The following is a 57,671-nucleotide window of genomic DNA, read 5'->3' as shown; positions in this document are numbered from 1 at the left end:
ATTTATTATAACGAGCCGTTTTGGATGCTTGCGTGTGATCTTGTTTGACCGGTTCAAGTTTGCCGTCCACAAATTGATCAACCGTGCTCACTAAGGAGTCATTGATCACCTTCATGGTTTTCTTTTCCAATGAAACCGGATCATCATCCTTATCCACAGGATAGTCCACCTGCCGAATGATATTGCCCCCATCCATTGCCGCATTAAGAAGAATATAAGAAACGGCGTTAATGGTGTCTTCATTTTTTAAAACCCATAATAGGGGAAGGGATCCTCTATATTTCGGAAGTTTTGAGGGATGAACATTGATTGTTCCTAACTCAGGTAGGGATAGAAAACTCGCCGGCAACATTGACCACCCATTTACCAAAAATAGCTTGATTCCCAAATGGTTTACTCGGGAGGCAATATCTGGGGCGTTTGTATCCAAAATTTTAATTTTCCGGTCAATTAATGTCTCGAGGTACGTTTCAAAACTTTTCACAAGTTCATTGGCCAGAAATCCTAACTGCTTGTACTTGGCAAAATGTCTTTTTGCTGCGTCATCATCGCCATTAGAGATGGCCCTATAGGCTTCGCGGAAGTTCTTTTCAGCTACATTCCGTGTTGGCATCTCGTAAAGCTCTGAAAGCAAAGCGACAGCACTTATTTCCACCTTTTCACTTGAATCTAAAACATGCGGGTAATCCGGCCCCAAATACAGGAGCTTAATTCTATCTTTCATAAAAATTTACTTTAAAAAAATCAAAACCGATAAAAGTTTAAATTTCTGTTAACAAACTGTTCTCTTCAATTCGCACTCTTGTAAAATTAAAATTCCAAGACTCTTCATTAGTTGGGGTTGGAATATTGAGGTTTACTTGTAAAATGTCCCCTTCCTTCAATTCAATAGGTTCAATTCTAAAAATGGAAGGCAACCAATGAGTTGGTTTTTCGAAGGGCGAATTGTCAATTAACAGTTCTTCATCAAAAATTATTCTAAAGTATAGAGCAAAGCCATCTAATTTACCGTTTTTAACAATTCTTTGATCAAATATCAGTTTTTTTAAGAATGAATCATCCTCAAGCTGCATGATGTCAAATTTGGCCACCGGTGTGGGAATAGCCAAAAAGGATTCAGCATCTCCAGGTTGAATATAGGTGTAGATCTCGGGCTTTGACAAGGGACTGTCCTCACTGTTGAGTAAAGCTTTGGTAGGTGAAAAGTCGATACCGTTAAAGTTATGCTCCCAGAGAAAAGGGGTGTTTCTTGCTGGAACCATGGTTATTGGTTCAAAATACATTTCAAACATGCTTGGCAGCATGATTCCTCCTGGTTTAAGCAGTCTTTTTTTGAGGTCTAAAAGATTTCTAATCATGTCTTCATTGATGAGGAAATCCCCGATTTGCTCGTGAAGAATCACATCCACTTTCTCAGGAGGAAGAAAATGTCCGCTATGTTGTTGGATAAATTCGATGTTTTGAAGGTTGTTGGCCTCGGCGACCTTTTTTGCATAATTGATCACATTGCCATGATCAATGGCATAAATTTTCTTCGCCTTACACTGGGATGCAAAAAAGGCTAAGATCCCAGTGCCTGTTCCAAGGTCCACCACAATGTCTCCCTCCCTCACATATTTGTTGATTGCACGAAAATAGATGTCCATCCTTGTGGAATCTGCGAGCATCCGTTCATGCTGGTCAATTTTTTCGAAGGAAGATTTGTTGTTTAATGAGTAGGTAAGGGACTGAAATAAAGGGCTTTCCTTTTTGAATTTCTTCCAAAATTGATAAAGTTGGCGAAGGATAGTTTTGAAAAATTGATTCATAGTTAAGAATGGTTTTGTTTTTGCTTAACCTATCTAAATTAATGAAAAAACCTTAATTTTGATATAATCCTATATTAAATATTTTGAATTAAAAGGTGTATAATTGGCTGTTATGAAAATTTTAAAGTATAATATATTGAATAAATAAATTACTGCTATGAAACTTGACGACTCTTTAAGCCCGTCACCTGAAAGGATATCAGATGTTCAGATTTTTTTGGGAAATGAGGTATATGATTTTTTAGAACAAAAAGATTATTCCAGTCAATGGTCCAATCTTTATGAAACCTGTCCCTGGGCTACCGTATTTCAGGGACTGGAATTTTTTGAGATGTTTCATGAAGTTTATAAGCAGCAATATCAGCCCCTGTTGGTAGTTTATTTTGTAGATGATAAGTTAAAAGCTCTTTTACCCCTTTCTTTTGAAACTTCTAATGGGAGAATTACCGGCGCAGGTGTAAATGATGCCCATTATCATGCATGGATTTGTTCCGAGGAAATTGGAAGCTGTTTTTTCAAAAAAGCGGTGGAGGAGCTTCGTGTACAATTTCCCCTTTCCAGCATTCGCATGGAGCAGTTGCCAGTAGGGATACCGCTGGGTTGGCTGGGGGCAGTTGAAAATTTTGATGGAGTGAAGTTTACCACCTCGGTACGGCCGCTAGTAAACTTGAAAGATCCCTCCATAGATAAACTGGCAAGGAAAAAAGATTTTAAGAGCAACAATAATCGGCTGAAAAAATGTGGGGATTTCGAGGTGGAATTTATTAAGGACCAGGAAAAATTTGACCAAGCTTTGGAAACCCTAATACTTCAATCTGATTTTAGAAAAGGGGCTTTTTACGGATTGTTTCCATTTCATAAAAACCCTTACCGATCTATTCTTTATAAAGAAATGTTTCGGAAGAAAATGATGTTTGGGTTAGTACTTAAGCTTGACGGGGAAATATTGGCGGGTATTACGGGTACTATCGGTAAGGATGGCTGGTGCCATGGCTCGGGACTTAATTGCCACTCCCCGCTATTTGATTACTATTCTCCAGGTTTTTTGTCTTTTATACATTTGATCCAACATTTGGAAAATGAGGGATATGAAACGCTAGACCTCTCCACCGGCATGCTGGATTACAAGAAACGGATAGCCAACCATTATGATGAGGTGTACGAATTGTTTATTCCCGCTGTAGATCAAGCGATTATTTCAAAGAAAAAAACAGGATTGAAGGACAAGTTAAAGGAAAGGATTTGGGCTTTTTTGGAAAAAAAGCCCCATCTGGATTTTGAAAGAGAGGAGTTGCGCGCCAAATTTAAGCTTTACCATAAGCAGCGTGATTATTTCAACCTGATTCATTTTTATCAAACCGGTAAGCCTTATTTGAAAATTGAAAAGTATGTTTCTTGCAGTGAAGCGGAGAAATTGCTGGGGGAGAGTTACAGTAAAAATAGCTTAAAGGAACTGTTGATGTATAGGCCCAAGCATGAGAGCTTGACCAAGCGGGAATTTTTGCTGGATGCATTTAGCCGGTTTAAGAGTGGGGAAGTCTGCTACAGCCAAAGCAAGAACGGAAAATTATTGGGGTGCCTATGGTGCAAAATTGCAGATGAAAAAACAGTGGAAATCACTTCCTGCTGCCCGAGTTTTATTAAAGGTGTCAGGAAGACCTTGCAAATTGGGGCCCATGCTAATCCTGAAAAGGTTAAGGTCATTATGCCAAAAAGTGTTGAAAAATATTTAAGTTAAACATAAAATTTCCATTATAAAAAAAGAGGTCTATTTAGACCTCTTTTTCATTTTATTCGTAGTGGAATGCCAAATTCCGGCTATTCTGCACATATTTTCTTCAAAAGTGGCACCCTCTAAAAACCCGAATCGTGGGATTTCCATTTTCTTATACATATTTTGCTTATTAAGATAAGCTGGGTTATTCGCAAAGGCCATTTTAAAGCCTAATGTTTCCAACATGTAAACTTCCCGAACACCGTAATTGCCGTTTGGATAGGCAAAATATTTAACCTCTCTTCCAATCCAGTTTTCCAGCTTTTCTTTGGATAACCGAAGTTCCTCAAAAGCCTTTTCGTCATCGCAATTTGTGAGGATGGGGTGGGTGTGGGTATGAGCACCAATAGTAACAAATTTTGAAAGGGAAGTATTTCTCAACTGATCCAGCGTCATGGCTTCCCTTTCCAAAGTGACTGAGCCCTTGATTTTCTCTAAGGTTGCCATCCGCTCATTGTTTGAGACTTTTTTAAGCTGTTGAACCGATGGGTAACCTTTTCTGTCAGCTTTCAAAAAATAGGACCACCAATAGGTGCCCTCTTCTATGGCTTCTGTTGAAAAGAATATGGTTACAGGAACCTGGTATCGGTTCGCTATTTCCACAATGTTTTCCTCGTTGGATTGCCATCCATCGTCTACGGTCAACAATACGGCTCCTTTTGGCAATTCAAGGTTATTGTCGATGATTTCTTCTAATTGTTCTGGCGAGATGAAAGTCATGCCCTCACTTTTTAGCCACACAATTGTTTTTTCAAACTCCACTTTTGAAGGATTGTGAAAATATACCGACAAAATGAAATTACCTTCCTTGGCTTTCTTAAGAGCTCTTTTTACGAACCCAAGCTTGATAAGGAGTTTTGCCAAAGGAAATGCTACTACATTTCTTAAATTTTTCTTCATAATTAACTCTACAAAAAATTTTGCCTTTCATATTCATTCTAGGCAACAAATTACTTAAAGGTTAAAGTCTGGCAAAGGTTAGAATATTTTTGCCAACTTGATTAAACTGATCTATTTCAGTTTTTCGATTATTGAACATTTGTAACAGCAAAATGTTAGGATCAAAACTTCATTCCAAGTGCATTCTGCATATAAGGTAAAAATCAAGCCGATCTTTTAAGAATTAGACTTAGGCTTTAGGGATGTAGTTGTAAATATAATATTTTTTAATTTAATAATTAAATAATTTTGTTCCAGCCGGCAGTTGCTAGTGTTTTCCAGTAGCCAGGAGCAGGTCTTCCACGCTTGATTTCTCACTTCCCAGTTTAATATTGTCAAAGTAAATCACCCTTTCAGTGGTGCTCGTTTTGCGTTTAGCCCATGAAGCTTTGTAAATACCCACCTTCCATCTTGGCAGATCGGTATCGTACATGTTTCCCCCTTTATGCTCCAAAACCTTTTCCCCGTTTTGCCACACCTCGACCAGACCGTCTTTGCCATGATCATGGATGATATGGAAAATGAAATGGTGCCACTTGTCCTTCTCGACTTTCCCTAAATAATAATCCTTTCGGGTGGCTTTCTTATTTCCGGTCCGAAACATAAAATTGTCCTGATGAACTCTAAATGTGGTAGCCGGGCTTCCTCCGGTTGCCTGATGCCATTGGGAAATGATATCGTTATCGTGGTCCCATTTAAAATGTTCGGAAGGAATGTATACTGAATAAGAGTACCATCTATCATGGTGGTCTTGCGGTGGAAAAAGTACCTCGCTTCGCTTACCATTACTTTGGATGGGGTCTTGTTCTCTAAGTTCAAATCTCCCAACCTTGTTCCGGCCGCCTGCCGGATCATCTACCACGGTGAAGGCATGATCTATGCCAAATTGCTGATGAACCTGTCCAAAAGGGTCTCTGCCGTTAAAATCCTCTTCAATGAGTACTTTGGGTGGGTTTAGGGTTTGCTTAATGGCAATGGAAAATGCACTAACTGCGCTTTGGTCGTAGCCTGTGACAATCAAGGCTAATGCGGTAAGACAAAAAAAGGTTGCTGATTTCAATAACAACTGCATGACTGAAAATATTGGTTTGTAATCTCTTTATATATACTACAAATCCAGCGCCATATAGTTATGTGCAAGCGGCGAATCAATTGGGTATAAACAAAAAAAGGTGGCCATTTGGCCACCTTTTTCTTTGGGATTGAGATTATCTCCACCATCTTCTTCTAGAAGGTCTGCTAGTTGTCTCATTTGAGCTAGTAGAAGTGCTTCCTGAGCTTACTGTAGAGTTGCTGTTGCTAGAGGTGTTGTTTGAAGCTGCATTGCCTACAGCAGTCAAAGTGCCTACGAGCATTTCTGTAAGGTCGGCTCTTTGGTTACCAACTTTGATGTTGTCAAACATTAGGACTCTTACATCTGTGTCCGTGTTTCTGTTGGCCCACGAAGCCTTGTAGATACCTACTTTCCATCTTGGCATTTCCAAAGGATACATGTTACCACCTTTTTGAGAAAGGATCTTTTTGCCATTGTGCCATACTTCTACAAGACCGTCACTGTTTGGAGAGTGCACGATGTGGAATACAAAGTCATGCCATACATCCTTTGTGGCTACTCCAAGGTCAAAATCTTTCCTGCTTTCCTTCGTGTTACCGGATTTTACAAGGAATCTGTCATTCTGAACCCTTACAGTAGTTGCTGGGCTTCCGCCTCCGGCTTGGTGCCACTGCGTGATGATGTCATTGTCTCTGTCCGTTCTGAATCCACTGGAAGGAAGGAAAACTGAATAAGAATACCATCTGTCTTTGTTGTCTTGAGCAGGGAAGAGCACTTCTGATCTTTTACCGTTGCTGGTGATTGGATCATTTTTTCTCAATTCGAATCTACCTGCTTTGTTACTTCTGTCTCTTGGATCTTCTACTACATTGAAAGCGTGGTTGGTGCCAAACTGCTTGTGAACCTGACCAAATGGGTTGCTTCCAAGGAAATCTTCTTGAAGAAGAACATTGGCTGAAGTAGATCTCAGAGCAGTCATCTCTTCAGAGAACTCTCCGTGTCCTGTTGTGTCACATGATACTGTCGCTAGTCCTAGGATTGAAAGGCCGACAAATAAGGTAAATTTGCTTCTTAAACTTTGCATTTTGTTTTCAATAAATTAATTGCTGGGAATTTTTAATTTTTGCTGGGGTTGGTTTTACTCTGTGTGAATAAGGGCTTATGTTTTTTATCTTTTCACGCATTTCAAAAGGATGGAAGTGTTATCTCATAGTGGGACTTCCTCGGCTCGTGTCTTTCATCTCTATGTCTGTTATGGTGAATATTTTGGTTTGTGATATTGTATTAACAGTCTGCCTAAGCCAATTATTATACCCTGAAAATTAACTTCTTTTAATAACTTTGATTGATTTATAATAAAAAATAGCTAATAAATTATATTATTCCGTTTTATTTCAACAAATAATGATTAAAATATTACTTGTATCCCAATTCGATTTGGGACTATTACTTTATGGGGATTAGGTATGTCAGCAGGTTGTATGTAATAGTCCCTCTGATAAAAATTAATAATTCATAACAATAGAGATAAATTATAAATAATTAAAGATTGATTTGTGTTTTGATATTTTGGTAATTTTTGCATTATTATGGTCTTTAAGTAAAAGGTTCTTTGTAGTATATAAACAGTTTAATTTTGAGTATTAAGGATATAAAATCGTAAATAAATGGTTGGATAATTATTTTATTGTAATGAGCACTAATGGGTTGAAGTGAGCTTTGGGGTTTAAATATCCCCACATTGTAGAATAGGATTTACCAATACAGGTTACTTTTGACTTGTTAAAAGTGTCATATAGTTATTGATAATCTTGTTAAAATTATATTATTTGGGGTATAGGATGAAATAAGTATGTGTGATGTGGATATATCGTAACTGTAGTTGGCGTAGCTAGTATTGGGGTGTTTAAGTAATGGTGTGTGAGGTTCAAATTATGAGGCTAAAAAGTTGGATTTGATAAATAGATAAATACCAGTGGCTTATCCTGATTGGGGAAATGTGTGGGGTGAATATGGCGTTGGTTGAAAAGCGGGCCAAGACAAAATAATCGACTTTAAACGTATGGCTTTGCTAAGACCTAGCTCTTCAAATTCAAAAGTAAACGGTCCGAAGCTGCGAGAGGTCAATTAAAAAAAAAAAAGGCAACCCCGTGGATGGGGTTGCCTTATGAGGAATTGGGATTGATCAAATTTTATCTGCCTCCGTTGCCACGCTGCTCTTCACGCTGGTGGGAATTGTAAGGTACGGTTGGTGTTTCTGACCCGCCTGTACTTGGGTTGGTATTTGGCGATTCCGGATTGGATGGAGGTGGAGGAGTTGGTCTTACTGGCTGGGCCGCGGCTCTTGCTTCTGCTTCTGCCTGGGCTTTGGCCTCTGCTTCGGCTGCCGCTCGTGCTTCAGCCTCAGCTGCCGCTCTTGCCTCAGCCTCAGCTGCTGCTCTGGCTTCTGCCTCAGCTGCTGCTCTGGCTTCTGCCTCGGCTGCTGCCCTGGCTTCTGCCTCAGCAGTAGCTCTTGCCTCAGCTTCTGCTGCTGCCCTGGCTTCCTCTTCGGCAGCCTTTCTTTCAGCTTCTTCTCTTTCTCTAGCTTCTTGCTCTTCTCTTTCTTTGGCTTCCTCGGCTGCTCTTCTTTCTTCTTCAGCTTTTCTTTCGGCTTCCTCACGTGCCTCTTGCTCAGCTCTTGCCTCAGCTTCGGCTCTTGCCGCTGCAGTAGCTCTTGGCGCCATGGCTTCTAGGTCTGCATTTCTGTCACCTACTTTTAGGTTGTCAAAGTAAAGCGTTCTTAATCTCGTATCAGTGCTTCTGCTGGCCCATGACGCTTTGTAGATACCTACTTTCCATCTGGGAAGATCCAAGTCGTGCATGTTTCCGCCTTTTCTTTCCATTACCTTCTCGCCGTTGTGCCAAACTTCCAAAATACCGTCGCTACCATGCGAGTGTACGAAATGGAATACGAACTCGTGCCATTTATCTTTTTCTACGTCGCCAAATACATAATCTTCTCTTTTGTCTTTGGTTTCACCGGATTTCACTAGCCATTTGCCGTTGTGGATTCTAAGTGTGGTAGCTGGACTCCCACCGCCTGTTTGGTGCCACTGGGCGATGATGTCATTGTCACTGTCTTCTTCAAATTCATCTGAAGGGACGTATATAGAATAAGAGTACCATCTTTCTTTATCTTCCTGTGGCGGGAAAAGAACCTCAGAGCGGATGCCGTTTGAGGTGATAGGGTCTCCGTAGCGAAGTTCGAATCTTCCGACCTTGTTGCTTCTGTCTCTTGGATCCTCTACTACATTAAAAGCGTGTCCGGTTCCAAACTGCTGGTGAACCTGACTCAATGGGTTGCTGCCGTTGAAATCTTCTGACATCAAGATGCTGGAGGAGGTGGATCTCAATGCGCTTGTTTCTTCTGGGTGTTCGTCATAACCGACGGTGTCGCAAGAAACTGCTGCAAGGCCTAAAGAGAAAAGGCCTAGAAGGTAGGTTGCTTTTGTTAATCTTCTCATGGGATACTTCTAAATACTATTAAGTGTTTGCTGGGATGAAAGGCGAGGGCAAAAATCTAAAAGGGCTTATGTTAAAGGGATAGAGTCTTTACCCTCACCGTTCTTGTGCCTTCTCTAATAGCCAATACCATTCCTTAATAATTGACTTCTTTTAAGGTTTAGAATTAAAAAACAATACTATGTATATTTTAAATTGTATAAAACCCATAAATTAAGATTTTTAGTTTTGTGCTATTTTACCAGAACTGGTAAGGGGGGGAATGAGTCTTAAATGCATTTGTTGACCAAAAAGAGTTGGTTAATAGTCAAATAAAAAGTTTTTGCACTATTGATAGTCAAAAATTGAATTTTACCAATTAGGTACATTTTTCCTATTTACAGGTAATTCTTTGCGAATGGCATGGGTAAATTTCTAAGGCCTGCCAATTGAATTTAATATTTAAAAAATATATATGAACTACTTGAAAATGTAAATGTAAATGTATTAAAATATGTAAGTGTCTTAATGTCAATTTAATGTCGCGCTATTTGGTGTAAGATTGTTCTACAATCTGTAGAGGTCATTGTACTTATAAAAAAGGCCTATTGTTGGTATTATTTAAAATGTGTTAATTGTCGGTATAATTCTTTTCAAAATAAGAATAATTATATAAAGGTATAGAATCTTATGTTTATGAAAATTTAAAAGTTGGATGGATGACAAAATCGATTTAAGGCGCTCGGGATATAAGTTCCAATTATGCTCATATTTTCCATTAAAAAGTGTGGAATCCGGTGCTAAATGTGAGACCTCTATAATTTGGCTTGATTAGGCGATATGCCTGATAATCAGAATTTACGCTTGATTTGGTTGTGATTTACTTCGTTGTACACGTGTTAAGGGGGTAGAAGCTGTATTCAGCCTGCTTTGTGGTGAACATTGGCTGTTAAAAACACTTGACTCAGGAGGGGGCTTTAAATTTTGGCAAAAAAAAAGTAGCCCATAGGGCTACTTTTTGGTCAAGGAATAAGAAGCAATTAAATTATCTTCTCCATCCCCATCCCCAGCTTCTTCTGGAAGGTCTTCTGTTATTTCTCCAGCCTCTTCTTTCATCATCAGTATTGTCTTCACTTACTTCTGAGGAAGATGATGAAGAACTGCTGCTGCTGGAGGAGCTGCTTGAGCTTGAGTTATTAGAACCTGAATCATTAGAGCTGCTTGAAGTGGAACTGCTTGAAGAAGAGCTGCTGCCTTCTGAGCTTGATCCGCCGCCTGTTGAGCTAGAAGATCCTGAACTGGCGCTAGATGAATTTCGGGCTACCATCATTTCTTCCAAGTTAGCTCTTTGGCTTCCGATTCTTACGTTGTCAAACATAAGGGCTCTCATTCGGGTGTCCGTATTTCTGCTCATCCATGAAGCTTTGTAGATACCGATTTTCCATCTAGGAAGCTCCATGTCGTACATGTTTCCGCCTCTTTCTTCAAGTACCTTCTCCCCGTTGTGCCATACTTCAAGCACGCCGTCGCTACCTGGAGAGTGAACGATATGGAACACGAAATCATGCCATGTGTCCTTAGTAGCTGGTCCAAGGTCGAAATCCTTTCTATCTTCTTTTCTGTTACCAGACTTCACAAGGAATCTGTCATTGTGAACTCTTACAGTAGTAGAAGGGCTTCCGCCTCCGGCTTGGTGCCACTGAGTGATGATGTCATTATCGCTATCTCTCTCAAATGTGTTGGCAGGTAGGTATAGAGAATAAGAGTACCATCTGTCTCTGTTGTCCTGGGCAGGGAAAAGAACTTCAGATCTCTTGCCGTTACTTTGGATAGGATCGTCTTGTCTCAACTCGAAGCGTCCAACTCGGTTGCTTCTGTCCTGAGGATCTTCCACTGTATTGAAAGAGTGGCTAACCGGCAACTGCTGGTGTACTTGGCTGAATGGGTTATTTCCCATGAAGTCCTCATTAATTAGGACATTGGCGGAGACGGATCTCAACGCGCTCATTTCTTCTGTGAACTCATCGTGACCTGTGGTGTCACATGAGATAGTGGCTAGACCTAGCGTGGATAGGCCTACTATGTAAGCCACTTTTGTTAAAGTTTGCATTCGATTACTGGTTATTATTTTAATTCTTTGGGATTGGTTTATGATTTTGCGCCGCTTGGAGGATGTCTTCAATACTTTAAGGGCTAATATTATTTTGTAATCCCTCCCGCGCTGCAAGGCTAGTTGTTGATTCCTCTGGGATCTCCTTTATTCGTTGTCATTTTGCTGGGGTTTGAGTTCGAATTAATTTTAGGAGCCGGCTTTTTCTGCCGCACTTGCTATATAAACCTTGAAAACAGGGATATTATTGTAGGCTGGAAAATTTACTTATTCCATGATTATCAAATTTTTAATTGACTTTTTTGAAGTTAAAATTAACTTTTACAAATAAAAAAGTGGTTTTTGAAAGAGGGAAAATAAGTTCAAAAAACTTGTGATTATTTAAAGATAGAGTTGGGATATAGCCCCATTTTGATTTGAAAAATGTACTTGGTCTATCCATTTCAGTTATTCGATGCTATTATGGATGGGATGAGTCTAAAATAGTCTTTTTCCAATATGAATGATTTATACCTTAAGACTGGTAAATTTTGTGTGGTTAAACAGTTGGTGCTGAGGTCAATTATAGATATTGTTTTCCAGCATCTTATTTATCTGTAAAGGAAAATTATGTAAATGAAGTGATCAAAAACGTAAATATAAAAAATAAATTTTTTTGAAGAATTTTCGGAGTTTAAAGACTCTTGGTGTTGAATATTTCAGGGGGTTTGGTAAAATAAGATTTCTTTTTGTGTGGTTAATTTTATAAGTAAAAATAAAAAAGTGCAATATGGTGGGGGTTAATGTCTGAAAATTATAAAAATTGACATAAAGATTTCAAGATGGAGGAGTGCGAGAGGTGGCGGATTACTAGCATAAAAAAAAGCCCGGCAATATTGCCGGGCTTTTAATGTCATTTGAAAAAATATTGGTTTAAAGGTTAAAAAGCAGATGAATGGGTTTTCTTTCCGAAGATTGTCATATAGATGATTTTAATGTCTAAGATGAAACTCCAGTTTTCGATATACCACAAATCGTGAGAGGTTCTCTGCTGCTTCTGCTCTAGCGTGTTTGTTGGTCCTCTCCAGCCGTTCACTTGTGCCCAGCCGGTGATTCCTGGCTTGAAGTAATGTCTTAACATATACTGCTCTGTAGATTCCTGGAACTGCTGGTTAAGTTGGCTTCTATGTGGTCTTGGCCCTACTACACTCATGTCTCCGAAGAAAACATTCAAAAACTGCGGTAACTCATCTATGCTGTACTTTCTTAAGTACTTGCCAACTCGGGTAATTCTTGGATCATTTTCTTGGGTAGACTTATTCCCAGTAGCATCACATTCTTTCATTGTTCTAAACTTGAATACTCTGAAAGGCTTGCCGTTCTTTCCTATTCTAAGTGGGCAATAAAGAATCGGTCCAGGTGAATCAAGCTTGATCAATGCTGCCACTATTAATAGAAGTGGAGAAAGGAAGATCAGCGCCATGGTGGAAAAGAACAAGTCGAAGAATTCTTTGGCCACGTAGGAAGAGGTTTCATCCAATGGCATTTGACGCGTGTTGATGGAGTCCATCTCTCCGTATTTTACAGACTTATAGTTTTTGCCGAATAGCTCCGAGTAGTCAGGGATGTAGCGTACTCGCTTGCCATGGTAGTCAGCTGCCTGCATGATCTTTTTGATCTTTTTGGAAGGTTTTACCGGTATAGCGATCACGATTTCATCCACCTCATTGTCGCATAGGATGTCATTAAGGTTGTCTACATCACCCACGATTTTATCCTGCTCGATGAAGGTTTCTTCTTTTTTGCACTTGATGAAACCTTTAACAGCGTATTTGCTAGGGTTAGACTTATAGTAGTTGTATACATTTGCAGCGGCATTTCCAACTCCGGCCACCAGGGTATGCTTGACGTTTCTGTTTTGGTTGATTCTGTTCACGATATTGTTGATAAAGAAGTTCGAAGTAAATCCTAGTACTGGGAAGCCCAGTGAAAAGGCTAAAATGATGTTTCTTTCAAATGAAGGGAAAGAAAGGATGTGATATAAAAATGCGACTACCGCAATTAGGATGAAATAAGCTTTCAAGTACCGGAAAGGCCGGGACTCCATTGTTTTGGTGACTTTGAGATTATAGAGCTTTCTCCAGTAGCCGATAATAAACCAGATGCCCAGAACCCCCGCTAATATCATCCACTCATTCATAATAACTAATTCTTCTTGGAAGATGGCTACGGAGAGGGCAAAAGCCGCCATAAGCGTGATGATATCCCAAATAAAGAAGAACGTTGCTAAAATTTTTTCCGATCTAGACATAATGTGTTAGGAATAAAAACTATTCAAAAATCAATTCAGTATTGTAAGTTGCTTTCCACAGTCAACGGACTGGCCTATTTTTACTTTGAGTTAATCGTATGGGTCAGGCAAATGGGTGATAAGCTAAAATGGGGCCTGACTTTTAAAACTTTCAGTTGCTAAGTAAAACCAATCATAATCCTATATTTTAAATATACAAATTTTTTGTCAAATATTTATAAATGCTTGCCGTTATTGGCTAATATTTATTTAAATAATTTCATTATGTCTATACATCAACATTTACCTTGCCAAACTCTAAACGTTCTGATTAAAATTTATTAGATAATACATATTTTTAGGTTCAAAGAGCATAAAGATTATAGTTTACATTCATATACTCATATAAATGCTTCTTAAAACTTAAAATAATTTTTTTGAAGTGCAATTAAGTTGCTTTGGCGTTGATTTTGCACGGGAGGGCCTTCCTTTATTATGGCCTTTTATCCTGAAGATGAGCCTCTCATGTTTTTTGGAGTACCCTGGAGCCGTATTATATACGTTCTTGGGGTATGTACAAACTTCAATCCGTAATTGATAAATCTAATATGAAGCTTAAAATAATTTCAGCCTTAGGGCTGGGAGTGGTTTTGGGCCTAGGCCATCCCGCTTGGGCCCAGGATGATTATTCCAACCTGAATCAGCTCAATAGCCGCTTGCAGACTGTGGCAAGAAACAGTGCGGCGGAATTACAGTCTCTTACCAAAACCGAAGGGGGCAAGGATATTTGGATGCTTCGCCTCGGCAAAGGTGACCACCGAAACAAACCCGCCATTGCAGTTACAGGAGGTGTGGAAGGTTATCACCTACTGGGTGTGGAGCTTGCCGTGCAATTTGCCGAAAAGCTAATTCAGGAAAATGAAGGTTTACTTGACAATACCACCTTTTATATTTTCCCAAACATGTCGCCGGATGCCTACGAGCAATATTTTTCTTCAGTAAAATATGAAAGAAGAGGGAATGCCGCCCAGATCGACCATGACAGGGATGGACGGGTAAGTGAAGACCACTACGATGATCTCAACAAGGACGGGATGATTACCATGATGAGGATAGAAAGCCCAATGGGAGATCATAAGGTCAGTTCCGAAAACGATCTTCTTATGACAAAAGCTGACCGAAGCAAAGGAGAAAGAGGTACCCACCTTTATATGATGGAAGGTGTAGACAGGGATAAGGACGGGCAGTTTAATGAAGATCCTGAAGAGGGGATAGCATTTAATAAGAACCTGACGTATAAATTTCCGGCTTTTGAGCCATTGGCCGGTGATATTCCAGTGTCCCAGCCCGAAACCCGAGCGCTGCTGGACTTTTTGTTTGAGCACAACAATATTTTTGCATTCGTGACCTTTGGGCCAGCCAATAACCTTTCTAGCCCGCTTTCATATAATGCAGGTGATGCCAAAAAGAGGGTGGTGACTTCCATGCTGGAAAAAGACGTCGAGCTCAACAAAATGATTTCCTCCATATATAATGAGACCACTTCACTTGATGCTTACCGACAAGACAACAAGGGAACAGACGGAGACTTTTTCCAATGGGCTTATTTCCATTTTGGCAGACTCAGCTTCAGTACTCCGGGCTGGTGGATACCTGAGATGAAAAAGGAGGACAATGGGAATTACAAATCCCAAGAATCAAATTTTATGGCCTGGGCCGAGGATAAAGGGCTTGAAGACGTATTTGTGGATTGGACAGCCGTAGAGCATCCTGATTTCCAGGGTCAGAAAGTAGAAGTGGGAGGTATAAAGCCTTTTGTGATGCATAACCCGCCTATGGATATGGTTCCGGAGATTGCGGGTGAGCATAAGGATTTCATCATCAAACTCGCAGAGCTCCAGCCTTCTTTGGAATTTCACAACCTCAAAGCCGAAAAGCTAAACAATGGCCTGACCAGAGTTACAGTAGATCTTTACAATAATTCACCATTGCCAACCCATACTGAAATGGGGGAACGGTCAAGGTGGCTTCAAAAGATAAGAATCGATTCCAATAAAGATAAGGAAGATCTGGTATCAGGTGATAAAATTAAGCTTGTGGACTCACTTGGCGCATTTGAAAAGAAAACACTGTCCTACATTGTAAAAGGAAGCGGCACATTTGAGGTTAGAGCTGGTGCTCCTCATACGGGAATCGCAACATTGGAGGTGAAGTTATAATTGGTAGAAATGATGAAAATGAAAAAATATATTTGCGCCTTGGCGGCAGGAGCCCTTTTCTCTATTTCCGCCCCCATTAAGGTAGATGCACAGGAAAAGTTTTTTAGGGCTATAGGAACTCCTCATCAGCCGAAAGTTGAGGTAGCTTGGAACAGGTACTATACATATGAAGGTATAAATGAAGTCATGCGTAAAATTGCGGACGCCCATCCGGATTTGGCCAGAATGGAAAGTATCGGCAAATCTTACGAGGGTCGTGACATTTATTTGTTAACCGTTTCGGATTTCAAGACAGGTGACCCAGACAGGAAGCCTGCCATGTATATTGATGGAAACATTCACTCCAATGAAATCCAAGGAGCGGAATTCTCCCTTTACACTGCTTGGTATCTTACAGAAATGTTTGATGATCTGGATTTCATTAAGGAATTGCTGCAGGACAAGACCTTCTATATCGTACCTACTATCAATCCCGATGCCCGAAACAACTATATGTTGGAGGCCAATACGGCACATTCGCCCCGTTCAGGTATGATTGTTTTGGACAATGATGGGGATGGTGAAGCTGGTGAGGACGGTTTTGACGATCTAAACGAAGATGGACACATCACCATGATGATCCGCAAATCACCCACTGGCCGCTACATCAAGGATCAAAGAGATCCGCGAAAGCTAATCATGGTTTCGGCTGAAGAAAAAGGCGAATATGAGATGCTCGGTTATGAAGGAATCGACCGTGATGGCGATGGACAGGTAAATGAGGATGGAATCGGTTATTATGACCCTAATAGGGACTGGGGCTGGAACTGGCAACCCGACTATGTGCAAAGAGGTGCCTATAAGTTTCCGTTCAGTTTGCCTGAAAACCGTGCTGTCATGGAGTTTGTAATGGATCACCCAAACATTGCAGGTGCTCAAAGTTACCACAATTATGGTGGGATGATTCTAAGAGGGCCAGGTGCCGAAGAAGATAAGGACACTTATAATAGAGAGGATGTCCGTATTTATGACGCTATCGCCAAGAAAGGTGAGGAAATAATACCTGGTTACAGATACCTTGTAGTATATAAAGACATGTATTCTGTTTTCGGAGGAGAGCTGGATTGGTTCTATGGGGGACGTGGTGTTTATACCTATTCCAATGAGCTGATGACTTCTTATTTGTATTTCCATAAAAATGCCGGCAGGGGCAATCAGGATGAAGAAATGGCCGTGGACCGCTATTTGACTTTCGGAGATGCCTTTGTGGACTGGGATGAATACGATCACCCGCAGTTTGGGAAAATTGAAATTGGAGGGTTTAAGAAAAACTTCGGCAGAGCGCACCCAGGGTTCTTGTTAGAGCAGGATGCGCATAGAAACATGGCCTTTACGATTTATCACGCCTATCATACTCCGAAGTTGAGCGTGATGGATGTTAAGGAGAAGGATTTGGGCCGTGGGATGAGGGAGATTACCGCTACTATATATAATGAGCGATTGATGCCTACCCACTCCAGCCAGGATTTGAAACACAATATTGAAAGGCCGGATTATGTAACCCTGCAGGGTCCAAAAGTGGTTGCCGGAATGGTGGTGGAAAATGAGGACTTCAACAAAGTCGAAGAGCAAGTGAACAATCCTGATCGAATTGCCGTCAAAAATATCCCAGGGATGGAAGCGGTAAAAGTGAGATGGGTCGTAAGCGGTGGTGGCAAGTATTCCATAGATGTGGATAGTGCCAAGGGAGGGAAAGCCTCTTGGTCCTCGGATCAGAAAAGATAATAAAAAATCCCGGTCATAATCAACCGGGATTTTTCTTTTATTATTAACAATCAACCGTTTTTTCGGGTTGAGTAAGGTACATGAGAATATTGTCTTTTGCCACTATCAATACTTTTACCCTATTCATAGTTCTATATTTTAATTATCAACTGGAGGTGGGAAACGGCTCTCTTCCGTCTGTGGGGGAGGTGAGTGAGGAATATAACACCCTCTTCACGCCAGCCGGCTACGCTTTTTCAATCTGGGGGCTAATCTATATCATGCTGCTGTTTTTTATAGGTAACCAGTGGTATGCAGTCTTTACTCCCAATCCCGGTCGATCCGTTATCAACGGTTCTGTTTGGTTCTTCCTTTCCAATGCCATGAATACTTTATGGATTGTTTCCTGGACAATGGAATATATTTTCCTGTCTGGAATAATTATGCTACTGCTGTTATTTTGCCTGTGGAAGCTGGTCAGGAATCTGGGGCTCGAGCTGTATGATGCAGAGTTTAAAGAGATATTCTTTGTCTGGTGGCCTATAGCCATTTATTTTGGTTGGATAGTCGTGGCTACCGCTACTAATTTCGCCGTAATATTTAAATATGTGTTTGAAATCAATGAATGGATTCAAGAATCCACTTGGGTGACTGCCTTGATTTTTATTACTGTCATTGTATTTCTTTGGCTTACTTACTGGAGAAACCTGCGTGAAAGCTGTTTGGTGGGCACCTGGGGCTTAGCGGCAATTGCGGTCAAGCAATGGGGGCACGATGATCTGGTGGCTTTTTCGGCAATGGCCGGTGCCTTAATCTTATTTCTGGCAACAGGGATACATGCGCTGCAGAATTTTCGAACGCTGCCATTTGTGCGGCTCTTTCAGGAGGACTCCCCATCCCAAAACTAGACAAACCCTTTCAAAGCTTTCTCAAGTTCGCGTTTGGTTATTAATCCTCCTTTTTGCCAAACGATCTTCCCCTTTTTAAAAAGTATTAAATGCGGTATTGACCTTACTGAAAAACTCAAGGCCGCCTGCTTATTCTGGTCAATATTGATTTTCATCAACTCAATGGGGGCTTTTAATTCATGCAAAGTTTCCTGCACCACCTTGGCCAATGTCTGGCATGGGGCGCACCAGTCGGCGTGGAAATCTACCAAGATTAGCTGCTGGCTTTTGGAAAGTTTGTCTTTAAGGGTCTTTTTAGCCATGGGGATGATAAGAAAAAAGTCCTTTTCCCAAAGAGGAAAAGGACTTAGTATATTTATTTGTCTTCGCCCAAGAAAGGATATCTGTAATCCGTAGGGGAAATGAAGGTTTCTTTAATCGTACGTGGGCTCACCCATCTCAGCATGTTGATCATGGCACCAGCCTTGTCATTGGTTCCGGAAGCCCTGCTTCCTCCAAATGGCTGCTGCCCCACCACTGCTCCGGTAGGCTTATCGTTGATGTAGAAGTTGCCTGCGGCGTTTCTCAATCTTTTTGTCGCCAATGCAGCTGCATAGCGGTCTTGGGAGAAAATAGCACCGGTAAGTGCATATGGGGAAGTCTTGTCCACTAGCTCCAATGCCTCTTCAAAATGTTCGGCATTGTATACATATATAGTAAGCACTGGTCCGAAGATCTCCTCTTCCATTGTTTTGAACATTGGATCTTTAGTCAAGATCACTGTAGGTTCAATGAAGTAACCTTTGGACTTGTCAAAGTTGCCACCAGCGATGATCTCAGCCATGTCGGAATTTTTGGCTTCTGTGATGTAGCTAGAGATTTTATCAAAGGCCTTTTCGTCAATTACGGCATTGATGAAGTTGGAGAAATCTTCTGTACCGCCCATTTTGAAAGTTTTCAGGTCTTCCAAAAGGAATTCTCTTACGTCATCCCAGATGTTTGATGGAATATAGGCTCTTGAAGCGGCAGAGCACTTCTGTCCCTGGAATTCAAAAGCACCTCTGGAAAGTCCGGTAGCAACCTGCTTGGCATGGGCAGACTTGTGGGCAATTACAAAGTCCTTACCACCTGTTTCTCCTACAATTCTGGGGTAAGATTTATACTTATGAATATTGGTACCGATAGTTTTCCAGATGGTTTGAAATACGCCAGTGGAGCCAGTAAAGTGAATTCCGGCAAAGTCAGGGTGGTTAAATACCACTTCTCCCGCTGATGGTCCGTCCACAAAGACAAGGTTGATTACCCCGTCAGGAACTCCAGCTTCACGGAATACTTCCATTAAGACCTGTGCGGAATAAATCTGCGTGTAAGCGGGCTTCCATACCACCGTGTTGCCCATCATGGCTGGTGCGGTAGGCAAGTTGCCGGCAATAGCCGTAAAATTAAATGGCGTAAGGGCAAAAATAAAGCCTTCCAAAGGTCTTTGCTCCAAGCGGTTCCAAACCCCGTTTCCGGAAATTGGTGGTTGCTGGGAATAGATTTCCGTCATGTATTTCACGTTGAAACGCAAGAAATCCACAATCTCACAAGCAGCGTCGATTTCTGCTTGGTAAGCGTTTTTGGACTGGCCAAGCATGGTGGCGGCGTTGATTTTGGCGCGGTATGGCCCGGCAAGCAAATCGGCAGCCTTCAGGAAAATGGCTGCTCTCTGTTCCCACTCCAACATTTCCCAAGCTTCTTTGGCGCCCAATGCCGCATTGATGGCTTGCTCTACATGGGATTTATCCCCTTCGTGAAAATATCCAAGGATATGCTGGTGGTCGTGAGGAGGGCTCATAGGCACTTTGTTGCCCGTGCGCACTTCGTCACTTCCGATATACATAGGCACATCGACTTCCTTTCCACGCAATTCTTTGAGTGTGGCCTGAAGTTTTTCTCTTTCAGGGGAGCCTGGTGCATAGTTTAACACCGGTTCATTTATTGGCTCAGGTACTTTAAAAAAACCTTTCAACATGTTATTTTGAGTTTATAGTTACGCTGATTTTTTGCAAATATAAAGATTAAGGGTAGAAACCGGGCAATCTTACAGGATTGATTGGATCTCACTCAGGCATTTGATGGAATAGGTCGGGCGGATGTCACCTTTATCCGTCTCAGCTTCATTGGGGTTGAAATAGATCTGGTCCATATTGACCTGTTGGGCGCCGCGGATGTCTGATTCCAGATTGTCGCCAATCATGATGCAGGTTTCAGCAGTGCAATTAACCTGGGCAAGTGCATATTCAAAAATACGCCGGTCTGGCTTGCGATGGCCGGTTGTTTCGGATGTCACCACCAGGTCAAAATAATTTTGAAGCCCCGATGAGTTGATTTTTAGCCCTTGGCTTTCATTGAAGCCATTGGTGATGATATGCAGCTGATATTTCTTTTTCAGGTAATCGAGCACCTCAAGGCTGAAGGGGAAAAGGTTCGTCTTGCAGGAAGTCCTGTTCATAAAGTCCTCCTCCATTTCCTCCGGTATCCGTTGGGTGTCTGCCCCAAGATGTTCAAAAATCCTTTGAAACCTGATTTTCCTCAACCCGGCTTTATCAATCTTGCCTTTATTATAGAGTCCCCAAAGCCCATAATTGATTTCTATGAAGGCCTTGTAAAAGAGTTCATGAGTTTGCACCCCCAGATTATATAAGGTGTAAAGCTGAAAGATTTCTTGAAGGGATTCCCTCACATTGGTGTCATAATCCCAAAGGGTGTGGTCGAGGTCGAAAAAGATATGGTGATAGGTTTTCAAATTGGTTATTTTCTATAAGGGTTGTTTTCGATTTTATTTCTGGCCAACTCCCGGTTTGACTGCAGGATTTCAAAAATCTCCTGGTCTCGCTTGAGGTTGATATCCTTTTGGATAAACTTAAAAATCTGATTAATGATTTCAATAGCTTCATCTAATATGTAATAAAAAGTCCACTGGTCCACTCTGCGGCTTCCCACTAGACCGGAATTCTTCAGGTAGGTGATATGGCGGCTAGTTTTGGTTTGGGTGAAATCCAGGATGTGCTCCAGATCGGAGATCGAAAGTTCCTTGTTTTGGATCAACAGGTGGATAATGCGTACCCTGGGCTCCTCCGAAAGGGCCTTGAAAACCCGCATTCCGTAACTTAAGCTTATGTTTTTGAGTCGCATTTAATCAAATTTAACTAATAAATATGGCCTGAAATTAAGCAAATCCCCCGAAAATCTATTAATATAGCATACGAAATCAATAAGGCATCCGAAACCATTTAAAACAGTAAAAGGTTGACTTATAAAACCCCTTGATTTTGAAAATCAATTTACCACATATAGCATTTTTCCTGTTTTTCTTCGGTGCAACTTTTCTGTGCGCAGAAGTGCAGGCTCAGGATGAGCAGGAGAGAAGGATTCTCCAACTTTCCGGGATTATCCTCAATGCTGATAGTACAGACGCTATTCCGGGAGTAAACGTGTACGTTCCCAAAAAGGGTAGAGGTACCAGCAGTAATAATTTCGGATATTTCTCTATGCCTGTAGCAGAGGGGGATAGTGTGGTTTTCACCTTTATAGGTCTCAAAAAGCAGTCCTTTGTAATTCCCAAGGACCATAAGGATGACAAGATCAGCCTTATCGTCACCATGGATACCGACGAGATCCTTTTAGGTGAAATAGAGGTAATGCCCTATCCGACTGAAGATGAATTTAAAAGGGCCGTGTTGGCCTTGAATATCGAGGAGGATATGCCGCTAAACCGGGGCAATTTGAGTCCGCAGTTGCTTTTGCGTTGGGCTGAGGAAATGCCGGCTTCAGGTGATGAGAACTTCAGGGGATTCAGCCGTCAGCAGGTTATGCAGACCCAAGACAGATACGGACCTAGACCGCTGCCATTGCTCAACCCATTTGCCTGGCGTGACTTCATCAGAAGCATCAAGCGTGGTGATCTCAAAAGCAGGGACGATTAATTTACCGGTCCTTTAGGTCGGTTCCAAACCGCTGATTGAAGCCCTTTATGCCCTGCAGCCCCCCGGTGTGTAGACATAGAATGGTCTTATTTTCCAAGCCTTCGCATTGATCCAAAACCCCATAAAGCATCTTGCCGGTATAAATGGGGTCCAGCGGGATTCCAAAACTCCGATAGAAATATTCGATAAACTCCAAAAGAACTTTGTTGTGCTTGGCGTACCCTCCAAAATGGTAATCCGTGAAAATTGTGTATTCACATGAATGGTTGATCACCTGAGCATTAAGAAGATTTCTGAACTCTTCCCCCATGAAATCCCCTTTCAGAGCGGAAAATCCCCAGACCTGCTGATGCTTTTTCGCGGCTTTAACCAGTCCTGCCAGCGTTCCGCCAGTTCCTATGCTTGTTGCGATGATGTCGGCACGCAGGTCTTCTTCAGTCAAGATTTCCGAGGTTCCTTGAATTGCCAATTCATTGGTGCCACCTTCTGGAATATGGAAAAAATCACCAAATCTCTCTTTCAGACTCTCTAGAAAAATAGGGTCAGCTTTCATCCTATAACTTTCCCTGCTAATGAAGTACAGCTCCATCCCGTTTTCTAGTGCTCTCTCAAGGGTTGGATTCAGCTTTTTGGGTTTTTCACCCCGGATAATCCCGATAGATTTTATTTCCGAAAGCTGAGCTGCCACAGCCGTAGCCTGGATATGGTTGCTGAAAGCTCCCCCAAAGGTCAGGACTGTGTGATGGTTTTCGCTTTTTGCTTTTTCCAGGTTGTATTTGAGCTTGTAAAATTTATTGCCTGAAATAAAGGGATGAACCAAATCCAGCCGCTTGAGCAAAAGCTTGATGTTTTGTCTTTCCAGAGAAGGCAAATTGATGAGTTGGGTCGGTATCGCGTTTGGATCGAAAAGGGGCATGTTTTCAGATAATTCCCAAAAATACCAATTTCTTGTCTGACACCTTGTATTTTTGCATCATGAAAGAAGATTTAGAGGACGAAGAAAATTTCGATGATGGTGATGAAAACCTTTATGAGCATTATAGCATCAAGGTAGACAAGGGCCAGGCGATGGTGCGCATAGATAAGTTTGTGACCGACAAAATTGCCAACTCAACACGGAATAAAGTTCAGATCGGAATTGACCAGGGAAATGTCTTGGTGAATGACCAAAAGGTGAAGTCGAATTATAAGATTAAGCCTGGGGACCTCATCACGGTGATGTTTGACAAGCCAAAGATGGATAGCGAAGTGATCCCTGAGGAGATTCCTTTGGATATCATTTATGAAGATGACTATTTGATGGTGGTCAATAAGCCCGCCGGGATGGTGGTTCATCCTGCCCATGGTAACTGGACAGGAACCTTGGTAAACGGCTTGGTGTATTATTTCAATCAGTTGCCTACTATGCCGGGCAATTCAGGACGACCGGGATTGGTGCATAGAATTGATAAAGATACCAGTGGGTTGTTGGTGATTGCCAAAGCCGAGGAGACGATGACGCATCTGGCTCATCAGTTTTTCCACCATACGATCGAGCGGACATATATGGCGCTGGTTTGGGGAGAACCTGCGGAGGAACAAGGGACCATCGATGCGCATGTGGGCAGAAGTGCCAAGGACAGGAAGGTCATGCAGGCTTTTCCCGACGGCAGTCAGGGCAAAAATGCCATTACACATTATAAGGTGTTGAAAAAATTAAGGTATGTTTCGCTGGTGCAATGTAACCTTGAGACAGGCCGTACCCATCAGATCAGGGCGCACATGAAGCATTTGGGACATCCATTATTTAATGACGCAATGTATGGAGGGGATAAAATCCGTAAGGGAACACAGTTTTCAAAGTACAAAGCTTTTATCAAAAACTGTTTTGAGATTCTGCCTCGGCAAGCCCTGCATGCCGCTTCATTAGGATTTATCCATCCGGTGACCAATGAAAAGCTTCATTTCGAAAGCCCGCTTCCTGAGGATTTCACTTTGGCACTTGAGAAATGGGAAAACTATGTACAGACAGATGTTTAATTGCTGAATTTGTATAAATTCCCTGCCTGGGCTGAGGAATTATTAATTACATCGCAATCATTTTCCCGATTTGTCAATTGAGGAACTGGTATATGGTTGATGAGTTTTCAAAAATAAGCTCAAATAAATATTTGATTTTGCCAATATGGTAACCGAAAACGATTCAAAATAAATAATCTGTAAATATTGATCCAAATGTTTGAGGAATTTTAAATTTCCAAAGACCTGCCGTATATTTGTAAAACCAATTGGTACTCAATGTACGGATTGATGTAAGGTATTGTCCAATACGGAGAGCCGGCCAATAGGCTCAGGAAGGTTCGAATCCTTCTCTTACAACAGGTTATTTTGGGTTTATTGTTAATTGACTAAAGCTATGGAGTAATATTCCATAGCTTTTTTTATATTTCATTAGTTAAAGTTTTACAATTTTTTCCTAGAAAAATATCTTTATAGCCATATATAGGTTATTTTGCTGTTTGATTGCTTAGGTATGACCGAAAAAACACCCCAAAAGTTACAATTGAGCGATGGGCAACGGAAATTCCTCCGTTACTTTCTGATTTTTATTGGGACTATTCTTTTTCTACAGGTTACGGTATATTTCACATCTGACTTTCTTCTTCGCCGCTATATCAAAGAGCAGGTGGAAATTGCCTCGGATGGAAAGTACACCATTGATTTCAAAAGGTTTTATCTGTCCCTTTTGGAACGGGGATTTTATGTGGAGGGATTCACGTTGGTGCCTTCCGACGAAACGCTGGAAGAAGAAAAGCACCTCGCTTTTCACCGAATCGAAATACCTGAATTTTCCATCAAGGGGATTAATTACCGCTTTGGTGATAAGATTTTGGTTCTGGGAACCATTAGACTTACCGAGCCGATGATCCAGTCCCGTCTTCAGGAAATGGAAGAGGAGGAAAGAGGCGAAAGCCCGCTGCGGATGTTGGAACAGGAAATTCGGAAATCGGTAGGGGGTAACTTGGAGGATATTATTATCAGGGATCTGTACGTGGACAATGCGGACCTGCTGTTGGAGAATTTCATTAGCCAGCAGTCCATAAAAGCTGAAAAAACCCATTTCCACGTTGCCAACATCCAGATTTTGAAGGAAAGGGAGATTGCCACGCCTTTCAATGCCGAAGGGTTTGATTTCCAGATGGACAATTTCGAGCTGCTTTTGGCGGATAGTATTCACACCATTAAGGCTAACCATGTTGATGTTTCCTCGCTGGAGTCTTATATCAAAGGACAGCAGGTGCGTTTAGTCCCAGATGTGACCAGCCCTTCTGAAATCTATTATCAGGTGGAGCTCGATTTTTTGGAATTGACGGATGCGGATATCAACAAGGTGTTTTACACCTCCGAGGTTGAAGTGGGCAGGTTGGCGCTCAATTATCCCAAGTTTTCCATTTTCTCAGATGTGGTCACCGATGATGCAGAAGGGGCCATTGAATATGATCTTTATCCCCTGATTCAGGACATCCTGGCCTCCATCAGTGTGGAAAATATGGATATTTATAAAGGAAGCTATCTTCAAAGGAGCATCAGGGATACCAATCGCAACAGAGTGGAGGCGGGGTCTATAGATTTCAAGATGGTGGATGTGTACATTGGTCCAGATGAGGAAAAGAAACGGAATCAGTTTTTTCACGCCAGAGATGCTGCCCTTGATATCTCGGATGTAAAGATTGCCTTGGCAGATGGCGTCCATTGGGTAACCGGTCAAAAAGTGCTTCTTTCTTCCTTTGATGATGCGATAGAGATTACGGGCGTGAAAGTATTTCCCATTGACGATGAAGGAGAGACCCCTGACATAACCCTGTTTGAAATAGATGTCCCCTCCCTTTCACTTTCCGATGCCAATCTGAAGAAAATCTACAATGAGAATATTGTGGATATCAAGGAAATGATCATCAATGAGCCTTCCGTACTTCTCAAAGACGTGCGGGCCGGCGATGGGGACCAAAACTTGGCACAAACATCCCTTCAGGAATTAACCCGTGAATTCCTTCGGGCAATCTATGTGGAGAGGCTGGAAATGCGCAAAGGTAACCTTGTGCTTGATAATAGACTTCGACTTAGGCAGGATAGTTTGGCCTTTGGTGAAATTAACTTTGTGTTGGAAAATTTCCGATTGGACGAAGATGTGGACAGTCAGTCGTCTAGGATTTTCTTCGCCGAGGATTTGCAGTTGGAGATTCAGGATTATGCTTTGAAGCTTTCCGATAACCTGCACATGTTCACTTCGGATCGACTTTATCTGGATACCAAAGAGAATTTCCTTCAAATCAACGGTTTTAAATTTCGCCCGGCAGATCCCAATAATATTCAGGAAAACCTCAACCGATATGAGATCAACTCGGTGCTGGATATTGAAATCCCTGAGTTTTCTGCAAGAGGAATTGATATCCCTTCAGCATATTTTAGAGGCGAACTGCTTGTCAATCAAATTGAAGTTCCATCACCAGTGATTAAGCTCACACAATATAGAAAAGGTGAAGGGAGGGAGGACCGTGAAGAAACCGATATTGATAAGTCCGATATATATGATTTGCTCACCACTTATTTCTCAGTGATAAAGGTGGACTCACTTAACCTGATAGCGGGGACTTGGGAATATGAAAACCTGGGTCAGGACCGAATCCGGACTTTTGCAGAAGACAATGTATCCATCCGGGTTAAGAATTTTTACCTGGACCAATATTCAGGGGAAAGGGAGTTGCAATCCTTTTTTGCTGAAGAGCTGGATATCAGCTTGGACAATTATGTCTTTAATCTGGCGGAAGGACAATACAGCATAATCGCCGACAAAATCAGCTTTAATTCCGCCCGAGAGGAGATATTGACAACCAATGTGAGGCTCCGCCCGCGCAGGAATATCCCAGCCAAAGTTTCCATCAGTGCCGATATTCCAGAAATGAGCTTTGGAGGGGTGGATTTGGAGACCTTTGTATTTGACAATGAGTTATCGCTTCAAAAAGTGAAGCTGACCGATACGGACGTGCGTTTATTTATCAACCGGGATGAAGAAAGGGAGGACAGAAGAAATGGACGGGGCAGAAGGGGGCGCGACCGGAATCTCCCAAGAACCATTGATGTGGTGCAGATTGACACCATAGAGGCTGAAAATGCCCACATCAATGTAGCTTACCGTATTGACGGAGTGAGCAGGGAGCTGATCGATACGGGGATAAACCTCAAGTTTTTCAATTTCCTATTGGACAGCACCAAGCTGACCCACGGGGAAATTGCTGAATTCTTTGGAAACATGGAGGCCAGCATCGATGATTTTTCACTGGTACTTCAAGATAGTATACATTCGATAAATTTCGCCAAAGTAGACCTCAACACCCAAGATGAGGAGATTGTATTTACCGACCTTGCTTTGACACCCATTAACACTGTGGGCCAACCGGGTCGGCCTGTGATTTCTGCAGCCGTTCCGAGAGTGGTGATGAAGACCGAATCCCTGAATGAACTCCAGCAAACTGGGGAGTTTATCATTTCGAGCCTGAAATTAGATGATCCAGTCATAGCTCTTTATTTGGACAACGGAGAGAAAACAGTTAAGAAGGTGGAGAAGACTGAGGAGGCCCTTCAGCAGATTCTGACAAACCTCTATATTGGCAGGTTTGAAATAGGGGGAGGGAAAATCCAGCTTTTGGAAAAAGGTACCGCCCAAGACATACAGACTTTCTCCAACTTGGGTTTGGTGCTCAGCGACCTGAACTTTGACCTCACCCGAATGGGTGAGCTTGATACCAAGTTTTTCCTGAATTCAGACTATGAGGTAGTGATTCCAAATTACGAATTGGAGCTGAAAGATAGCCTGAATGTAGTCAGGGTGGGGCTGGCAAAGCTTAACGGAGATCAACTTATCTTAGATGATGTGCGCATGTTCCCAAAAGTAGGGAAATACGAATACATTAGGAAAGTAGGCCACCAAACCGATGTTGCGACAGTACACATTCCGCAGGTGGTTTTTGATGGGCTGGATTTGAACAAGTTTGTGGAGGATAAGAAATTTGTAGCCAGAAGGCTTGAACTCCACGACCTTTCGGCAGAGGTATTCAGGGATAAACGCTTTGAGATCAAGGAAGGTAATTATCGCCCAATGCCGCAAAAGCTGATGATGAATGCTGGTATTGATGTGACCGTAGATTCACTGATTATGTCAAAGGCAAACATCCGCTATCATGAGTTTCCTTCCAAAGGTATGGTGCCTGGCAATATACAGTTCAATGATATGGATATATCCATTGCGCCTTTTCAGCTGACCGAGAACCCGGATAATTATGAATTTCAGTCCAGCGAGCTGTTTGGCAAAGGGTTTATGAATGAGGTGGCACCCATGGAGATTTCGGGCACCATGTACTTTTTTGGTGATTTCCCGATGAAAGTGAGGGCTCAGACAGGTGAATTTGAGTTGGCACTCATCAATCCGATTTTGGAAACCAATGCTTTTGCGACAGCAAGAAGAGGAACTATTGAAGAGGCTCATTGGGAATTTATAGCCGACGATAACAGCGCAAGGGGGGAAATGACTGTGCAATACAGAAAGCTTAACCTGCGCTTACTCGACGAGCGTACTCTAGAGCAGGGCACGGGAAGAAAGCGGATTCTTTCTTGGGTGATCAATGCCATAGCCGTGAGAAGCAACAACCCCCGAAGGCTTTTCAATAACCTGGTGACCTCAACCATCTATGAGCCAAGGGACGACAGCAGGTTTATCTTTAATTACTGGTGGAGGGCCACGCTTTCTGGCCTAAAAGGATCGGTAGGATTGGGGCAACCCAGGATTCCCAAAGAAGAGGAGATGGAAATAGTCTTTCCAGAGGAGCCCTAAATGCCGCTTTGCTGTGAATAGTGTCGAGAAAGTTTTAGATTTGTAATCTCAAATTAAGAGTTTTCCATGCATAACGATAAAATAGAAACCCTTTTAAATGAAATCACTTCCTATAAGGCCAATTCCCCTGAGGAGTTGGAAGCTTACAGGATGAGGTTTATCAGCAAAAAGAGTGTGGTAGGTGAGCTTTTTGCAGAAATGCGAAACGTCCCCAATGAAGAGAAGAAAGCCTTTGGCCAGAAGATCAATTCCGTGAAGCAGGCAGCGGAAGACAAGTTTCAGGAACTTATTGAGGCGGTAGGTCAAAATGGCAAAAGCCAAAAATCGACTGACATTGACCTTACTTTGCCGGCTACCACTTTGCCTGTAGGAGGGATCCACCCTTTGACGGCCACAAGGCAGCGCATTATCGAGATTTTTGAGCGTATCGGATTCAACCTTTCTGAAGGCCCGGAAATCGAGGACGACTGGCATAATTTCACGGCGTTGAATTTCCCTGAAAATCACCCTGCCCGGGAAATGCAGGATACCTTCTTTTTGGAAAAGAATCCGGATATCGCCCTTAGAACACACACTTCATCTGTTCAGGTGAGGGTGATGGAAAACCAAAAGCCGCCGATCAGAACTCTTTCTCCGGGAAGGGTTTTCAGAAATGAGGCCATTTCGGCAAGAGCCCACTGTATTTTCCACCAAGTGGAGGGGTTGTATGTGGATAGAAATGTCGGATTCGCGGATTTGAAGCAGACCTTGTATCACTTTGCAAAGGAAATGTTTGGGAAGAATACCCAAGTGAGGTTTAGACCATCCTACTTTCCTTTCACTGAGCCTAGCGCTGAAATTGATATCTCCTGCCAGCTCTGCAAAGGTGAAGGTTGTAATGTCTGCAAAGGTACCGGTTGGGTAGAAATCGGCGGGTCAGGAATGGTGGATCCAAATGTTTTGGAAAATTGCGGAATTGACTCTGAAGAATTTACCGGGTTTGCTTTTGGAATGGGCATCGAAAGAATTGCCATGTTGAAATATCAGATCAAGGATTTGAGGCTATTTACTGAAAATGATATCAGGTTTTTGCGGCAGTTTAAGCCTTTGATTTGAAAAAAAGCCCGAAGACGGGAGACCGGAGACAGAAGGGGCGGGCAATGTTAACCTTGAACCATGGATTAGGAATATTTTAAACCCTTAACAAAAAAGAGGAGCTTTTCAAAGCTCCTCTTTTTTTATCTAATTCCGTCAGCGTTCTTTTAAAACGTCGCATCGGTCGTATGCTGGATCAATATCTATATAAACGTCATCTTTGGCACTAATAAACCATTTGTTGAGCAGGTTTTCTTCTTTTTGCCTTCGAGTCGCCGTTTTCAACTTTTCATAATCATCATTCAGATTGGCGCGGTGTGCTGGGAACTTCTCCTTGTAATATAGAATCCTTACCCTGTCCTCTTCACGCTCATTTTGGTATCTCATAGGCTTTGTGATGGAACCCACCTTCATGGTATCCAATGTGAAATACAAAACAGGATCATCCAGGTTTCTAAGTGTCAACCTATTTGCTCCGGTGTTTTGGTCACTGAAAAAGCCACCATTATCAGACGTGTTACGGTCGTCACTATACTCCTTTGCTGCTTTTGAAAAGGCAATGCTGTCATTGACAATCTTGGTTCTCAAGCTGTCCAAATATCTTTCAGCCTTTGCGATGTCATTATCGGTCGGCCTAGGTCTGATGAGGATGTGTTTGGTGTTGAAAGTGTTTCCCCTTCTTTCCAAAAGTTGGATCATGTGAAAGCCAAACATGGATTCTACCGGGTCACTGATCTCTCCTGGCTTCAAAGCCAAAGCAGTTGCCTCATATTCAGGAGCCAATTCGCCCCTTCTAAAGAAGCCCAGCTCACCGCCTTGTGCACCAGAACCTGGATCTTCGGAGTATTTCTTAGCCAGTGGACCGAAGTCCTCCTCACCGTTCAGGATTTTTTCCTTCAAACCTTTCAGGAAGTTCACCACTCTGTCTTTTTCCTCCCTGTTCACTTCAGGCTTTTTCACAATTTGGCCCACTGTTACCTCAGCCGAGAAAAACGGCAGGGAGTCTTTAGGGATCTTGTTGTAGAACCTTCTTACCTCAGCAGGGGACACGGTAAGACCAGCAGTGATCTTCTTTTGCATCTTATCAATGATCAATTGCTCCCTGATGGGCGTCTCCAACTCAGCTTTCAATTGGTCGGCTGTTTTTCCATACACTTCTGCCAAGGTATTTTCGTCGCCGCCAAACTGCTGCATGATCATAGAAAACCTTTGGTCAGTTTGCAGCATCACTTCGGCATCTGATACTACTACGGAATCAATCTCAGCTTTGGCCACCATCATTTTATTTATCAAAAGTGATTCGAAGACATCACATCGGGTAGGGGCGTCAAATCCTTCCTGCTGTTGGGAAATGGACTCCAGATAGGCTTTCTGAAGGTCTGATTCCAAAATGATGTAATTGTCAACCTTGGCAATGATCTTATCCACCACCTGTCCTGTTTTTGGAACAGGGGGCGTTTGGGCTGCGGTGTCTTGATCTTGCGCCATCAATTGCCCCACGCCAAGCAATATGGCCATGGTAAAAAAGCATTTTTTAATGTCAATCATGTATTGTAAACTCATTTTTTTCTAATGCGCGACTATAAATATCTTTATGTAGCTGGTCAGCTAAGCTTACTTTGCGCTTATTAAGGATGATTTTGGCTATTTCATCCCGCACAAAATCCATCGGGGGTACCTGATCGGCAAGCTTAAATTCCAGTATTTTGAAATAATAGGCAAATTCCTCATCCTCGACTTTATAAAAGTCGTTGCTTTTCAGCAACTGGACCTTATTTGGATGACCAGCCAATGGGGTGTTCTGGGTGACTTCGTCAAATTTAACCCATGTACTGTCCTCAAGAAAGAAATTGCTCGCATATCTTTGGGCTAGCTCCCTAATTTCTTTGCTGTTGTCTCGATTGGATTTCAACAGCCTTTCCAAATCTTTATTCTGGGGCAGCTGTTTTTCCAGCTTGAAGAAATTGACCCTACTTATTATTTCTTTTAGGATGAAGTTTTCCCTGTTCTGGTTGTAGTAAGCCGAAATTTCTTCATAAGGTACATCCTTGTCCAAGTTTTGGTCTACATAGTCTTTTTCATATTCATACACCATCAAGGCATATTTATAGTCCAAAAGTTTCCTTTCCAGCTCAGCTGGGTCTATAGATTTATTCTTCTCTGCCTGCTGCACCATCAGTTGTTTTCTGATCCAGTTTTGAACGTAACGTTCGGCAAATTTCGCGCTGTCTTCACCTGGGGTGATTTTAGCACTGAGAAACTCCAAATCAGATGAGAATAGACGCTGGCTGCCAACAGAAGCCACAAGACGGTCATCTGCATCTCTGCCGATCCTTTTTCCCGTGTTTTCACAAGAAGAAAGCGCACCCGCGAGGATCAAAAGGTAAACCTTACTTTTTAATAATCTCAAATACACGTTCTTTTTCTTCTTCATTCACCTGAATGGGATAGCGCTCCCTTAATTCTGCGATCAGCTCTTTCTCCAAAGTTTCTTGATAATCCTGTATCGCCTTGCCTCTTGTTTCTGAAAGCTTTTTGGGCCCAGGTTCAATGGAGGAGCCCAAGACCAAGAAATGAGAGCGACCATCTTGTTTTAACTCATGGTATTTCTCTGCTATGTCTACCTTCTGAAGCACAGCATGGTTAGCATGCTCAAATACACCGTCTTCAAGTTCAAATAAGCCAGGGTAATCATTTAGAAACTGGTCTTCCACGGCTGGCTTTAATCTAGAGCTGTAGGCTTTATTGGACAAGAATCTTCTTACTTTGGAGAGTTGCTCCTCCTTGTTCATTTTCACGATTAAAGCGGGTACTCGTTCCTTCCACTGGTATCTTTCCTGGTTTTTGGCAAAATAGGCCTCTAAACCCGCAGTGTCCAAAAGCGCTTTTTGCCATACCATATCGTTCATCAAACTGAACAGTAAAATACCGTCCCGGTATTCCTTAACGAGCATTTTGTATTCCTCATTGTTCTGAAGCAGTTCCTGTTCCTCGGCTATGTCAAGCTCTGCTTGGATGAATTTGTCAAACCATGGCTGGAAAAACTTCTGCGGGCTGGTTTTCACCACTGCCTGGTCACTCTCGATGAATCTAATAAAATCCCTCACTGAGCGATCCTTTTCCGCTATAGTGATCAACGTGGTATCCAGAAGGTTTTTTTCTTCCAATTCACTTTTTACTGCCTGTAGACTTTTTCCAAGGGCTTGGTCTATTTGTGGTTTGATGTTTTCTATTAGTCCACTGTTTTCCTGATAGCCAAATTTCGACTTCTGCATAGCCACCACCTGCGTTTGAATCAGAGAGGAGCGGCTGTCACGTAAAATTTTTGACCTTAATGCAGGCTCCATCACTTCATAGGGGGGGACTTCCCGCACATCTTCCAGTCGTATAATATGGTACCCGTAAGCCGTCTTGATAGGAGAAGAGATTTCTCCTTTATCTTTCAATTCAAATGCGGCTTTTTCAAACTCCGGAATAATGGCACCTACACCAAACCAGGGAAGTTTTCCTCCCGTGTTTTTGTTGCTTTGATCATCGGAGAAGTTTTCCACCACGGTATTCCAGTCTGCGTTTGGTTTTTGCAGCTCGGTATAGATATCGGCAATTCGCTGTCTGGCCCGATCCTCTGTTACGGGGTCTGCAGAATTGGTGCGTACCAGAATGTGGGATACGCGAACCTCGCCCGGATTGGGCTTTCGGTCTTCCAGTTTGATGATGTGATAGCCATAATTGGTCAGAATAGGAGCTGAAATTTCCCCTATGGAAAGGTCATAGGCAGCATCCTCAAATGGCTGGACCATAGTCAGAGCAGTAAAATAACCCAAGTCGCCTTTGTTTTCCTCTGCCGTAGGGTCATCTGAATGCTCCAATGCAAGTTGGTTGAAATCGGCCCCCTCTTCGGCTTCTGCCTTGATCTTTTCCGCCATTCTCAATACAGCAATACTGTCTTGCCTGCTGGCATTTTGAGGAAATTGCAATAGGATGTGGCTGGCTTTCAATACCTCTTGGGTTCTTGAATAGGCCTTTTTTATCTCCCCTTCCTGCAGGGAGTATTTTAAAATGAAGGGTTTCTTTAGGTCTTCTTTGAATATGGTGAATTCCTTGTCGAACTCATCTGAATCCTCCATCCCTAAATTGACCGCTTCGATTACTTTGAGCTTGTAATTGATAAAGGCATCCAGGCTTTTGTCAAAGTTGGCCTTGGAAATTTTGTCTTCGGCTCCCTCAAAGTGCTGGCTTTTGGTATAGATATGGACAAACTCGTCTGCAAAAATCTTTTCCTCGCCCAAGGTAAGCAGTGGCTGAGGGGAGTTGTCAATTGCGGTATTGGTATCCATCTTTGCGGATGGGGCACAGGCTAACATGCCCCCCACTAACAGGAAATGGAAATACTTTATTTTCATATATGTTGGCTTGCCGAAAACGATAGTGCAATGTTACAAATTTAATAGAAGAAAAATAGGGGTGGGATTGTATATGTGGAAATTATTAACAATTATTTGGAATTAAGCATTTTGGTCAATCTGCAGGTGTTTTGGGTTCCTGTAGATTCGAATTCAATGTTGTCCATTATTTTTTTGACCAGCATGATGCCCAAGCCGCCCTTGCGTCTTTTTCTTTTCACTTCAGCAAGTTCAGGCTGCTTGTATTCGAGTATGTTAAAGCCCTCACCGCTATCTTTGATCTCTATGACCAGCTTGCTTTCGGTTTGGAAGACTTCCAGATAGATTTTATCGTTGGGGTTGCACTGATGGGAATGTATCATCAAGTTGGAGCACACCTCATCCACAGCAAGCACCACCTGGTTTTTGGCTATTTCAGAAAGCTGCGACTTGTCCAATACCCCGTTGAGAAAACCACGGAGTTCGGAAAGTTTGCTTTTTTCACAACTTAAGATAAGATTATGCCTCATAGAATTCTTGAAGAGCTTTCTCTTTGGTAGTCTGGATAATAATGAGCTGGTCGAGTCCAAGTATGTGAAAGACATTATAAACTTTTTGGTTTAATCCGAAAATTACAAACTGTATGTTTTGGGCTTCAAATTCCTCCAGATAAGACATAAAGACACCGAGTCCGGCGGAGGAAATGTATTGAAGGTTGCTGCCGTCCAAGAGGATTTTCTTATTGGGTTCCATTACGGCTTGCAGGGCGTTGTCAAGATCGACGGAGTTGCTGGCATCCACCTCGCCTGAGAGGGTCAATATTACGTGTTCGTCTTCCTGTATCTTATCTATCTGCAACATAGTTTTTTATACGCTAATTAGCGGTTAGGGTTTATTTTAAAAACTTAACTATCAATAAAGAGTAATCATCGTCCGGCAGGGTGTCGGTGCCGATAAACTCATAAACTTTTTCCATTATTTTTTTGACAAGGTCTTCAGGCGACAACCTGTAGTTTTGCTCAAGGACTTCTTGCAGGTTTTCGAATCCAAACTCTTCCCCTTGCCCGTTTTTAGCCTCGATGATGCCGTCGGTATACATCAGCATGATGTCTCCAGGCTGATATTGCAGGGTTTTTTCCTTGATGAATTTCGAATATTGGGAATTGCGGAGAATCCCTAGTCCTAGACCATCTACTTCCAAATAGGCACAAGTGTTTTTCCTTGCGCTGTAATAAAGGGTGGGGCAGTGCCCAGCCCGGCTGTAATTGATTGATTTCGTGGCGGTGTCAATAACATAGTAGGTGGTGGTGATGAAGTGGTTTTTCTCCAAGCACCTGCCCAAAGCGCCATTTGCCTGGGACAAAAAGGTGGATGGTGGCAAGTCCTGCTGCACCAAAGTGTGGAAAACCCCCTTCATCTGCGACATGTTAAAGGCCGCCGAAGTGCCTTTTCCCGATACATCACCTATGATGATCGCAAACCTGTCAGGTGTAAACTGGAAGGTCTCATAATAATCCCCGCCCACCTCATCGGCCGCTTCGGAAAGTCCTGCAATGTCAAAACATTCGTTTTTGTGCAGCACAGATGGCAAAAGGCTTCTTTGGACCCGCTGCGCAATTTCCAATTCCTCTTTATATCGCTCGTTTCTGATCGCTTCGCTCAAAAGCCTGTGGTTTTCTACCGATATGCTGGCCTGTCCCACAAAGGTCGAGATGATATTAATCATTTCCTTGTTAAAGCCATCCTTCACCTCTTTGAGCAAATAAATATGTCCCAGCACTTCCTTATTTACACGAAGTGGGATGATTAAGGCTGACTTATAGAAGGGGTGTTTTATTTTGCCTGTCAGGTATTCAAACGACTTCGGTTCTTCTTTGGACAAAAAGTCTTTAAAGGGCTTGGCGCTTTTCAGCTGCTCTTCCACTTCAACTCGGTCTTCTTCGCTTATAAACCTTTGGTGGATAACTGTTGGATTTTCCCCCAAGGGAGAAAGTTCCAGCCAAGCGGCATCAACATAGGCGGCGCTCATACAACTGTCCATCAGGATATCCATGACCTCATTTTCACTCTGTCCAGGCTGAATAGATTGGCTAAGTTTTTGAAAATTGATGGCCTCAGTCAGCTTTTGCTCAAAGACTGAGGAGGTCGGCAGGTTGAACAGTGTCACCAAAAAGCTGAATAGCGCATAAATAAATACAAACCCAAATAGTCCCAGTAGAAATAGGTTCTCGGTAAGGCTTACCACCACTGTAGCTTCCTCGGTCTGGGTAACGGTGTGGAAAAACAGGAAGCCTGTTGAAAGCAGGATAATGACCAGAAATAAAATAGACTTCCATTTTTCCTTAAATGTAAGGTAGGGTATCCATTTCAGGTTTACAGAAAGTATAATTCCGAAAATGTAAATAAAGAATAGTCCAAAGATAAAGCTATAATTAAACGTGGTCTGGTTAAAGAACACGAAAAACATGCTGACCAGCAGAATGATCTCAAAGGCCTGCCATTGCTGCACTACGTTTTTGTCCTTTTGGTAAAGGATGAGCTGCCGCCAAATCAGGGCCACTGAGATCAAGAATATTGTGCTCAGCCCAAAATTGACATGATAGAAGAAATTTTTGAGTAAGGGGTCAGTGGATAAGCGGCTATTTCCCAATAGAAAGTAGAAAAAGCGGATCAGCAAGGTGATCCCCGCGGCAAACAAACCCGTAGAAACCCCTTTCCAAATCAGATCCAGAAAACTTATTCCCTCATTTTTTTTGATGTCATTGTGAAAAAACAAAAACACCATGATAAAAAATAGTGTTTGTAGTATCCAAGTGATTTCCGGGGAAAAGCCTGTATCCATACGGTTTATCGCTCCAAAAAGGCGGACCAAGTCCACAAATAGGAGAGCTAACCACGTGATGATGGCTAATAATAAGGCAATTCTACCGATATTTAGATTAAAGATCTTGAGCATAAATAAAAACCACTACAATAATACATAATCTAGCGGACTTTATGCTCTTTGTAAACTTTCCTTTTAAACTCTTTAAATGTTGCTGAAAATGAAAAATTATTTATCCAAAGTGTCTGTATTTTTAATGACCCTGCTTTTGGTTGCCTGTGCGGGTGCTGATGTGGGGAGTATTCTTCGAGGCGCTGCGGGCGGGGCATTATCAGAAGATGATGTGGCCAGCGGTCTGAAAGAAGCTTTGGTGCAAGGAATCTCTAAAGGTTCCGAAAGTGCCTCCAGGGAAGATGGCTTTTTCAAAAACGAGTTGATAAGAATTGCCCTTCCAGAGGAGATGAGGAGAGTGGAATCCACCATGCGATCCTTAGGTTTGGGTAGTGAGGTCGACAGGGTGCTGCTCACTATCAACCGTGGAGCAGAAAATGCCGCAAGAGAGGCAAGGCCTATTTTCGTGAATGCCATTAGGCAGATGTCTGTGCAGGATGCTTGGGGAATTCTTCGGGGAGAGGACGATGCGGCCACTTCATATTTGAGAAGAACCACATCTGAGGAGCTTACCCGGCTTTTTATGCCAAGAATTCAGGAATCACTGGATCAGGTGGGGGCCACGAGGCATTATTCGGATTTGGTGAGGGCCTACAATGCCATTCCAACCACATCCAACATTGATCCGGACTTGAATAATTATGTGACGGAAAGGGCGCTTGATGGACTTTTTACGCTGATTGCGGAAGAAGAGAAAAACATTAGAGAAAACCCGATGCAGAGGACTTCTTCCTTGATGCGAAGAGTGTTTGCGGCTCAGGATGGGCAATAAACAAAATAGGGCGGTGTATGCCGCCCTATTGAAATATCACATCATCAATTGTCCCTTTGCCAAACCGTCCTTCGATCAGTCCCATCACTTTGCTTTTGTTCATGATGAGTTCCTGCTTGATGGCGGCTGAGCTGAGCTTGACGAACAATTTTTTATCTTTTACAAAAAGACTTGAAGTCCTGCTGGAAACGGTGTTCCCCATCAGTTCCCCCCAGGCCTGCACAACCATCCGCTCATTAAATCTGTCTTTTAGCCTGTAGGTTTGCAACAATTCCTCAAACGCCTCTTTTAAAGGAGTCATTTCCTTTTTGCGTTTGCTGTAATCTTTATAGTACGCCATATGGTAAATGTAATCAAATAAACAGCTTTTCGGCAATCAGGTCAGCCAAAAGTTTTCCCTTTTTTGTCAAAACAAGCTTGTTGTCAGGATTTTCCAGCAGCCCTTCTTTTTTCAAAGTGGCAATCAGCTGGCTATGAAGCTCCAATAGATTTATCTGGTGCCGTTCTTGTATAAGTGTCAAGTCCACACCCCAAATGGTCCTCAAGGAGGTTAAAATGTACTCATTAATTATATCATTACCCGTGAGCGGGTCGGATATGATAGCCAGCGACCCGGTCTCCACACCAGTAATGTATTTAATGTTGTTGGCGATATTGTGCTGTCTGTTTTTCCCGTCAAAAGAATGCGCACTTGGGCCAATACCCTGATAGGGTACGCCCTTCCAGTAATTGCTATTGTGGATGGCAAACGAATCAGGTTTTCCGAAATTGGAAATTTCATATTGTATGTAGCCATTCTGCTCCATCTTTTCCTGCAGCATTTCAAATTGCTCGGCATTAAAATCATCCGAATTGGGTTGTATTTTGCCCTTTTTGGCCCACACCCCAAAGGCTGTCTTGGGCTCAATGGTCAGGCAATAGCTCGAAATATGTCCCGCATCAATTTCTACTGCTTTTTGCAAATCACCTTTCCAAATCTGGTGATCAGCTGAGGGAAAGCCATACATTAGATCGATGCTCAGTTTTTCGAACCCTGCTTTTTGGGCCAGTTCAATACTTTTTATCGATTCGGATGCCGTGTGTGCGCGGTTGCTGAATTGCAGGATACCCTCATTGAAGCTTTGGATCCCAATACTCAGCCGGTCTATCCCCAGCGATTTAAAGTCCTGTAGCTTTTTCACGGTGAGGTCATCAGGGTTGGTCTCTAGGGTCACCTCTTCCGGGTTGACTGCATAATTTGCATTGACGGCCTCCAGCAGTCTTTCCAACATTTTCGTGGGCAGGAGCGAGGGGGTGCCCCCACCGAAATAAATGGTCTTTATCAGTTTTTGGGTTCCCAGGTAGTCTTTTTGCAAGGCCAATTCGCGGCACATGGCCTCCACCATTTTTTCCATGGTTTGGGGATTGGTGCTGAAATGGAAGTCGCAATAATGGCAGGCCTGCTTACAGAAAGGAATATGAAGATAGATTCCGGACAATTTTTTATTACTTTTAGACCTCAAAGATACTGCTTTAATTTGTCATTTGTGGGGAGGGCTGTTTTCATATTGATTTTTTGCCTTTTGAGCCAGGACCTCTTGGCTCAGAAAAACAAAGCTATTCTCCATATTTTAGGACCAACTGACTCCCATAGAGCATTTCAGGATAGCCTTGAAAGGGAAAGTTACATTCTTTCCCATGTTGCCCAGCTGATGGAACAAGGCCACCTCATGGCGAAGGCGGAAAGGGTGGGGTTCCATACCGATACATTGCAGGTTGCCTTCCATGCTGGAATGCAATATCACTGGGTTGAACTGAAACAAGGGGGGCTGCCTGCAGAGGTACTGCTGAAAAGTGGTTTTGATGATAGAATGTTCAATGGCAAAGTTGTCTCCTATAATAAGGTGCTAAGTCTCCTCGAGAGGATAATCCAGGCTTCTGAAGGGCAGGGGTATCCATTTGCCGAAGTGGGGCTGGATTCCCTGGCCCTGAATGGCAACCTGCTTTCGGCTGGTTTGACCTATGAAAGTGGGCCTTTCATAGCTTTTGACACCATTAAAATCACGGGCAGTTCCAAAACCGATCCGCTGTTTTTGTCCAAACTCCTTCAGATCCCGCCGGGCACTCCCTTTTCGCAGAGAAAGATAGACCAATCTATATCGAGAGTAAGAAATCTGCCTTATCTCAAGATCACGGAAGAGCCCAGTTTAAGCTTCCAAAATAGTGAGGCTACCTTTTACCTGCCCATTGATGATCGAAGTATTAATATGCTGGATGGGATTATTGGCTTTTTGCCCAACGAATTGGAGCAGAACAAAATCCTGGTGACCGGCCAATTTGATCTGGCTTTATATAATGTTGGGGGAAAGGGACGCAATTATGCGCTGAACTGGCAGCGGCTCAGCCAGCATAGCCAAAATCTCGAAGTCAGTGCGGTGGAGCCACTAATTCTAGGGTCCAACCTTGACGTGATGGCCCAGTTCAGCTTTTTAAAACAGGACACCAGTTTTTTAAATCGTAATTTTAGGGTGGATTTGGGTTACAGGGTTTCTCCCGCACTTTATTTAACGTTTTTCAACAGCCGCCAAGCTGGTGGTCTATTGGATGTGAGCAGGTTTCAGCAGGCTGAGGTCTTGCCGGAAGCGGCGGATTTCAGGTTCAATAACTACGGGGTGCACTTGGACAATAACCGTTTGGATGATGTGTTTTTTCCAAGGAGAGGCCATTTTGCCAGCTTTGAAGTAGGGGTGGGGAATAAGCGGTTGCTGGAAAACACGGCTTTGCCCGAAAGGCTCTATGAAGATGTGGATATGGAGAGCCTGCAGTATTTCATCAAGTTCAATTTGGAAAAGCATTTTTATTTCCGCCCCAATGTGGGGCTTTGGACCGGCCTTCGGGCAGGACTGGTTGAAAGCAACAACCTGCTTTTGAATGACCTTTACCGGGTAGGAGGGCTGCGGTCGATTCGGGGCTTTAACGAGAATTTCTTTTTTGCCAACAAGTTTGCCTATTTGAATGTGGAGCCGAGATTTTATTTTGATACCTATTCTTATTTTATGATTTTTGCGGATATTGGCAGATTGGATAATAGTGTGGGAGGAGTGCATACAGATTGGCCAAGGGCCGGGGGGGCTGGTATAAATCTTGATACAGGGGGAGGGATGTTCCGCTTCATGTATGCGCTCGGAAGGTCGGCCACACAACCTTTCGCTTTCAATTACTCCAAGATACACTTTGGTTACACAGGCAGATTTTAGATGAAAAAACTTATAGGGATATTTTTAGGGTTGGTTTTGGTGGCGGGGCTTGCTAGAAGCACTTTCGGCCAGGTTTTGGAAAATTATAATTCAGCTTTTGAAATCACCCACCGCTTTGAGCCCTTTTATTCACCCGAGCGGGCTACAGTTGAAGTCAATGTTAAAGATTTTCCATCGGCCCAATTCAAGATCTCGGTACCAAAGGGTGCATCGGTGTTTGTAGAAAATGTCCTTTGGCAGCATGCCGATGCCGATACCAGTTTTATTGTGGGTAGCGATACCTGGAGAACCCAGTTCCCCAGTCAAAGTGCCACTAGAAAGGTAAGTATTCTAAAAAGAGATTTGCAGCCCAGGATGCTTTCGCTACATAAAGGCTATTTTGAAGACGCCACGCCTATTGTGTCTGAGCCGATCCTAGTGGAGACAGCCATGGTAAAAAGGGGGAAAGACCGGCTAAAAGAATTCTTTTACATTGCCTTAGTTATTGTAATGGGTTTGGTGGCTTTATATAAGGTGGTGTTTCCAGTGGTGTTTACCAATATGCTCAAACCTGCCTCAGTGTTTACTGCCGAGGATTTTGCGGATAGCCATGCCAAAAGCCGAATTTTCTCCACCGACGTGATATTTTACCTTGTGATCTTCAACATGCTGCTCATGCTAATCGTAGTATTGGCTGTGTATTATATGGAGGTGTCCATTCTTAGAAACTTTTTAAGGGGGGAGCTCAATTTCCTGTTTTTGGTTTGGCTCCTGGGTTCGGTAGTCTTATTTGTTATTTCGGTTGGCAAGGTAATGTGGCTGAAGGCCACAACCTCTATTTATGAAGTAGGCAGGCTGGAGTTTATCCACTTCTTCTACATGCTTAGGGTCTTTTCTTATACCCTGTTGGTATTGGTTGCTTTTATTACCCTTGGGCTGGCCAATGACATCATGGAAACCCGGCAGTTGATCAGCTATTCTATGGTCTTGTTTTTCATACTATATATAGGTGGAGTTTCCATGCTGTTCTTTTTTATGACAAAGAAGGTTTCGTTTAAGAATTACCATTTATTTTCTTACCTTTGCACCGCGGAATTAATTCCCTTTTTGGCTATTGTAAAGCTGATTATAGGGTAGTTCTTTAATAAAAGGAAAGCAGAAAGAAGTAGTAAACCTAAGTAAGATGACTAAATCTACAAAAGACAGATTTAACCCTGTAAAGAGTATCCTAGTTTCTCAACCTAAACCTTCCGATGAGCGGTCGCCATACTTCCAGTTAGCAGAAAAATACAACCTGAAAATTGATTTTAGACCTTTTATCAAAGTAGAGCCAGTTTCCGTAAGGGACTTTAGGAAGCAAAAGATCGATATCCTCAAGCACACGGCCATTATTTTTACCAGCCGAAACGCCATTGACCATTTTTTCAGCATCTGCCAGGAGCTCAAAATCGAAATGCCGGCAGATATGAAGTATTTCTGCATCTCTGAGCAGACAGCCCATTATCTGCAGAAATACATCGTGATCAGAAAGAGAAAATTGTTTGTGGGGGTGCGTACGGCATCTGATCTGTTTGACTACTTCAAAAAGCACAAAGGCGAGAAATACCTTTTCCCATGCTCGGATATCCGCAAAGATGACATCCCTGCTTATTTGGAGAAAAACAACATTGAATTTACCGAAGCAATTATCTACCACACAGTGGCGGCTGATCTTTCCGACCTGAAAGACATTAAGTACGATATTTTGGCCTTTTTCAGCCCGTCTGGAATCAAATCCTTATTGCAAAACTTTCCAGACTTTAAGCAAAACAATACCCGCATTGCCGCATTTGGCCCTACTACAAGCCAGGCTGTGAGGGATGAGGGTTTGATTTTGGATATTGAGGCACCGATGCCCAATGCGCCGAGTATGACGGGGGCCTTGGAGCTGTATATCAAAAAAGCCAACAATTTATAGTATCTTTTTAATCATTTTACAGGTAATTTCAGTTAAATTGTGTAGAATAGTTCTTCCAAAGGCTATAGATACTTTTAACCTGATTGCTCCCGGAGGGGAGGGGTGGTTTTGCCCCATTTTTCTCCTGTGGAATAAGGTGGTCATGATATTTGAGACTACGCATGAAAAAAAGATATTACCTGATTTTAAGTGTACTTTGCGGTTCCCTGATTAATCTGTGGTGTACCTCTGCGGCCCATGCCCAGCAGGATGCGCAGTTTACCCAGTATATGTACAATGGGTTGTATTACAACCCGGCCTTTGCGGGCAAGGAAAACGGTTATCATTTTTCCGCTCTTCACCGCACCCAATGGCTGGGCTACAATGCGCCGTCCTCGGGAGGCAACGGGATAAATACCCAACTTTTGACCGCAGCGGGCAGAATAGCCAACACGAATCTTGGTTTTGGCTTGAACTTTGTAAATGATGACATCGGACCGACGGCCAATCAAGAAGTGAATGTTTCCCTTGGGTACCATTTGCAGATTGGAAGAGGGGTGTTGAGTTTGGGTGCTTCAGGTGGCTTTTTTTCCAGCACCATCAAATATGACGAACTGAACCCGGTAAACCCAGATCCGCTGCTTCCTGCGTCCGGCAGGGAGTCCCAGATCAATTTTAATTTTGGCGCCGGTGCGCTATATGATCATGGGAACTTTTATGTGGGTTTGAGCAGCAGGCATCTTAATGAGCCTGAATTTGATTTTGGAGAGGGGCTTTTTGGCAATCAATTGAGAAATCACAGTTACTTGTTGGCCGGTTACAGAATAAGGACTTTTGGTCAATTTAGTTTTGAACCTAACCTTTTGTTAAAAACTGTCTCCCTAGATAATTTTTCATATGACATCAGCGTTATAGCGACACATAATGATAAGATTAGCGGGGGTTTAGCATACAGAGGAGAGGAGTCAGTGTCGGTATTATTTGGGTATAGCCTGTTAAGGGATAATTCTTTAAGGTTGGGATATGCATTTGACCTAGTAATAGGAGGGGTGGAGGCCAAGGCTCCCACATCACATGAATTCATGCTTGCTTATCAATTGCCTACCGTAGCTCGCGACATCCAACGGGTGATACAACGAACGCCGAGATTTAGATTTTAGGAAAAAAAAGATTCTTTAATTTTATAATTCTTTTTGCGATTTTCTAATATTTTCTACTAAATTTCGAGCTTGTAGTGTGTGAAAAATATGGAAATAACAATACAATTAAATTAGTGTCATTTATGTATAAAAAAATGAATTCACGACTTTTAGCAGTGATTGTAGGGTTTCTGGCAACGACCCTACTGCAGGGTTGCGGCCTTTTTGGGAGCAGTGGAACTGCCAGTGAAAAGGAAAACAGAAGAGGGGAAGTTACCGGTGTCCCTAAAAGATCAGGTTGGAAGCAATCACTTCCATATGATATGGTGCCAGTGAAGGCCGGTACGTTCTGGATGGGCCAGGCCGATGAGGATATTGCCGTTTCCCAATCTGCCTTCAACAAGCAGATCACCATTTCGGAATTCTACATGGACAAGTATGAGGTATCCAACAACAAGTACCGCCAGTTTCTTGAAGCTGTAAGAGGTGGTGACTTGGCTCTTGGTACGCCCACTACCCAGGCAGATCCCCCACAATTCAATTTGGAAGAGCTATTGCCGGATACCACCGTATGGTCTTCAAGCTTTACCCACCACTATGGTGACCCGTTGATGGAGTATTACTTTGACCACCCAGCTTTTGATGATTACCCAGTTGTGGGCATCAGCTGGGAGCAGGCCAAGCAGTACTGTGAGTGGAGAAGCTACCATATGAACGCAAACGACCGCTCTGAATACGACATGCCGAAGTTCAGACTCCCTTCAGAAGCAGAGTGGGAATATGCCGCAAAAGGTGGAAAAGATGTTGCCAAATACCCTTGGGGTGGTCCATACCTGAAAAACAGAAGAGGTTGTCTAATGGCCAACTTCAAGCCTGGAAGAGGTAACTACATAGATGACGGATTTGCCTACACTGCCCCAGTGGATGTGTTTGCTCCCAATGGTTTTGGTCTTTACAACATGGCCGGTAACGTAGCCGAGTGGGTGGAAGATGCCTACAACCCTGCCGGAAGCTCTCTTAGCTGGGATTTGGATCCGGTCTTCAAAGATCCAAATGAGCCTAGAAAAGTGGTAAGAGGCGGATCTTGGAAAGATATTTCTCACTACTTGGAGACAAGCACTAGAACTTACGAATACCAGGATGTGAAAACTGCTCATATCGGTTTCAGAACTGCCATGACCTTTATCGGTAGATCAGGTTCCATGGATGTAGGATCTAAGCGTAGAAGAAGAAGATAGAAACAAAACAACCTTATATAATCAAAAAGCAACAACATTAACAAAAAATTAGAGTAACATGTCAGCAAACAACAATTCGTTTAGATATAAATTTTACGGCGATATCATGCCTAAGATTTATGGTATCGGTGCAGCAGTAGTAATCCTTGGGGCGATGTTTAAGATTTTGGACTGGCCAGGGGCTACTTTGATGATCGGTGTGGGTCTTACTACTGAGGCCGCAATTTTCTTCCTTTCTTCTTTTGAGCCAAAGCATGAAGACGTGGACTGGTCAAGAGTTTATCCACAATTGGCTCCTGACTATAATGGTGATGGTATGCCAACTATGCCTTCTGCGGCCAAAGGCGGTACCCCAATGGCGGATAGCACCACCCAGAAATTTGACAAAGTATTGGCCGATGCAAAAATCGGAGATGATCTTATAGAGAGCCTTGGTAAAGGAATTAAAAATCTCGCTGAGTCAGCGGAGAAAATGGGTTCACTTTCCAATGCGGCAGTTGCTACCAATGAGTATGCAGAAAATGTAAAAACAGCATCAAGAACTCTTACGGACATGAATCAATCGTATGCTCAGACAGCCACTGCTTTGGCAGAAATGTCTTCTGCTACGGGTGATGCCAAAGAATACCATGAGCAAGTAGTAACGGTAACTAAGAACCTATCGGCACTTAACGCAGTGTATGAAATGGAACTTCAGGATGCCAACAACCACGTGAAAGTGCTGAACAAGTTCTACTCTAACGTGACCGCTGCCATGGAAGGTCTAAATGAGGCAGGTAAGGAAACTGAAGCCTTCAAGAATGAGCTTGCCAAATTGAACCAGAATGTAAGTTCATTGAACAAAGTATATGGTGGCATGCTAACAGCCATGAAAGGTTAATTCAATCTTTCAACTTAATTAATGTTTGACCATTTAAAATACTACTATGGCTGGAGGTAAGGAAACTCCAAGGCAGAAGATGATCGGGATGATGTATCTCGTTCTGACCGCTCTCTTGGCGTTGCAAGTAAGTAATCAGATACTTCAAAAGTTTGTTCTTCTTAACGACGGGTTGGAAAGAACATCCAAAAATTATATTGAGAAAAATGCTTTCATGGTTAACTCCATCAGGAGCACTGTAGAGCAGCAAGGTAACAATGAGAGAGACTTGCCAAAAGTTGAGGCAGCAAGGGAAATTAGGGAGGCAACTTCTGATATTTTCGCCTACCTCGAAGGATTGAAGCAAGAGCTCATTGACCAGACAAATGCAAAGAATGAGGATGGAACTTATAAGACAAGTTCTTTGAAAAACCAGGATATCACTGGTAACATCTTCAATAACAACCGCAAAGGTTATGAGATGGAGGAAAGGCTGAATGAATTTCCTGTCCAGATCGAGAATGTTCTAGCAAGCATTGGCATCGAGCAAAATTTCGATCGAATCGCTAAGGATGCCAGAGAAATTGACCTTTTCAAAAATGATCCAAACGCAAACTATAAGGATTTCGTAAATCTAAACTTTGTGAAATCCCCAGTTGGAGCTGTATTGGCACTTATTAGCCAGTATCAGAATGAGGTGTTGAACATTGAAAGTGAGGCGCTTTCTTCCATTACCAACTCAATTGGTACCTTCTACTTCAAGTCTGATGTATTTGAAGCCAGAGTGGCGGCCAGCAGCAATGTAGTGGCAGCAGGTACCAAGTTTGAAGGTGATATGTTTATAGCTTCTGCCTCTTCGTCTGCCATGCCTAAGATGACAGTAGATGGTCGTGAGGTGCCGGTAGAGGATGGATTCGGTAAAATCAGTTTCACCGTTCCTCCTGCTTCAAACTATGACGACAGAGGTTTGGCTAAGAAAACCCTTCAAGGTGAAATTACGGTAAACATTGCCGGTAAAGACAGTACTTTGGCGGTTAATTATGAGTACTTTGTAGCTAAGCCGGTTATCAGAGTAGAGTCTGAGACTGTCAACCAGCTTTACGCTAATTCGGCTAACGTGTTGATGATTGATGTTCCTGCTTTAGGTACTTCTTATGCACCATCCTTCACCGTTTCAAACGGTAGGGCGATCAGCGGAAGCAGACCTGGTCAGGTAACTATTATACCAACTTCTGACTCAGGAAAAGTAACGATCGGAGTAAGCAGTGGAGGAAACAAGATTGGTGATGTGGAATACGACATTAAGCCGGTACCTGCTCCAACCATCCGCCTTCATGATAATAGAGGCCCAATTGATTTGACCTCTCCATATGCTTCACCAGGTCCAGGTACATTATTGGTGAAAGCCATACCTGAGGCTAACTTCGGAAGAACTATGGCTAACGATGCCAACTTCGAAGTAACCGCTGGCGAGGTGAGATTGATTAGAAATGAAGTTCCAAGAGAGACGGTTCAGATATCAGGAGAGACTGTCGGTGGGATTAATAGTTTGAGACAAAGAGCGCAACCTGGCGATAGATTTGTAGTGGTGGTGAGAGAAGTTACCAGAACAAACTTCCAAGGAAATAAAATTAAGACTTCACTCAATGAAGTTTACTCCTTCTCTATTCGATAAGGATTTAATTAAGAATTGAAATTTTAAATAGTTTTTGATATGAAACTACAGGCAAAACTTATTTTCTCCCTAGCTTTCCTTCTGGTAAGTCTTACGGGGGCTAAGGTGATGGCACAAGGGGCTACCAGTGTGCAACCCTCTAGCAATGGAGATCGCCAGTTTAAAATGGATACTACCTTTTCGGCCCATTCTATAAGGGATGACGATAAGATGTTCCAGATGGCAGTATGGAGAAGGATTGATTTAAGGGAGAAATACAACTTGCCTCTTTATGGATCCGGAGACATCAAAGATGACGGAATCATCACCCATATTTACAAAGCCATTGTGGAAGACAATGCTTTGGAAGTGTTTAGAGATGAAACTTTCAAAGAACCTATGGGAATCAGCGAGTTTCAGGAAAACTTCTGGATTGCGGCTAACGGAGACAGTGTTTTCGTAAAGAATCTTTACTACTTAGATTTGATGGAGGATTTCGTCTTTGATAAGCATAGATCTCAGATCCTCTTTGATGTGAAGTATCTTGAACTTGTGATGCCTTCTGAGACCAACTCCAATGCAGGTCAAAAGACAATAGGTTATATCAGATACAAAGATTTCTACAACCACTTCAAGGATCATCCTGAAGCCAAATGGTTGAACTTTAAAAACACCTCTAAGCACCTTTCGTATGCGCAAGCTTTCGACTTGCGACTCTTCAAAGCTGTGGTTAGAAAGCACTATAATCCTGACAATGCCCTGATTGTGGATAAGATTGACCCTGACCATCCAAATGCTCAACTACAAGCCTATCTAAACTCCCTGGAGTTTGAATATGGTCTTCTTGAGTGGGAAAACTCCCTGTGGGAGTGGTAAGATGATAAAAGAAAAAAGCGGATTTTTATCCGCTTTTTTCTTTTATAGCCTCTATGATTTTTTCTGCTTTGCTTTTGCCTACCACCTCAATGATTTCCTCCAGTGTAGCTTCTCCGATTTTTTTATAGGATTTAAAATGCTTCAATAGTTTGTCGGCCGTTTCCTGCCCAATTCCTTTGATGGTGGTCAGTTGGGTGCCAAAAGCATTTTTACTTCTAACATCCCTGTGGAAAGTGATGGCAAACCTGTGCGCCTCATCCCTGATCCTTTGAAGAAGTCTCAGGGATTCCGACTTTTTATCAATATGAAGTGGGAACGGGTCATCTGGAAAATAAATCTCCTCAAGTCTTTTTGCGATGCCTATAATGGGGATCTTGCCATAGATGCCCAATTGCTTCAAGGCCTCAACAGAGCTTGATAGCTGCCCTTTACCTCCATCAATTACAATCAGCTTCGGTAAAGGCTTTTTCTCATCCATCAGCCTCTTGTACCTTCTGCCAACTACCTCGGTCATACTGGCAAAATCATTGGGGCCTTCTACCGTCTTGATATGATAGTGCCTGTATTCTTTATTGGCCGGCTTGCCGTTGAGAAAACATACCATGCTGGCTACTGGATGGGTGCCTTGGATGTTGGAGTTGTCAAAGCACTCAATATGATCCGGCAGGTCTTTCAGGCTTAGATCGGCCTGTAATTGGCGTAGGATACGGTCCTTCTTGTCCTTGACATCACCAGCAGCAAGGGCCTTTTCTTTTTTGTAATAAAGGGCATTTTTTAGCGACAGCTCTACAAGTCTTTTTTTGTCCCCAATCTTGGGAACGGTTATCGTCAGGTTTTCATTTTCAAATTCCACCTCTATGTTGGAAATGGTATCCTTAGATTCACTTTGAAATTGATCCCTTAATCGGACAAGTGCGGTAAGGAGAATTTCACTATCTGGTTCGTCCAGCTTTTTCTTCAGCTCGACTGTTTTGGTAAGGATAATTGCCCCATTTTTTATCCTCAAATAATTGACATAGGCATGTTTTTCATCTGAGACTAGCGCCACTACATCCAAATTGCTCACTGTAGGGCTGGTCACCAAGGATTTTGCCTGATACTTTTCGAGCAGGTCTAGCTTTTCTTTATACCGCTGAGCCATCTCGAATTGGAGGTTTTCTGCAGCTTCCTGCATTTTGGTTTTGAAGAAGCTTTTTGGAATGCCCAAGTTGCCTTTCAGGATGTGCTTGGCCTGCTCAATATCCTTTAAATATTCGGGCTCACCAATGAGCGCCTCACATGGACCAAGGCAGTTTCCTATATGATACTCCAGACACACTTTGTATTTCTGTTCTGCGATCTTGCGTGGGTGTAGGTCCAGTTTGCAGGTCCTGATGGTGAAGATGCTCCGTATGAGATCCAATATATTGTTCATGGCCTTTACGCTGGCAAAGGGGCCATAGTAGGAGCCTCGTGAGGGAATTACTCTGCGTGTAGGAAAGATTCTGGGAAAATGCTCCTTGGTAAGCAGCAGGTAAGGATAAGTTTTATCATCCTTCAGCAGGATGTTGTACCTAGGCTGGGTTTTCTTTATCAGATTGTTTTCCAGCAGTAGGGCGTCAAACTCTGAATCAACTATGGTAAACTCAATCTTCTTGACTTCCCTTACCATCCTCCTGGTTTTGGCATTGAGACCGGCACTTTTGACAAAGTAGCTGGCAACGCGTTTGCGAAGGCTTTTAGCTTTGCCCACGTATATAAGCGTGTTTTCGGCGTTGTAATATTTATAAACGCCTGGCTGGTCGGGTAACTGGTTATATTCCTCTGGTGTATAAGAAGTCGCTAGCATAGATTACAAATATAAAAAAAACAGCCACTAGGGCTGTTTTGTTATTATCATCAATATTTTCTTCTCTGTTTTCGGTCTCCCGTTTTCAACCCCCTCCTTAAAAGTCAATACTCCTAGAGTCAAAGTCAAATTCAGTTGGAGAATCTCTATTGTACATGCTGCAGTCCAATTCAATGCTCAAAGGCCTGTCGGGCTTAGGAAATGGACCTTTGGTTATTTCCAGGGTTTCATCCTCATACACTTTTTGCATGAACTTCACCCATATTGGTCTTGCCGTTCTACTTCCCTGACCTGCAATCCAGCTTCTAAAGTGAATGGCACGGTCATCTCCACCGACCCATACACCGCTAACCAAATCTTTGGTCATGCCCATATACCAACCATCGGATGCATTTTGGGTAGTACCGGTTTTACCGCCGATTTCGTTTCCTTCATCGCGAAGGGCCCAAGGCACCCCTTGGCTAGTCCCGCCACTCTCTTCAAGACCACCACGTAGCATGTACACCATCAGGTAAGCATGCTCTTCACTCATGGCAGGTTTCTTTCGTGGAGTGAATTGCTGTAGTACGTTCCCGTTTTTATCCTCAATTCTATCGATATAGAATGGGGTAATATGCTCCCCTTTGTTGGCGAAGGTTCCAAAGGCGCCTACCATTTCCATAATGGAAACATCACTGGTACCCAGGGCCAGGGCTGGTACAGGGTCAAGCTGGCTAGTGATACCAATACGGTGAGCCGTTTCGATTACCACTTGTGGGCTTAATTTTTTCATCATAAATGCTGTTACTGAGTTCACCGATCTGGCCATGGCCTCACGGATATTCATCTTTTCGTAGGTGAACTTGCCGTCAGCATTTTTAGGGCTCCAGGTTGGTTGGCCTGGAATATTTACCTCTACCGGCTGGTCAATCACTTCGTAACAGGGTCCGTAGCCATTTTCAATAGCGGCAGCATACACAAATGGCTTAAAGGTAGATCCTGGTTGTCTCTTACCTTGTCGCACGTGGTCATATTTAAAGTGCTTATGGTTTACTCCACCCACCCAGGCTTTGATATGGCCAGTGGAAGGGTCTAAGGATACAAAGCCGGTCTGAAGGAATTTTTTGTAGTATTCCAAAGAATCCATGGTGCTCATAAGCGTGTCAATCTCTCCCAACTCATAGGAGAACACTCTCATCTTTTTCTTTTCCCTCAGCTTAATTTTTACACTGTCAGAGTCAGCTCCATATCTATTTACCAGAAGTCTGTAAGCTTCAGTACGTTTTACAGCATTATCGAGGAAATTGGGGATTTCACGACCCTGGCTATCAATCCAAGGCTTACGGTTTCCCATTTCGTTTTCAAATGTCTTTTGAAGGGCAGGCATATGCTCCAAAACAGCCTGTTCGGCATAGTTCTGCAGGCGACTGTCTATAGTTGTGTAGATCTTCAATCCATCCTCAAACAGGTTGTAAGGTTTGCCATCTGGACGGAGGTTTTCTCTGGCCCACTTAAGCAGGTCAGCTTTGGCCACCTCACGGAAATACGTGGCAGTACCCAAGTTGTGGTTTTCTACCTTGTAATTCAGTTCAATAGGCAATTGTGCCAAAGAGTCAAATTGATTTCGGGTGATGAAGTCATATTTCATCATCTGCCCCAAAACCGTATTTCTCCTTCTAAGGGAGTTTTCGGGGTTATATACGGGGCTGTAATAAGTCGGAGCCTTGAAAAGCCCCACTAGGGTGGCAGCTTCCTGCAGGTTCAGCTCGTTTGGATCCTTGCCGAAGAAAGTAGAAGAGGCAGTTTTAATCCCGTAAGCATTACTTCCGTATTCTGAGGTGTTTAAATAAAGGGTTAGAATCTCGTTTTTAGTGTAGCTTCTTTCCAACTTGGTTGCTACAATCCATTCCTTTGTCTTGATGATCAGCATCCTCAATCCAGGGATTCTGCTGAGTGTGCCTTGACTATCCAGGTTTCTGGTTTTGAAAAGGTTTTTAGCCGTCTGCTGGCTTAGGGTACTGCCACCCCCAGAACCGCTTTGGCGCAGGATGAGTGATTTTACCAATACCCTTCCCATACCTTGGAGGTCAATGCCGGAATGTTCCTCAAAACGGATATCCTCAGTAGCCACTAGTGCATTGACCAGGTTTTTGGAGATTTGGTTGTATTCAACCGGGGTTCTGTTTTCCCTGAAATATTTTCCTAGCAGGACCCCGTCAGCGGAGTATAGTTCGGAAGAAAGGTCACTTTTGGGGTTCTCCAAGGCTTTGAAATCCGGAAGATCTCCAAATAAGCCCAAAAAATTCACGCTAACTGCCCATATAAAAATGATAAAACTTAATACAGCAGCAATAAAGCCCAGCCATAGATAAAGAATAGCACTTTTAATAGCAGAGGCGGAAACCAGTTCTTTTTTTTTCTTATTACTCATTTTTTTATTTATAAGCTTCTTTATAGAAAGCCTTGTATTCTTCTATGTCCTTACGCTTATTTAACTGTTGGAAATTCTCTATCGAAATTACAAAACTACTATTTTTTATTTCAGGTGGTAGGTCGTCGCTGTTAAATTCAGTTAAGAACTTTTCCCGGTATTCCAGGGCTTTATCGGCCTTACCAAATGGGCTGATTATTATCAGGGTGTTTTCCTTGTTGATGGATATGGTACCCGTTCGTAGTCTGGCATTTGCATAATGTCTGGAATGGAAATTTTCTAAATCGGCCGTCAGGTGTTTAGCCTCTTGGCTCTGCTTTGGCTCCAAGGCCAAAATGAATATGTGGGTTTGCTCAAGGTTTTCTTTATAGGGGGAAGGTTCCTTGACTTCCTCCTCTGCCACTAGTAAGGTGTCAGGAGTGTCTAGCTCTGCCTTCTCATCCAGATTTTTATTGGCCTGGAGGGGCTTGTCCTCACCTGCCACAAGTGCCAACATTTTCCTTGCCAGTTTTTCCAGATCCTTGTCTTCCACGCTTTGCAAATACTGCTCAAGCTTCAGTTTGTAGGCATTCTCTCCATCCAATTTGTGTGACACCATGATATCAAGCAACCAAAGCTTCTCGGTATTCCTAGTCAGCGGGTAATCTTCCAATGCTCTTCTAACGAGCTGTCTAGAAGATAAATATTCTTTTTGGTTGAAAAGTTCATAGGCTTGACGGTAGAGCTCCCCAGCTGCACGGTGGTCCTGGGATGAACTTCCCTGATTAGGATTATTAAGGGATTTGGTAAACGGTGAATCAGGGAAATCTTTGTTAAGAATTTCCTTGTACTGCCCGTGGGGTAGTCCGGCCTCTCTGGAGGCCATATATAAGGTATAATAGGCTTCGGGTTTTTTGGGTGTTTGTGGATAATCCGAAAGCAGGCGGTTCAGGTATCCAATGGACCTGTTGGGTTCCTTTAAATCTATGTAGAGAATCTTTCCAAGTTGAAAATAGGACTCTTCCATTTCAGCCTTCATCTCATTTAATACCGACTTTTCGCTCGGGATTTGGTTAAGCAGATCGTCAAGGTCTGGAAGGACAATCTCTGGTTGCTCCTCTGTTTCGGTATTCTCTATACTGTCTGCTTGATCCAAGGTTTCCCCAATTGCCTCCTGAAACCCTTTACTGCTCCTTCGCCAGTTGTCTTCCAGAGGCCTATTGCCCCAAATTCTGTAAAAGTCGATGGAGCCCTGCTGCATCGCGGTGGGATTGTCAAAATAAAAAGATGACCCTCCGCCCCTGCCTCCAAAGGCTAGAAGGTTGTCAAATATGCCGGTAGATTTCTGCTGGTTTTTCATTTCAGCCTCCCTGATCAGCCTTTCTTCTTCACTTTTTATAAACGCTTCGGCCACTTGGATCTGCTCATCCCTAGGGAGGGAGGCCAGATGGAGCAAACTGTCGTTCTTTTGGATCACCTCAAAGTTCTGCACATAATCATCGAGCACCTTTTTTTTGAGCTGTATGGATGCATAGAGACGGTCCGTTTCCTTAAAGTTTTCTACTGCGCTGTCAAGGTAGTACTTGGCAGCACGGTAATCCTTCATTTCATCAAAGTAAATGGTGGAGAGTTTATGATAAATATAGCCTTTCTGCCTGGGGTTGGGGCTTTCTTCCTTGGCCGCCAGTGTGAGTAGGCGGATTCCCTCATCCTGATTATCCTGCTTGAGTTCAAACAAGGCCTTCTCATAAAGAATCACATCCCGTAAGTCCCGGTTTTTTCGGTCATCATACAGCTCGTCATAATATTTCCTTACCTTCTTAAAATCCTTGCTTTTTTCCAGCTCCACCACCTGCTGGGAATAAAGTTGGGAAAAGAATGCCCGTTCGTAGGGAGGATTTCCTTTGAGGGCTTTTTGATAATATTCATAGGCCACAGCGTCAAAGCCTGCCCGCTGATATAGCTGGCCCAAGATGAAATTTATCCTTGATTTTTCCTTGGGGTTGCTTGTCAGCTCTACCGCCTTGTCCAGAGAGGAGACAATGCCGTCCCTCTCCCCGCGTACTTCATAATAGTAAGCCAGCGTGAGGTAAAGCTTTTGCCTATTAGTTTTGCTTATACCGGTTTCTTTTGACAAAAAGTCAATCACATAGGCGGCATCATCGAATTTTTTGAGATCTATAAAGGCATGCAACAGCTGCACTAGGGCTTGGTGCCTGACGTCCTTCTTCTTGCTGTTTACATTCAAGTATTTAAATGTGTTGATGGCATCGTCAAAGTCTGCCTGCAAATGCTGGATCTTGCCGATCAGGAAATAGCTGTCGTCAACCCATTTGCTATTTTTGTGCCAATCGATAGCCTTGGAGGCCATCCCATGGGCATCCTCAATCAAGCCCTCATTTTGCTCTATGGTGGCACTGTCGATAGGAAAGAATACCGGCAAAGGCTCGGAATAGTCCTCCCGATGGGCCAGTTCAATGTTTTGCTCTACTTCCGCAATTTTTTCTTTGGCCAGGAAATAGGCGTTGTATCGGGCGGTGGTGTTATGGTAAAGTCGACTCGTGAAGGTGTTTCTCTCCGCACTACAGGCCACCAGCATCCCAAGAAGGAAAACCGAAAATAAATACTTTGAAAATCTGTTTCTTGTCGTCATTACCAGGAGGCAAATTAGCTCTTTTGTATTAAAATATTAAACGCTTTAAATTAATATTCTATTTTTGCAAGAGCAGCATATTTAAAATTATTGCAATTTGAGTATTTCCCAAAAGATAAAAAACTGGTTCGAAACTAAATATTTGTTTGTCATACGCAGAGAAGAGGATTTCTCAGTCATAAACAGTTTCAGTTTGACCAAAATTAAGATAGGATTGCTAACATTCCTAGGGTTTATCCTAGTGTTTGGACTGGCTTTGATCCTGTCCAAAACACTTTTGGGTCGCTGGTTTGACCCCGTTCATCAAGAGTCGGAAAATACGGAGAAGTTAATAGCCCTATCGGCCACGGTTGACTCCTTATATAAAGAGGTGCACGCCAAGGACCAGTATGTGACCAACATCATGCACCTGATACGTGGGGAGGTGATGGACACCACGGGCCAAAGGCCGGAGGAAGCGACGCTGGAAATGGATCGGAGGGGAATTGACCTTTATAAAAGAGGGGAGGCCACCCAAAGGATTCTGGATGAGTTTGAAACCCAGCCTTCAGAAGGGAGCTTTGAGCGGCTTTCCAGCGGGACTTTCACGGAGGTGTATTTCTTTCCACCGCTACAGGGTCTAGTCACCTCAAGTTTTGATCCGGCTGCGGAGCATTTTGGGGTGGATATCGTCGCTGCCGAAGACGAGCCTGTAAAGTCCATTGCGGCGGGAAGTGTAATCTTTGCCCATTGGACCCTCGAGACAGGATATAATATTGGGGTGCAGCATTCGAATGAATTAATTTCAATATATAAGCATAATTCTGTATTATTGAAGAAGGTCGGAGACCTTGTTCAGGCAGGAGAGATAATATCTATAATAGGGAACACGGGCGAACAGACTACCGGCCAGCATTTACATCTTGAGTTGTGGTACAAAGGCACCCCGCTTAATCCCCAGGAATTTATAACCTTTGATTGATATGTTTAAGAATGAAGAAAAGAAAGCGGTTACTGAGATGGTAAATTCAAGTAACGTTATTGCCAAGGAGACTAAGATCACCGGCGAAATTGTAGCCCAGGGCAACATTAGGATTGAAGGGACTGTAGAAGGAACTTTGAAATCCGAGAAGAAGGTGGTGATCGGTGAATCCGCCCGTATTATTGGCAACATTTCCGCTGTGGAAGTGGAGATTTCAGGATACATTGAAGGGGAGATCAAGTGCAGTGAAGCCCTCTACCTGAAAAGATCCGCTGTAATCAAAGGTGATATGGTGACCAAAAAGCTGGTTGTCGAAAATGGCGCCGTGTTCAATGGTAAATGCCATATGACCGAGGTGATATCCGTGGACAGCGAGGCCAAACAAACCGTCAATAATAATCATGAACAATCCAAAGAAAAACTCCTCGTCAAATAATGTCCCTACCTATGTCAAATATATAGGTTTGGCGTTTCAGATGTTTGGAGTGATTGGGCTGGGGGTCTACGTGGGACTCAAAGTACAAGAGAGAAGCCAGATGAAGTTTCCCATCTGGCTTCTTCTGTTTGTATTCCTTTCCATA

Annotated in this window: 44 protein-coding genes (2 of these 44 running past the window's edge); 20 read left to right on the top strand and 24 right to left on the bottom strand. The window is 42.8% G+C overall.

Annotation, left to right across the window (positions count from 1 at the left end):
* On the bottom strand, positions 1–724 hold the 5' portion of the coding sequence (locus KI659_RS09535; protein ID WP_213945116.1) for a methionyl-tRNA formyltransferase. 329 nt of this gene lie to the left of the window's left edge; the window shows 724 of its 1,053 coding nt (coding positions 1–724); its start codon is at positions 722–724; the stop codon falls past the left edge of the window.
* Between the two features lie 37 nt (positions 725–761).
* On the bottom strand, positions 762–1,808 hold the full coding sequence (locus KI659_RS09530) for a 50S ribosomal protein L11 methyltransferase (RefSeq protein WP_213945115.1): 1,047 nt from the start codon (positions 1,806–1,808) through the stop codon (positions 762–764).
* A gap of 157 nt (positions 1,809–1,965) precedes the next feature.
* On the opposite strand from KI659_RS09530, the gene KI659_RS09525 reads away from it, so the two are divergent.
* Entirely contained in the window at positions 1,966–3,546 is a 1,581-nt protein-coding gene (locus tag KI659_RS09525; protein WP_213945114.1) for a GNAT family N-acetyltransferase, read from the top strand.
* 30 nt (positions 3,547–3,576) lie between these two features.
* Here KI659_RS09525 and KI659_RS09520 read toward each other — a convergent pair whose 3' ends face one another.
* The 6 genes from KI659_RS09520 to KI659_RS09495 all read right to left on the bottom strand — a co-directional run bounded on the left by KI659_RS09520 (position 3,577) and on the right by KI659_RS09495 (position 13,455).
* On the bottom strand, positions 3,577–4,482 hold the full coding sequence (locus tag KI659_RS09520; RefSeq protein ID WP_213945113.1) for a polysaccharide deacetylase family protein: 906 nt from the start codon (positions 4,480–4,482) through the stop codon (positions 3,577–3,579).
* Positions 4,483–4,789: 307 nt separating this feature from the next.
* Complete coding sequence (locus KI659_RS09515) at positions 4,790–5,593, bottom strand: polysaccharide lyase (protein ID WP_213945112.1); 804 nt, start codon at positions 5,591–5,593, stop codon at positions 4,790–4,792.
* A gap of 136 nt (positions 5,594–5,729) precedes the next feature.
* The gene (locus KI659_RS09510; RefSeq protein WP_213945111.1) at positions 5,730–6,659 is read right to left on the bottom strand and encodes a polysaccharide lyase; all 930 of its coding nucleotides are present in this window, start codon (positions 6,657–6,659) and stop codon (positions 5,730–5,732) included.
* A 1,108-nt stretch (positions 6,660–7,767) separates the two neighbouring features.
* A complete protein-coding gene (locus tag KI659_RS09505) occupies positions 7,768–9,078 on the bottom strand; it encodes a polysaccharide lyase (RefSeq protein ID WP_213945110.1) in 1,311 nt (436 codons plus the stop codon).
* Positions 9,079–10,100: 1,022 nt separating this feature from the next.
* A complete protein-coding gene (locus tag KI659_RS09500; RefSeq protein WP_213945109.1) occupies positions 10,101–11,165 on the bottom strand; it encodes a polysaccharide lyase in 1,065 nt (354 codons plus the stop codon).
* A gap of 919 nt (positions 11,166–12,084) precedes the next feature.
* The gene (locus KI659_RS09495) at positions 12,085–13,455 is read right to left on the bottom strand and encodes an undecaprenyl-phosphate glucose phosphotransferase (RefSeq protein ID WP_213945108.1); all 1,371 of its coding nucleotides are present in this window, start codon (positions 13,453–13,455) and stop codon (positions 12,085–12,087) included.
* Between the two features lie 587 nt (positions 13,456–14,042).
* Between KI659_RS09495 and KI659_RS09490 the strand changes: the two genes are divergently transcribed.
* From KI659_RS09490 to KI659_RS09480, 3 genes are all read left to right on the top strand, one after another.
* On the top strand, positions 14,043–15,653 hold the full coding sequence (locus KI659_RS09490) for a M14 family metallopeptidase (protein WP_213945107.1): 1,611 nt from the start codon (positions 14,043–14,045) through the stop codon (positions 15,651–15,653).
* 12 nt (positions 15,654–15,665) lie between these two features.
* Entirely contained in the window at positions 15,666–17,417 is a 1,752-nt protein-coding gene (locus KI659_RS09485; protein ID WP_213945281.1) for a M14 family metallopeptidase, read from the top strand.
* Positions 17,418–17,497: 80 nt separating this feature from the next.
* Positions 17,498–18,304: a hypothetical protein gene (locus KI659_RS09480; RefSeq protein ID WP_213945106.1), complete on the top strand. Its 807-nt coding sequence runs from the start codon at positions 17,498–17,500 to the stop codon at positions 18,302–18,304.
* On the opposite strand, the gene KI659_RS09475 is transcribed toward KI659_RS09480, so the two are convergent.
* The 4 genes from KI659_RS09475 to KI659_RS09460 form a co-directional block, all read right to left on the bottom strand.
* Positions 18,301–18,606, bottom strand: coding sequence for a thioredoxin family protein (locus tag KI659_RS09475; protein WP_213945105.1), 306 nt, complete (start codon positions 18,604–18,606; stop codon positions 18,301–18,303). The genes KI659_RS09480 and KI659_RS09475 overlap by 4 nt on opposite strands.
* A 53-nt stretch (positions 18,607–18,659) precedes the next feature.
* On the bottom strand, positions 18,660–20,297 hold the full coding sequence (gene pruA / locus KI659_RS09470) for an L-glutamate gamma-semialdehyde dehydrogenase (protein WP_213945104.1): 1,638 nt from the start codon (positions 20,295–20,297) through the stop codon (positions 18,660–18,662).
* Between the two features lie 69 nt (positions 20,298–20,366).
* Positions 20,367–21,071: a YjjG family noncanonical pyrimidine nucleotidase gene (locus tag KI659_RS09465; RefSeq protein ID WP_213945103.1), complete on the bottom strand. Its 705-nt coding sequence runs from the start codon at positions 21,069–21,071 to the stop codon at positions 20,367–20,369.
* A 5-nt stretch (positions 21,072–21,076) separates the two neighbouring features.
* Positions 21,077–21,460 (bottom strand): ArsR/SmtB family transcription factor, encoded by a 384-nt coding sequence (locus KI659_RS09460; protein WP_143962590.1) that lies wholly within the window; start codon positions 21,458–21,460, stop codon positions 21,077–21,079.
* A gap of 137 nt (positions 21,461–21,597) precedes the next feature.
* Here KI659_RS09460 and KI659_RS09455 point away from each other — a divergent pair, with 137 nt between their 5' ends.
* Complete coding sequence (locus KI659_RS09455; RefSeq protein ID WP_394369776.1) at positions 21,598–22,251, top strand: carboxypeptidase-like regulatory domain-containing protein; 654 nt, start codon at positions 21,598–21,600, stop codon at positions 22,249–22,251.
* A 1-nt stretch (position 22,252) separates the two neighbouring features.
* Here KI659_RS09455 and KI659_RS09450 read toward each other — a convergent pair whose 3' ends face one another.
* Positions 22,253–23,167 (bottom strand): 1-aminocyclopropane-1-carboxylate deaminase/D-cysteine desulfhydrase, encoded by a 915-nt coding sequence (locus KI659_RS09450; RefSeq protein ID WP_213945102.1) that lies wholly within the window; start codon positions 23,165–23,167, stop codon positions 22,253–22,255.
* 59 nt (positions 23,168–23,226) lie between these two features.
* On the opposite strand from KI659_RS09450, the gene KI659_RS09445 reads away from it, so the two are divergent.
* The 3 genes from KI659_RS09445 (at position 23,227) to pheS (ending at position 30,214) form a co-directional block, all read left to right on the top strand.
* On the top strand, positions 23,227–24,270 hold the full coding sequence (locus KI659_RS09445; protein WP_213945101.1) for an RluA family pseudouridine synthase: 1,044 nt from the start codon (positions 23,227–23,229) through the stop codon (positions 24,268–24,270).
* Positions 24,271–24,763: 493 nt separating this feature from the next.
* Positions 24,764–29,119 carry a hypothetical protein gene (locus KI659_RS09440; protein ID WP_213945100.1) on the top strand — a complete coding sequence of 1,452 codons (4,356 nt, stop codon included), beginning with the start codon at positions 24,764–24,766 and terminating at the stop codon, positions 29,117–29,119.
* Positions 29,120–29,185: 66 nt separating this feature from the next.
* Entirely contained in the window at positions 29,186–30,214 is a 1,029-nt protein-coding gene (gene pheS / locus KI659_RS09435) for a phenylalanine--tRNA ligase subunit alpha (protein ID WP_213945099.1), read from the top strand.
* Positions 30,215–30,349: 135 nt separating this feature from the next.
* Here the strand turns inward: pheS and KI659_RS09430 are convergent, their stop codons facing one another.
* From KI659_RS09430 to KI659_RS09405, 6 genes are all read right to left on the bottom strand, one after another.
* Positions 30,350–31,741, bottom strand: coding sequence for a peptidylprolyl isomerase (locus KI659_RS09430; RefSeq protein ID WP_394369777.1), 1,392 nt, complete (start codon positions 31,739–31,741; stop codon positions 30,350–30,352).
* Positions 31,734–32,627, bottom strand: coding sequence for a peptidyl-prolyl cis-trans isomerase (locus KI659_RS09425; RefSeq protein ID WP_213945097.1), 894 nt, complete (start codon positions 32,625–32,627; stop codon positions 31,734–31,736). Before KI659_RS09425 ends, KI659_RS09430 begins: the two co-directional genes overlap by 8 nt.
* Complete coding sequence (locus KI659_RS09420) at positions 32,584–34,596, bottom strand: peptidylprolyl isomerase (protein ID WP_213945096.1); 2,013 nt, start codon at positions 34,594–34,596, stop codon at positions 32,584–32,586. Before KI659_RS09420 ends, KI659_RS09425 begins: the two co-directional genes overlap by 44 nt.
* A gap of 92 nt (positions 34,597–34,688) precedes the next feature.
* Positions 34,689–35,105, bottom strand: a complete 417-nt coding sequence (locus tag KI659_RS09415) for an ATP-binding protein (protein WP_213945095.1) — start codon at positions 35,103–35,105, stop codon at positions 34,689–34,691.
* Positions 35,095–35,436 carry an STAS domain-containing protein gene (locus KI659_RS09410; protein ID WP_213945094.1) on the bottom strand — a complete coding sequence of 114 codons (342 nt, stop codon included), beginning with the start codon at positions 35,434–35,436 and terminating at the stop codon, positions 35,095–35,097. The genes KI659_RS09415 and KI659_RS09410 overlap by 11 nt, the downstream gene beginning before the upstream one ends.
* Positions 35,437–35,467: 31 nt before the next feature.
* Positions 35,468–37,531 carry a GAF domain-containing SpoIIE family protein phosphatase gene (locus KI659_RS09405; protein WP_213945093.1) on the bottom strand — a complete coding sequence of 688 codons (2,064 nt, stop codon included), beginning with the start codon at positions 37,529–37,531 and terminating at the stop codon, positions 35,468–35,470.
* Positions 37,532–37,619: 88 nt separating this feature from the next.
* On the opposite strand from KI659_RS09405, the gene KI659_RS09400 reads away from it, so the two are divergent.
* Positions 37,620–38,342, top strand: a complete 723-nt coding sequence (locus KI659_RS09400; protein WP_213945092.1) for a DUF4197 domain-containing protein — start codon at positions 37,620–37,622, stop codon at positions 38,340–38,342.
* Positions 38,343–38,367: 25 nt separating this feature from the next.
* Here the strand turns inward: KI659_RS09400 and KI659_RS09395 are convergent, their stop codons facing one another.
* Both KI659_RS09395 and hemW read right to left on the bottom strand, forming a co-directional pair.
* A complete protein-coding gene (locus KI659_RS09395; RefSeq protein ID WP_213945091.1) occupies positions 38,368–38,682 on the bottom strand; it encodes a DUF721 domain-containing protein in 315 nt (104 codons plus the stop codon).
* 13 nt (positions 38,683–38,695) lie between these two features.
* Entirely contained in the window at positions 38,696–39,820 is a 1,125-nt protein-coding gene (hemW, locus tag KI659_RS09390; RefSeq protein WP_213945090.1) for a radical SAM family heme chaperone HemW, read from the bottom strand.
* Positions 39,821–39,904: 84 nt separating this feature from the next.
* Between hemW and KI659_RS09385 the strand changes: the two genes are divergently transcribed.
* The 8 genes from KI659_RS09385 (at position 39,905) to porN (ending at position 49,259) form a co-directional block, all read left to right on the top strand.
* A complete protein-coding gene (locus KI659_RS09385; RefSeq protein ID WP_246535347.1) occupies positions 39,905–41,578 on the top strand; it encodes a BamA/TamA family outer membrane protein in 1,674 nt (557 codons plus the stop codon).
* Complete coding sequence (locus KI659_RS09380) at positions 41,579–42,694, top strand: DUF4271 domain-containing protein (RefSeq protein WP_213945089.1); 1,116 nt, start codon at positions 41,579–41,581, stop codon at positions 42,692–42,694. It begins immediately after the preceding gene.
* 46 nt (positions 42,695–42,740) lie between these two features.
* Positions 42,741–43,514 (top strand): uroporphyrinogen-III synthase, encoded by a 774-nt coding sequence (locus tag KI659_RS09375; protein WP_213945088.1) that lies wholly within the window; start codon positions 42,741–42,743, stop codon positions 43,512–43,514.
* Between the two features lie 161 nt (positions 43,515–43,675).
* Positions 43,676–44,653: a PorP/SprF family type IX secretion system membrane protein gene (locus tag KI659_RS09370; RefSeq protein ID WP_213945087.1), complete on the top strand. Its 978-nt coding sequence runs from the start codon at positions 43,676–43,678 to the stop codon at positions 44,651–44,653.
* A 122-nt stretch (positions 44,654–44,775) separates the two neighbouring features.
* Entirely contained in the window at positions 44,776–45,870 is a 1,095-nt protein-coding gene (gene porK / locus KI659_RS09365; protein ID WP_213945086.1) for a T9SS ring complex lipoprotein PorK/GldK, read from the top strand.
* Positions 45,871–45,928: 58 nt separating this feature from the next.
* The gene (gene porL / locus KI659_RS09360; protein ID WP_213945085.1) at positions 45,929–46,750 is read left to right on the top strand and encodes a type IX secretion system motor protein PorL/GldL; all 822 of its coding nucleotides are present in this window, start codon (positions 45,929–45,931) and stop codon (positions 46,748–46,750) included.
* 46 nt (positions 46,751–46,796) lie between these two features.
* Complete coding sequence (gene porM, locus KI659_RS09355) at positions 46,797–48,404, top strand: type IX secretion system motor protein PorM/GldM (protein WP_213945084.1); 1,608 nt, start codon at positions 46,797–46,799, stop codon at positions 48,402–48,404.
* A 39-nt stretch (positions 48,405–48,443) separates the two neighbouring features.
* Positions 48,444–49,259 carry a type IX secretion system ring subunit PorN/GldN gene (porN, locus tag KI659_RS09350; RefSeq protein WP_213945083.1) on the top strand — a complete coding sequence of 272 codons (816 nt, stop codon included), beginning with the start codon at positions 48,444–48,446 and terminating at the stop codon, positions 49,257–49,259.
* Between the two features lie 25 nt (positions 49,260–49,284).
* Here the strand turns inward: porN and uvrC are convergent, their stop codons facing one another.
* The 3 genes from uvrC to porW form a co-directional block, all read right to left on the bottom strand.
* Complete coding sequence (gene uvrC / locus KI659_RS09345; RefSeq protein WP_213945082.1) at positions 49,285–51,087, bottom strand: excinuclease ABC subunit UvrC; 1,803 nt, start codon at positions 51,085–51,087, stop codon at positions 49,285–49,287.
* A 97-nt stretch (positions 51,088–51,184) separates the two neighbouring features.
* Complete coding sequence (locus KI659_RS09340; protein WP_213945081.1) at positions 51,185–53,497, bottom strand: penicillin-binding protein 1A; 2,313 nt, start codon at positions 53,495–53,497, stop codon at positions 51,185–51,187.
* Between the two features lie 4 nt (positions 53,498–53,501).
* On the bottom strand, positions 53,502–56,129 hold the full coding sequence (porW, locus tag KI659_RS09335) for a type IX secretion system periplasmic lipoprotein PorW/SprE (protein ID WP_213945080.1): 2,628 nt from the start codon (positions 56,127–56,129) through the stop codon (positions 53,502–53,504).
* Positions 56,130–56,322: 193 nt separating this feature from the next.
* On the opposite strand from porW, the gene KI659_RS09330 reads away from it, so the two are divergent.
* The 3 genes in view from KI659_RS09330 to KI659_RS09320 are tightly spaced (at most 1 nt apart) and all read left to right on the top strand, a layout consistent with a single transcriptional unit that may run on beyond the window.
* Positions 56,323–57,090: a M23 family metallopeptidase gene (locus KI659_RS09330; RefSeq protein WP_317194905.1), complete on the top strand. Its 768-nt coding sequence runs from the start codon at positions 56,323–56,325 to the stop codon at positions 57,088–57,090.
* A gap of 1 nt (position 57,091) precedes the next feature.
* Positions 57,092–57,526 (top strand): bactofilin family protein, encoded by a 435-nt coding sequence (locus KI659_RS09325; protein ID WP_213945078.1) that lies wholly within the window; start codon positions 57,092–57,094, stop codon positions 57,524–57,526.
* A protein-coding gene (locus KI659_RS09320) for an AtpZ/AtpI family protein (RefSeq protein WP_213945077.1) crosses the window boundary here: on the top strand, positions 57,492–57,671 show its 5' portion. 75 nt of this gene lie beyond the right edge of the window; only the first 180 of its 255 coding nucleotides appear in the window; the start codon lies at positions 57,492–57,494; its stop codon lies off the right edge, out of view. Before KI659_RS09325 ends, KI659_RS09320 begins: the two co-directional genes overlap by 35 nt.

It is taken from the genome of Litoribacter ruber (assembly GCF_018449405.1).
Lineage (GTDB): Bacteria > Bacteroidota > Bacteroidia > Cytophagales > Cyclobacteriaceae > Litoribacter > Litoribacter ruber.
The sequence above is the reverse complement of the archived record's forward strand: the minus strand, read 5'-3'. Positions and strand labels throughout refer to the sequence as shown.

What these genes read in the sequence shown, in the direction of transcription:
- KI659_RS09530 (WP_213945115.1), bottom strand. Translation starts at nt 1,808, where the DNA reads ATGAATCAATTTTTCAAAACTATCCTTCGCCAACTTTATCAATTTTGG.
- pheS (WP_213945099.1), top strand. Translation starts at nt 29,186, where the DNA reads ATGCATAACGATAAAATAGAAACCCTTTTAAATGAAATCACTTCCTAT.
- porW (WP_213945080.1), bottom strand. Translation starts at nt 56,129, where the DNA reads ATGACGACAAGAAACAGATTTTCAAAGTATTTATTTTCGGTTTTCCTT.
- KI659_RS09420 (WP_213945096.1), bottom strand. Translation starts at nt 34,596, where the DNA reads ATGAAAATAAAGTATTTCCATTTCCTGTTAGTGGGGGGCATGTTAGCC.
- porK (WP_213945086.1), top strand. Translation starts at nt 44,776, where the DNA reads ATGTATAAAAAAATGAATTCACGACTTTTAGCAGTGATTGTAGGGTTT.
- KI659_RS09380 (WP_213945089.1), top strand. Translation starts at nt 41,579, where the DNA reads ATGAAAAAACTTATAGGGATATTTTTAGGGTTGGTTTTGGTGGCGGGG.
- KI659_RS09430 (WP_394369777.1), bottom strand. Translation starts at nt 31,741, where the DNA reads ATGATTGACATTAAAAAATGCTTTTTTACCATGGCCATATTGCTTGGC.
- KI659_RS09325 (WP_213945078.1), top strand. Translation starts at nt 57,092, where the DNA reads ATGTTTAAGAATGAAGAAAAGAAAGCGGTTACTGAGATGGTAAATTCA.
- KI659_RS09445 (WP_213945101.1), top strand. Translation starts at nt 23,227, where the DNA reads ATGAAAGAAGATTTAGAGGACGAAGAAAATTTCGATGATGGTGATGAA.
- KI659_RS09475 (WP_213945105.1), bottom strand. Translation starts at nt 18,606, where the DNA reads ATGGCTAAAAAGACCCTTAAAGACAAACTTTCCAAAAGCCAGCAGCTA.
- pruA (WP_213945104.1), bottom strand. Translation starts at nt 20,297, where the DNA reads ATGTTGAAAGGTTTTTTTAAAGTACCTGAGCCAATAAATGAACCGGTG.
- KI659_RS09485 (WP_213945281.1), top strand. Translation starts at nt 15,666, where the DNA reads ATGAAAATGAAAAAATATATTTGCGCCTTGGCGGCAGGAGCCCTTTTC.
- KI659_RS09505 (WP_213945110.1), bottom strand. Translation starts at nt 9,078, where the DNA reads ATGAGAAGATTAACAAAAGCAACCTACCTTCTAGGCCTTTTCTCTTTA.
- KI659_RS09395 (WP_213945091.1), bottom strand. Translation starts at nt 38,682, where the DNA reads ATGGCGTACTATAAAGATTACAGCAAACGCAAAAAGGAAATGACTCCT.
- KI659_RS09480 (WP_213945106.1), top strand. Translation starts at nt 17,498, where the DNA reads ATGAGAATATTGTCTTTTGCCACTATCAATACTTTTACCCTATTCATA.
- KI659_RS09450 (WP_213945102.1), bottom strand. Translation starts at nt 23,167, where the DNA reads ATGCCCCTTTTCGATCCAAACGCGATACCGACCCAACTCATCAATTTG.
- porM (WP_213945084.1), top strand. Translation starts at nt 46,797, where the DNA reads ATGGCTGGAGGTAAGGAAACTCCAAGGCAGAAGATGATCGGGATGATG.
- KI659_RS09340 (WP_213945081.1), bottom strand. Translation starts at nt 53,497, where the DNA reads ATGAGTAATAAGAAAAAAAAAGAACTGGTTTCCGCCTCTGCTATTAAA.
- KI659_RS09515 (WP_213945112.1), bottom strand. Translation starts at nt 5,593, where the DNA reads ATGCAGTTGTTATTGAAATCAGCAACCTTTTTTTGTCTTACCGCATTA.
- KI659_RS09525 (WP_213945114.1), top strand. Translation starts at nt 1,966, where the DNA reads ATGAAACTTGACGACTCTTTAAGCCCGTCACCTGAAAGGATATCAGAT.
- uvrC (WP_213945082.1), bottom strand. Translation starts at nt 51,087, where the DNA reads ATGCTAGCGACTTCTTATACACCAGAGGAATATAACCAGTTACCCGAC.
- porN (WP_213945083.1), top strand. Translation starts at nt 48,444, where the DNA reads ATGAAACTACAGGCAAAACTTATTTTCTCCCTAGCTTTCCTTCTGGTA.
- KI659_RS09370 (WP_213945087.1), top strand. Translation starts at nt 43,676, where the DNA reads ATGAAAAAAAGATATTACCTGATTTTAAGTGTACTTTGCGGTTCCCTG.
- KI659_RS09500 (WP_213945109.1), bottom strand. Translation starts at nt 11,165, where the DNA reads ATGCAAACTTTAACAAAAGTGGCTTACATAGTAGGCCTATCCACGCTA.
- porL (WP_213945085.1), top strand. Translation starts at nt 45,929, where the DNA reads ATGTCAGCAAACAACAATTCGTTTAGATATAAATTTTACGGCGATATC.
- KI659_RS09375 (WP_213945088.1), top strand. Translation starts at nt 42,741, where the DNA reads ATGACTAAATCTACAAAAGACAGATTTAACCCTGTAAAGAGTATCCTA.
- KI659_RS09490 (WP_213945107.1), top strand. Translation starts at nt 14,043, where the DNA reads ATGAAGCTTAAAATAATTTCAGCCTTAGGGCTGGGAGTGGTTTTGGGC.
- KI659_RS09415 (WP_213945095.1), bottom strand. Translation starts at nt 35,105, where the DNA reads ATGAGGCATAATCTTATCTTAAGTTGTGAAAAAAGCAAACTTTCCGAA.
- KI659_RS09520 (WP_213945113.1), bottom strand. Translation starts at nt 4,482, where the DNA reads ATGAAGAAAAATTTAAGAAATGTAGTAGCATTTCCTTTGGCAAAACTC.
- KI659_RS09495 (WP_213945108.1), bottom strand. Translation starts at nt 13,455, where the DNA reads ATGTCTAGATCGGAAAAAATTTTAGCAACGTTCTTCTTTATTTGGGAT.
- KI659_RS09460 (WP_143962590.1), bottom strand. Translation starts at nt 21,460, where the DNA reads ATGCGACTCAAAAACATAAGCTTAAGTTACGGAATGCGGGTTTTCAAG.
- KI659_RS09425 (WP_213945097.1), bottom strand. Translation starts at nt 32,627, where the DNA reads ATGAAGAAGAAAAAGAACGTGTATTTGAGATTATTAAAAAGTAAGGTT.
- KI659_RS09400 (WP_213945092.1), top strand. Translation starts at nt 37,620, where the DNA reads ATGAAAAATTATTTATCCAAAGTGTCTGTATTTTTAATGACCCTGCTT.
- KI659_RS09410 (WP_213945094.1), bottom strand. Translation starts at nt 35,436, where the DNA reads ATGTTGCAGATAGATAAGATACAGGAAGACGAACACGTAATATTGACC.
- KI659_RS09510 (WP_213945111.1), bottom strand. Translation starts at nt 6,659, where the DNA reads ATGCAAAGTTTAAGAAGCAAATTTACCTTATTTGTCGGCCTTTCAATC.
- KI659_RS09405 (WP_213945093.1), bottom strand. Translation starts at nt 37,531, where the DNA reads ATGCTCAAGATCTTTAATCTAAATATCGGTAGAATTGCCTTATTATTA.
- KI659_RS09440 (WP_213945100.1), top strand. Translation starts at nt 24,764, where the DNA reads ATGACCGAAAAAACACCCCAAAAGTTACAATTGAGCGATGGGCAACGG.